Source organism: Burkholderia sp. MSMB1835 (assembly GCF_001526365.1).
GTDB lineage: Bacteria > Pseudomonadota > Gammaproteobacteria > Burkholderiales > Burkholderiaceae > Burkholderia.
Genome location: NZ_LOYP01000042.1, coordinates 458,088 through 514,813, shown reverse-complemented (window position 1 = coordinate 514,813; position 56,726 = coordinate 458,088). Strand labels below are relative to the sequence as shown.

At 68.4% G+C, this 56,726-nt stretch carries 54 protein-coding genes (2 of these 54 cut by a window edge); 33 read left to right on the top strand and 21 right to left on the bottom strand.

Annotation, left to right across the window (positions count from 1 at the left end):
• Positions 1-1,089 carry the 3' portion of a YfcC family protein gene (locus WS96_RS18565; RefSeq protein WP_059834407.1) on the top strand. The gene continues 405 nt to the left of window position 1, outside the view, so only the last 1,089 of its 1,494 coding nucleotides appear in the window; the start codon falls outside the window, past its left edge; its stop codon occupies positions 1,087-1,089.
• 73 nt (positions 1,090-1,162) lie between these two features.
• Here WS96_RS18565 and pdxR read toward each other — a convergent pair whose 3' ends face one another.
• On the bottom strand, positions 1,163-2,671 hold the full coding sequence (gene pdxR / locus WS96_RS18560; RefSeq protein ID WP_059834405.1) for a MocR-like pyridoxine biosynthesis transcription factor PdxR: 1,509 nt from the start codon (positions 2,669-2,671) through the stop codon (positions 1,163-1,165).
• Between the two features lie 126 nt (positions 2,672-2,797).
• Here pdxR and WS96_RS18555 point away from each other — a divergent pair, with 126 nt between their 5' ends.
• Entirely contained in the window at positions 2,798-4,081 is a 1,284-nt protein-coding gene (locus WS96_RS18555; RefSeq protein WP_156443663.1) for a 4-aminobutyrate--2-oxoglutarate transaminase, read from the top strand.
• 87 nt (positions 4,082-4,168) lie between these two features.
• Entirely contained in the window at positions 4,169-5,638 is a 1,470-nt protein-coding gene (gene gabD / locus WS96_RS18550; protein ID WP_034206310.1) for an NADP-dependent succinate-semialdehyde dehydrogenase, read from the top strand.
• 116 nt (positions 5,639-5,754) lie between these two features.
• Here gabD and WS96_RS18545 read toward each other — a convergent pair whose 3' ends face one another.
• On the bottom strand, positions 5,755-7,299 hold the full coding sequence (locus WS96_RS18545; protein ID WP_059834548.1) for a methyl-accepting chemotaxis protein: 1,545 nt from the start codon (positions 7,297-7,299) through the stop codon (positions 5,755-5,757).
• A gap of 412 nt (positions 7,300-7,711) precedes the next feature.
• Positions 7,712-9,256 carry a methyl-accepting chemotaxis protein gene (locus WS96_RS18540; protein WP_059834401.1) on the bottom strand — a complete coding sequence of 515 codons (1,545 nt, stop codon included), beginning with the start codon at positions 9,254-9,256 and terminating at the stop codon, positions 7,712-7,714.
• Between WS96_RS18540 and WS96_RS33755 the strand changes: the two genes are divergently transcribed.
• The 4 genes from WS96_RS33755 (at position 9,255) to WS96_RS18525 (ending at position 11,593) form a co-directional block, all read left to right on the top strand.
• Positions 9,255-9,530: a hypothetical protein gene (locus WS96_RS33755; protein ID WP_156443662.1), complete on the top strand. Its 276-nt coding sequence runs from the start codon at positions 9,255-9,257 to the stop codon at positions 9,528-9,530. The two genes, WS96_RS18540 and WS96_RS33755, sit on opposite strands and share 2 nt — an antisense overlap.
• Before the next feature lie 35 nt (positions 9,531-9,565).
• Complete coding sequence (locus WS96_RS18535; RefSeq protein ID WP_059834399.1) at positions 9,566-10,423, top strand: class I SAM-dependent methyltransferase; 858 nt, start codon at positions 9,566-9,568, stop codon at positions 10,421-10,423.
• On the top strand, positions 10,420-10,980 hold the full coding sequence (locus WS96_RS18530; protein WP_059834397.1) for a GNAT family N-acetyltransferase: 561 nt from the start codon (positions 10,420-10,422) through the stop codon (positions 10,978-10,980). The genes WS96_RS18535 and WS96_RS18530 overlap by 4 nt, the downstream gene beginning before the upstream one ends.
• Before the next feature lie 133 nt (positions 10,981-11,113).
• The gene (locus WS96_RS18525) at positions 11,114-11,593 is read left to right on the top strand and encodes a DUF523 domain-containing protein (RefSeq protein WP_441294148.1); all 480 of its coding nucleotides are present in this window, start codon (positions 11,114-11,116) and stop codon (positions 11,591-11,593) included.
• Between the two features lie 100 nt (positions 11,594-11,693).
• Here WS96_RS18525 and pcaF read toward each other — a convergent pair whose 3' ends face one another.
• Positions 11,694-12,896: a 3-oxoadipyl-CoA thiolase gene (gene pcaF, locus WS96_RS18520; RefSeq protein WP_059821837.1), complete on the bottom strand. Its 1,203-nt coding sequence runs from the start codon at positions 12,894-12,896 to the stop codon at positions 11,694-11,696.
• A gap of 226 nt (positions 12,897-13,122) precedes the next feature.
• On the opposite strand from pcaF, the gene WS96_RS18515 reads away from it, so the two are divergent.
• Positions 13,123-13,911 (top strand): IclR family transcriptional regulator, encoded by a 789-nt coding sequence (locus tag WS96_RS18515; protein ID WP_059780215.1) that lies wholly within the window; start codon positions 13,123-13,125, stop codon positions 13,909-13,911.
• A 277-nt stretch (positions 13,912-14,188) separates the two neighbouring features.
• Here WS96_RS18515 and WS96_RS18510 read toward each other — a convergent pair whose 3' ends face one another.
• Positions 14,189-15,304, bottom strand: coding sequence for a succinylglutamate desuccinylase/aspartoacylase family protein (locus tag WS96_RS18510; RefSeq protein ID WP_059834393.1), 1,116 nt, complete (start codon positions 15,302-15,304; stop codon positions 14,189-14,191).
• 55 nt (positions 15,305-15,359) lie between these two features.
• The gene (locus WS96_RS18505) at positions 15,360-16,133 is read right to left on the bottom strand and encodes a transporter substrate-binding domain-containing protein (protein ID WP_059834391.1); all 774 of its coding nucleotides are present in this window, start codon (positions 16,131-16,133) and stop codon (positions 15,360-15,362) included.
• A gap of 136 nt (positions 16,134-16,269) precedes the next feature.
• Between WS96_RS18505 and WS96_RS18500 the strand changes: the two genes are divergently transcribed.
• Positions 16,270-17,190, top strand: coding sequence for a LysR family transcriptional regulator (locus WS96_RS18500; RefSeq protein WP_034206036.1), 921 nt, complete (start codon positions 16,270-16,272; stop codon positions 17,188-17,190).
• A gap of 62 nt (positions 17,191-17,252) precedes the next feature.
• On the opposite strand, the gene WS96_RS18495 is transcribed toward WS96_RS18500, so the two are convergent.
• From WS96_RS18495 to WS96_RS18480, 4 genes are all read right to left on the bottom strand, one after another.
• Complete coding sequence (locus tag WS96_RS18495; RefSeq protein ID WP_059834389.1) at positions 17,253-18,584, bottom strand: MFS transporter; 1,332 nt, start codon at positions 18,582-18,584, stop codon at positions 17,253-17,255.
• A 56-nt stretch (positions 18,585-18,640) separates the two neighbouring features.
• Positions 18,641-19,831, bottom strand: a complete 1,191-nt coding sequence (locus tag WS96_RS18490) for a M20 aminoacylase family protein (protein ID WP_059834387.1) — start codon at positions 19,829-19,831, stop codon at positions 18,641-18,643.
• Between the two features lie 476 nt (positions 19,832-20,307).
• On the bottom strand, positions 20,308-21,183 hold the full coding sequence (locus WS96_RS18485) for an SDR family NAD(P)-dependent oxidoreductase (protein ID WP_034206034.1): 876 nt from the start codon (positions 21,181-21,183) through the stop codon (positions 20,308-20,310).
• Between the two features lie 151 nt (positions 21,184-21,334).
• Positions 21,335-21,913, bottom strand: coding sequence for a TetR/AcrR family transcriptional regulator (locus tag WS96_RS18480; protein WP_034206033.1), 579 nt, complete (start codon positions 21,911-21,913; stop codon positions 21,335-21,337).
• Positions 21,914-22,114: 201 nt separating this feature from the next.
• On the opposite strand from WS96_RS18480, the gene zwf reads away from it, so the two are divergent.
• Positions 22,115-23,590, top strand: a complete 1,476-nt coding sequence (gene zwf, locus WS96_RS18475) for a glucose-6-phosphate dehydrogenase (RefSeq protein WP_059834385.1) — start codon at positions 22,115-22,117, stop codon at positions 23,588-23,590.
• Positions 23,591-23,660: 70 nt separating this feature from the next.
• On the opposite strand, the gene WS96_RS18470 is transcribed toward zwf, so the two are convergent.
• Complete coding sequence (locus tag WS96_RS18470) at positions 23,661-24,602, bottom strand: LysR family transcriptional regulator (RefSeq protein WP_059834383.1); 942 nt, start codon at positions 24,600-24,602, stop codon at positions 23,661-23,663.
• Between the two features lie 101 nt (positions 24,603-24,703).
• On the opposite strand from WS96_RS18470, the gene WS96_RS18465 reads away from it, so the two are divergent.
• The 7 genes from WS96_RS18465 to WS96_RS18435 all read left to right on the top strand — a co-directional run bounded on the left by WS96_RS18465 (position 24,704) and on the right by WS96_RS18435 (position 32,049).
• Positions 24,704-25,906, top strand: a complete 1,203-nt coding sequence (locus WS96_RS18465) for an MFS transporter (RefSeq protein WP_059834381.1) — start codon at positions 24,704-24,706, stop codon at positions 25,904-25,906.
• A 28-nt stretch (positions 25,907-25,934) separates the two neighbouring features.
• Complete coding sequence (locus WS96_RS18460) at positions 25,935-26,258, top strand: MoaF-related domain-containing protein (protein WP_034206029.1); 324 nt, start codon at positions 25,935-25,937, stop codon at positions 26,256-26,258.
• 15 nt (positions 26,259-26,273) lie between these two features.
• Positions 26,274-27,227 carry an LLM class oxidoreductase gene (locus WS96_RS18455; protein WP_059834379.1) on the top strand — a complete coding sequence of 318 codons (954 nt, stop codon included), beginning with the start codon at positions 26,274-26,276 and terminating at the stop codon, positions 27,225-27,227.
• Positions 27,228-27,376: 149 nt separating this feature from the next.
• Positions 27,377-28,183, top strand: a complete 807-nt coding sequence (gene dkgB / locus WS96_RS18450) for a 2,5-didehydrogluconate reductase DkgB (RefSeq protein ID WP_059834377.1) — start codon at positions 27,377-27,379, stop codon at positions 28,181-28,183.
• Positions 28,184-28,255: 72 nt separating this feature from the next.
• Complete coding sequence (locus WS96_RS18445) at positions 28,256-29,371, top strand: alkene reductase (RefSeq protein WP_059834375.1); 1,116 nt, start codon at positions 28,256-28,258, stop codon at positions 29,369-29,371.
• 217 nt (positions 29,372-29,588) lie between these two features.
• Entirely contained in the window at positions 29,589-30,107 is a 519-nt protein-coding gene (locus WS96_RS18440; RefSeq protein WP_059834373.1) for a DUF3455 domain-containing protein, read from the top strand.
• Positions 30,108-30,660: 553 nt separating this feature from the next.
• The gene (locus tag WS96_RS18435) at positions 30,661-32,049 is read left to right on the top strand and encodes an NCS2 family permease (protein WP_059834371.1); all 1,389 of its coding nucleotides are present in this window, start codon (positions 30,661-30,663) and stop codon (positions 32,047-32,049) included.
• Positions 32,050-32,253: 204 nt separating this feature from the next.
• Here WS96_RS18435 and WS96_RS18430 read toward each other — a convergent pair whose 3' ends face one another.
• Positions 32,254-32,655 carry a CopD family protein gene (locus WS96_RS18430; RefSeq protein WP_059834368.1) on the bottom strand — a complete coding sequence of 134 codons (402 nt, stop codon included), beginning with the start codon at positions 32,653-32,655 and terminating at the stop codon, positions 32,254-32,256.
• Positions 32,652-32,960 (bottom strand): DUF3817 domain-containing protein, encoded by a 309-nt coding sequence (locus WS96_RS18425; RefSeq protein WP_059834366.1) that lies wholly within the window; start codon positions 32,958-32,960, stop codon positions 32,652-32,654. Before WS96_RS18425 ends, WS96_RS18430 begins: the two co-directional genes overlap by 4 nt.
• Positions 32,961-33,067: 107 nt before the next feature.
• On the opposite strand from WS96_RS18425, the gene WS96_RS18420 reads away from it, so the two are divergent.
• From WS96_RS18420 to WS96_RS18405, 4 genes are all read left to right on the top strand, one after another.
• A complete protein-coding gene (locus WS96_RS18420) occupies positions 33,068-34,015 on the top strand; it encodes a GlxA family transcriptional regulator (protein ID WP_059834364.1) in 948 nt (315 codons plus the stop codon).
• A gap of 77 nt (positions 34,016-34,092) precedes the next feature.
• Positions 34,093-35,013 (top strand): LysR substrate-binding domain-containing protein, encoded by a 921-nt coding sequence (locus WS96_RS18415; protein WP_059780070.1) that lies wholly within the window; start codon positions 34,093-34,095, stop codon positions 35,011-35,013.
• A gap of 227 nt (positions 35,014-35,240) precedes the next feature.
• Positions 35,241-36,023 carry an ABC transporter substrate-binding protein gene (locus WS96_RS18410; RefSeq protein ID WP_034206019.1) on the top strand — a complete coding sequence of 261 codons (783 nt, stop codon included), beginning with the start codon at positions 35,241-35,243 and terminating at the stop codon, positions 36,021-36,023.
• 224 nt (positions 36,024-36,247) lie between these two features.
• A complete protein-coding gene (locus tag WS96_RS18405) occupies positions 36,248-37,363 on the top strand; it encodes a succinylglutamate desuccinylase/aspartoacylase family protein (protein WP_034206018.1) in 1,116 nt (371 codons plus the stop codon).
• A 152-nt stretch (positions 37,364-37,515) separates the two neighbouring features.
• Here WS96_RS18405 and WS96_RS18400 read toward each other — a convergent pair whose 3' ends face one another.
• Complete coding sequence (locus WS96_RS18400; protein WP_059834362.1) at positions 37,516-38,322, bottom strand: MetQ/NlpA family ABC transporter substrate-binding protein; 807 nt, start codon at positions 38,320-38,322, stop codon at positions 37,516-37,518.
• A gap of 307 nt (positions 38,323-38,629) precedes the next feature.
• Here WS96_RS18400 and WS96_RS18395 point away from each other — a divergent pair, with 307 nt between their 5' ends.
• From WS96_RS18395 to WS96_RS18355, 9 genes are all read left to right on the top strand, one after another.
• Positions 38,630-39,787, top strand: coding sequence for a porin (locus WS96_RS18395; RefSeq protein WP_034206016.1), 1,158 nt, complete (start codon positions 38,630-38,632; stop codon positions 39,785-39,787).
• A 219-nt stretch (positions 39,788-40,006) separates the two neighbouring features.
• Positions 40,007-40,267, top strand: coding sequence for a DUF2866 domain-containing protein (locus WS96_RS18390; RefSeq protein ID WP_011548992.1), 261 nt, complete (start codon positions 40,007-40,009; stop codon positions 40,265-40,267).
• Positions 40,268-40,391: 124 nt separating this feature from the next.
• Positions 40,392-40,775, top strand: a complete 384-nt coding sequence (locus tag WS96_RS18385) for a DUF6232 family protein (RefSeq protein WP_059834360.1) — start codon at positions 40,392-40,394, stop codon at positions 40,773-40,775.
• Between the two features lie 208 nt (positions 40,776-40,983).
• Complete coding sequence (locus WS96_RS18380) at positions 40,984-41,211, top strand: hypothetical protein (protein WP_034206014.1); 228 nt, start codon at positions 40,984-40,986, stop codon at positions 41,209-41,211.
• Between the two features lie 233 nt (positions 41,212-41,444).
• The gene (locus WS96_RS18375) at positions 41,445-43,718 is read left to right on the top strand and encodes a TonB-dependent hemoglobin/transferrin/lactoferrin family receptor (protein ID WP_059834358.1); all 2,274 of its coding nucleotides are present in this window, start codon (positions 41,445-41,447) and stop codon (positions 43,716-43,718) included.
• 49 nt (positions 43,719-43,767) lie between these two features.
• A complete protein-coding gene (locus WS96_RS18370) occupies positions 43,768-44,859 on the top strand; it encodes a hemin-degrading factor (RefSeq protein ID WP_059834546.1) in 1,092 nt (363 codons plus the stop codon).
• On the top strand, positions 44,856-45,773 hold the full coding sequence (locus tag WS96_RS18365; protein WP_059834356.1) for a heme/hemin ABC transporter substrate-binding protein: 918 nt from the start codon (positions 44,856-44,858) through the stop codon (positions 45,771-45,773). Before WS96_RS18370 ends, WS96_RS18365 begins: the two co-directional genes overlap by 4 nt.
• A gap of 15 nt (positions 45,774-45,788) precedes the next feature.
• Positions 45,789-46,877 (top strand): FecCD family ABC transporter permease, encoded by a 1,089-nt coding sequence (locus WS96_RS18360; RefSeq protein WP_059834353.1) that lies wholly within the window; start codon positions 45,789-45,791, stop codon positions 46,875-46,877.
• Positions 46,878-46,896: 19 nt separating this feature from the next.
• Positions 46,897-47,727: a heme ABC transporter ATP-binding protein gene (locus WS96_RS18355; protein WP_059834351.1), complete on the top strand. Its 831-nt coding sequence runs from the start codon at positions 46,897-46,899 to the stop codon at positions 47,725-47,727.
• Positions 47,728-47,810: 83 nt separating this feature from the next.
• Here the strand turns inward: WS96_RS18355 and WS96_RS18350 are convergent, their stop codons facing one another.
• Positions 47,811-48,422 (bottom strand): trimeric intracellular cation channel family protein, encoded by a 612-nt coding sequence (locus tag WS96_RS18350; RefSeq protein ID WP_059834350.1) that lies wholly within the window; start codon positions 48,420-48,422, stop codon positions 47,811-47,813.
• An 8-nt stretch (positions 48,423-48,430) separates the two neighbouring features.
• Complete coding sequence (locus WS96_RS18345; RefSeq protein ID WP_059834348.1) at positions 48,431-50,563, bottom strand: penicillin-binding protein 1A; 2,133 nt, start codon at positions 50,561-50,563, stop codon at positions 48,431-48,433.
• 279 nt (positions 50,564-50,842) lie between these two features.
• Between WS96_RS18345 and WS96_RS18340 the strand changes: the two genes are divergently transcribed.
• Entirely contained in the window at positions 50,843-51,637 is a 795-nt protein-coding gene (locus tag WS96_RS18340) for an aminoglycoside phosphotransferase family protein (RefSeq protein WP_059834346.1), read from the top strand.
• Positions 51,638-51,718: 81 nt separating this feature from the next.
• Here WS96_RS18340 and WS96_RS18335 read toward each other — a convergent pair whose 3' ends face one another.
• Entirely contained in the window at positions 51,719-52,555 is an 837-nt protein-coding gene (locus WS96_RS18335) for a bifunctional allantoicase/(S)-ureidoglycine aminohydrolase (protein ID WP_059834344.1), read from the bottom strand.
• Between the two features lie 244 nt (positions 52,556-52,799).
• Between WS96_RS18335 and WS96_RS33750 the strand changes: the two genes are divergently transcribed.
• Complete coding sequence (locus WS96_RS33750; protein ID WP_156443661.1) at positions 52,800-53,264, top strand: hypothetical protein; 465 nt, start codon at positions 52,800-52,802, stop codon at positions 53,262-53,264.
• 133 nt (positions 53,265-53,397) lie between these two features.
• Here WS96_RS33750 and WS96_RS18330 read toward each other — a convergent pair whose 3' ends face one another.
• The 4 genes from WS96_RS18330 to WS96_RS18320 form a co-directional block, all read right to left on the bottom strand.
• Complete coding sequence (locus WS96_RS18330; RefSeq protein ID WP_027781621.1) at positions 53,398-53,835, bottom strand: hypothetical protein; 438 nt, start codon at positions 53,833-53,835, stop codon at positions 53,398-53,400.
• Between the two features lie 375 nt (positions 53,836-54,210).
• On the bottom strand, positions 54,211-54,870 hold the full coding sequence (locus WS96_RS18325) for a methyltransferase family protein (protein ID WP_059834343.1): 660 nt from the start codon (positions 54,868-54,870) through the stop codon (positions 54,211-54,213).
• Between the two features lie 161 nt (positions 54,871-55,031).
• Positions 55,032-55,202: a hypothetical protein gene (locus tag WS96_RS34080; RefSeq protein WP_179949954.1), complete on the bottom strand. Its 171-nt coding sequence runs from the start codon at positions 55,200-55,202 to the stop codon at positions 55,032-55,034.
• 246 nt (positions 55,203-55,448) lie between these two features.
• Positions 55,449-55,868 carry an HIT family protein gene (locus WS96_RS18320; RefSeq protein WP_059834340.1) on the bottom strand — a complete coding sequence of 140 codons (420 nt, stop codon included), beginning with the start codon at positions 55,866-55,868 and terminating at the stop codon, positions 55,449-55,451.
• 245 nt (positions 55,869-56,113) lie between these two features.
• Between WS96_RS18320 and WS96_RS18315 the strand changes: the two genes are divergently transcribed.
• A protein-coding gene (locus tag WS96_RS18315; RefSeq protein ID WP_059834338.1) for a serine hydrolase domain-containing protein crosses the window boundary here: on the top strand, positions 56,114-56,726 show its start. It continues 809 nt past the right edge of the window; the window shows 613 of its 1,422 coding nt (coding positions 1-613); it begins with the start codon at positions 56,114-56,116; its stop codon lies off the right edge, out of view.

Below are 56,726 nucleotides of genomic sequence, written 5' to 3'. Positions count from 1 at the left end.
GGCGTGATGCGCCGCACGGGCGTCGTCGATGCCGGCATCGACCGGCTGCTGCAGCTCACCGGCAACAACGCGTACCTGCTGACGCCGATGCTAATGATCCTGATCGGGCTCGGCAGCACGCTGCTCGGCTTCATCTCCGAATACCTCGTGATCATTCCGATGGTCGTCGTGATCGCGCGGCGCCTCGGGCTGTCCGACCTGTTCGCGGTCGCGCTCGTCGCGATCGCCGCGAAGATCGGCTATATCGCGTCGGTCACGAACCCGCTCGCGCTGGCCGTCGCGCAGCCGCTCGTCGGCGTGCCGCTGTTCAGCGGCGTCGCGCTGCGCGCGGCCGTCTTCATCGTATTCCTGACGATCGGCATCCTGTACCTGCTGCGCTACGTGCGGAACACCGGTTACCGGGCCGGCCAAACCGCGTCGGGCGACGCCGCGCGCGCGACCGCGAAACTGTCGCTGCGGCACAAGGCCACGCTGGCCGTGTTCGCCGCGGCCGTCGCGATGCTGATCTACGGCACGCGCGAACTGAAATGGGGCAACGTCGAACTCGCGGCGTTCTACGCGGCCGTGAGCATCGCGACGACCGTCATCGGCCGGCTCGATTCGCGCAGCGCGGCCGATGCATTCGTCGACGGGATGAAGAACATGATGCTGGCCGCGCTGCTGATGGGGCTTGCCGCTTCCGTCGAACTGCTGCTGCAGAACAGTCTCGTACTCGACACGCTGATCCATTTCTTCACGCGGCTCGCGGACGGGCAGTCGCCGGTGTGGGTCGCGAACGGGCTGATGGGCGTGCAGATGGTGCTCGACGTGTTCATTCCATCGGTATCGGGCAAGGCCGCGGTCAGCATGCCGATCATCGGGCCGATCGCGCAGCTCTCCGGCGTGAGCGGCCAGACCTCGGTGCTCGCGTTCGTGCTCGGCGGCGGGCTGACGAACCTCGTCACGCCGACGTCCGGGATGCTGCTCGCGTATCTCGCGACCGCGCGCGTCGATTTCGGCGCGTGGATCCGCTTCGTGCTGCCGCTGTTCCTGACGCTGTTCGTGCTGTCGTGCGCCGTGCTGACGTTCGCGGTGTGGATCGGGTATTGAGCTTCGCGATACGGCCGGACGCGCGAGCCGGCGACGGGCGCCGCAACGCGATGCCGTCGCCGGGGTGCGCGGTTCAGGCCACCGCAACCGCCCCGCCGAACGCCCGCTCGTCGATCGCCTCGGCCAGCGTCGCGAACGCCGTCGCGATCTCGTCCTCCGGCACGCACGCGTAGCCGAGCAGCAAGCCCGATGCCGCCCGCGAGCGGTCCGCGTAATACCCGGACAACGGCCGCACGACGATGTTGCGTTCGAGCGCGGCCTGCGCGACGGCTCGATCGTCGACACCGTCCGGCAACCGCGTGACGAGATGCAGCCCCGCGTCGCTGCCGAGCGCGTGCAGCGTATCGCCGTAGCGGTGCGCGACCGCGTCGAGCAGCACCTCGCGGCGTTGTCCGTACAGCGTGCGCATCTTGCGGATATGCGACACGAAGTGCCCTTCCGCGATGAATTCGGCGAGCACGGCCTGCTGCAGCAACTGGCCTTCGCGATACAGCTCGGCGCTCGCGGTCGCGAAACTCTCCGCGAGCGGCTCCGGCGCGACCAGATAGCCGACCCGCAGCCCCGGGAACAGCGTCTTGCCGAAACTCCCGACGTAGATCACCTGCCCGGCCGTGTCGAGCCCCTGCAGCGACGCGAGCGGCCGGCTGCCGTAGCGGAATTCGCTGTCGTAGTCGTCCTCGATGATCCAGCAGCCGTGCTGGCGCGCGTATTCGAGCAACATCCGACGGCGCGCGAGGCTCATCACCATCCCGAGCGGATACTGGTGCGACGGCGTGACGAGCATCAGCTTCGGCGGCGCGGCGAGATCGGCGGCCGACGGCGCGATGCCTTCGTCGTCGACCGGAATCGGCCGCGTGGTCAGCCCCGACACGTTCAGCACGCTGCGCACGCCCCAGTAGCACGGATCCTCGGTCCAGATCGCGTCGCCCGGATCGGTCAGCAGCCGCACCGCGAGGTCGATCGACTGATGGATGCCGGTCGTGATCACGATCTGCTCGGGCGTGCAGCGCACCGAGCGTGACGTGCGCAGGTAGTCGGCCAGCGCCTCGCGCAGCAACGCGAGGCCGCCGCCGGGCGCATAGGTCAGCAGGTCCGGGCGCAAGCGCCGCCAGTACTTGTTGTGCAGCCGCGTCCATACGCGCGCCGGAAATCGCGACACATCGGGCACGCCCGGCATGAACGCGCCGCCCTGACGCTTCGACACGCCGGCGCCTTCGACGAGCCGCGTGCCGCGCGCGGACAGGCGCCGCACGGACGGCGTCGCGACGGCCGGCCCGGCCGCCGCGTCGGGCGGCGCGCCGACGATCTCGTCCGGCGCGCTATCGGCGACGAACGTGCCGCGGCCCGTGGCCGAGTGCACATAGCCTTCGAGCGCAAGCTGTTCGTAGACCTGCGTGACCGTGTTGCGCGCGATCCCGAGCTCGGCGGCCAGCAGCCGCGACGACGGCACGCGCGTGCCGGCCGGCAGTTCGCGCGACAGGATCGCCTGTTGCAGCAGCCGGTGAAGCTGCCGGTAGATCGGCTGTTCGCCGCCGCGCACGAGGCGCTGCGCCAGCCAGTCCGACAACACGCTCGCGCGCATGATTGGCTCCTGAATATTTATTGAAATGGCTCTGATTGCCGGAGCCAAATGTGATTATAGTCGCGTCCATGGGCTGCCGAGGCGCCCGATTTTCTACCTATCGGACCGAACATCAAGGAGATGACCGTGAAGAATGCCGACCTGCAGGCCCGCAAGAACGCCGCCACCCCGCGCGGCGTCGGCGTGATGTGCGATTTCTACGCAGCCCGCGCCGAGAACGCGGAGCTGTGGGATGTCGAAGGCCGCCGCTTCATCGATTTCGCCGCCGGCATCGCGGTGCTGAACACGGGCCACCGCCACCCGAAGATCGTCAAGGCGATCGCGGATCAGTTGAACAGCTTCACGCACACCGCTTACCAGATCGTCCCGTACGCGTCGTACGTCGAGCTGGCGGAAAAGATCAACGCACGCGCGCCGGGCGACTTCCCGAAGAAGACGGCGTTCTTCACGACCGGCGCCGAAGCCGTCGAAAACGCGATCAAGATCGCGCGCGCGGCGACCGGCCGCCCGGGCGTCATCGCATTCTCGGGCGGCTTCCACGGTCGCACGATGATGGGCATGGCGCTGACCGGCAAGGTCGCGCCGTACAAGCTGAACTTCGGCCCGTTCCCGGGCGACGTGTTCCACGCGCCGTACCCGAACGCCGTGCACGGCGTGACGACGGCCGACTCGATCAAGGCGATCGAGATGCTGTTCAAGGCCGACATCGATCCAAAGCGCGTCGCCGCGATCATCTTCGAACCGGTCCAGGGCGAAGGCGGCTTCAACCCGGCGCCGGCCGAATTCGTGCGCGCGCTGCGCAAGATCTGTAACGAGCACGGCATCCTGCTGATCGCCGACGAAGTGCAGACCGGCTTCGCGCGCACCGGCAAGCTGTTCGCGATGCAGCACTACGACGTGCTGGCCGACCTGATCACGATGGCGAAGAGCCTTGCCGGCGGCATGCCGCTGTCGGGCGTCGTCGGCCGTGCGGACGTGATGGACGCGGCCGCGCCCGGCGGGCTCGGCGGCACCTACGCCGGCAACCCGCTGGCCGTCGCGTCGGCGCACGCGGTGCTGGAGATCATCGACGAAGAGAAGCTGTGCGAGCGCGCGACGCAGCTCGGCGACGTGCTGAAGGCGAAGCTGAACGCGCTGCAGGCGGACGTGCCGCAGATCGCCGACGTGCGCGGCCCGGGCGCGATGATCGCGGTCGAATTCCTGAAGCCGGGTTCGGGCGAGCCGGATGCCGAGTTCACGAAGCGCGTGCAGGCGCGTGCGCTCGAACGCGGGCTGCTGCTGCTCGTGTGCGGCGTGTACTCGAACGTCGTGCGCTTCCTGTTCCCGCTGACGATCCCGCAAGCCGTGTTCGACGAAGCGCTCGCGATCCTCGAGGAAGTGCTGAAGGAAACGGTCGGCGTGCCGGCCTGAGTGCCCGTCCCCGACTGAATGCGCCGCCGCCGTCGTGAAGACGGCGGCGGCCGTTTGCATCCGTCCTTTTCGAAGCAGGTGATTCATATGAGCACTGTTCAGGAAACCCTGGCACTGAAAGATCCGTCGCTGTTCCGCCAGCAGGCGTACGTCAACGGCGAATGGCAACCCGCCACGAACGGCGAGACGTTCGAGGTCCGCAACCCGGCGACGGGCGGCCTGCTCGGCACCGTGCCGGCGATGGGCGCGGCGGAAACGCGTCACGCGATCGACGCCGCGAATGCCGCATGGCCGGCGTGGCGCAAGAAGACCGCGAAGGAACGCGCGGTCATCCTGCGCAAGTGGCACGACCTGATGATGGAGAACGCCGACGACCTCGCGCTGATCCTCACCACCGAGCAGGGCAAGTCGCTGGCCGAAGCGAAGGGCGAGATCGGCTACGCGGCGTCGTTCCTCGAGTGGTTCGCGGAAGAAGGCAAGCGCGTGTACGGCGACACGATCCCGACGCCGGCGAGCGACAAGCGCATCGTCGTGACGAAGGAAGCGATCGGCGTGTGCGCGGCGATCACGCCGTGGAACTTCCCGGCGGCGATGATCACCCGCAAGGTCGGCCCGGCGCTCGCGGCAGGCTGCCCGATCGTCGTGAAGCCGGCCGAGGCGACGCCGTTCTCCGCGCTTGCGATGGCCGTGCTGGCCGAGCGCGCGGGCGTGCCGGCCGGCGTGTTCAGCGTCGTCACGGGCGACCCGAAGGCGATCGGCGGCGAACTGACGTCGAACCCGATCGTGCGCAAGCTGTCGTTCACGGGCTCGACGCCGGTCGGCCGCCTGCTGATGGCGCAGTGCGCGGCGACGGTCAAGAAGGTGTCGCTGGAGCTCGGCGGCAACGCGCCGTTCATCGTGTTCGACGACGCCGATCTGGATGCGGCCGTGCAGGGCGCGATCGCGTCGAAGTACCGCAACAGCGGCCAGACCTGCGTGTGCACGAACCGCTTCTACGTGCATGAAGCCGTGTACGACCAGTTCGCGCAGAAGCTCGCGGCGGCCGTCGGCCAGTTGAAGGTCGGCCGCGGCACGGAGCCGGGCGTCACGCAAGGTCCGCTGATCAACGAAGCAGCCGTGCTGAAGGTCGAGGCGCATATCGAGGACGCGCTCGCGAAGGGCGCGACCGTCGTGACGGGTGGCAAGCGCCACGCGCTCGGCCACGGCTTCTTCGAGCCGACCGTGCTGACCGGCGTCACGCCGGCGATGAAGGTCGCGAAGGAAGAGACGTTCGGGCCGCTCGCGCCGCTGTTCAAGTTCGGCAGCGACGACGAAGTGATCCGCCTCGCGAACGACACCGAGTTCGGCCTCGCCGCGTACTTCTACAGCCGCGACATCGGCCGCGTGTGGAAGGTCGCCGAAGCGCTCGAATACGGGATGGTCGGCGTGAACACGGGCCTGATCTCGAACGAGGTCGCGCCGTTCGGCGGCGTGAAGCAGTCGGGCCTCGGCCGCGAAGGCTCGCACTACGGCATCGACGACTACGTCGTGATCAAGTACCTCTGCCTGGCCGTCTGACGGTTCGGGGCCTGGCGCGCGAGCGGCAGGCCCTGGCCGCCCGGCCGGAACCGGGCGGTCGCGACGCGGGCCGGTATCCCTCTCCGCCGTGCCCGCGTCACCTGCCCTCTCCGCGATCAGCGGAACACGTTCACCGCCTCCACCAGCCGCGTCGCCTGCTGCTTCAGGCTTTCCGACGCCGCCGTGCTCTGCTCGACGAGCGCCGCGTTCTGCTGCGTGATGTTGTCCAGATGCACGACCGCCTGGTCGACCTGTGCGACGCCCGTGCTCTGCTCGGCCGTCGACGAGCTGATCTCCGCGATCAGATCGGACACGCGCTTCACCTGCGTGACGATGTCCTCCATCGTCTTGCCCGCGCCATCGACGATCCGCGCGCCCGACTCGACGCGCTCGACGCTCGCGCCGATCAGCGTCTTGATCTCCTTCGCCGCGTTCGCGCTGCGCTGCGCGAGCGCGCGCACCTCGCCCGCGACCACCGCGAAGCCGCGCCCCTGATCGCCCGCACGCGCGGCCTCGACCGCCGCATTCAGCGCGAGGATGTTGGTCTGGAACGCGATGCCGTCGATCACGCCGATGATGTCGGCAATCTTGCGCGAGCTCTCGGTGATGTCGTTCATCGTCGCGACGACTTCGTTCACCGCCTGTCCGCCCCGCCCCGCTGCCTCGCTCGCGGAAACGGACAGCTGATTCGCCTGCAGCGCCGTCTCCGCGTTGCTCGACACGGTGGTCGTCATCTCGGCCATCGATGCGGCGGTCTGCTGCACGCTCGTCGAAGCCTGCTCGGTGCGCGCGCTGAGGTCGTTGTTGCCTTGCGCGATCTCGTTGCTCGCGCGCTGCACGTTCAGCACCTGTTCGCTGACGTCGTCGACGAGCCAGCGGAACATCAGCCCGAGCTGGTTGATCGTGCGCAGCGTCATGCCGATCTCGTCGACGCGATTCATCCGCACGCCGCTGCGGCTCTCGCCGGTCGCCACGCGCAACGCCTCGTCGCGCAACTGCCGAAGCGGCCGCACGATCTGCGCGTCGAGCCACAGCCCGGCCGCCGCCGTCACGCCGATCGCCGCACCGGCGAACGCCGCGAGCGCGCCGCCGCTCAACCCGGCCGCCCAGCCGGTGCCGACGACCGCAGGCGCCAGCACACACAGCGTCGACACCAGCCGCGCCCGCACCGACATCGTCTGGAACACCGACGCGACGCGCAGCGCGCCGGTGCGCAAGATCAGTCCCTTGTGGAACCGGCGGCTGCCGGCCTTACCTTCGCGGAAATCGCGATACAGCGCCTCGGCGGCGGCGATCTCGTCGCGCGTCGCCTTCGTGCGCACCGACATGTAGCCCTTCGGCTGCCCGTTGCGCATCACCGGAATCGCGTTCGCGCGCACCCAGTAATGGTCGCCGTTCTTGCGGCGGTTCTTCACGAGCGCGGTCCACGGCTCGCCGCCCTTGAGCGTCGCCCACATGTCGGCGAACGCCTCCTTCGGCATGTCCGGATGCCGCACCACGTTGTGCGGCTGGCCTTCGATCTCCTCGGGAGAAAAGCCACTGACCTGGATGAATGCCGCGTTCGCGTAAGTGATGTGGCTGTCGACATCGGTCGTCGACATCAGCGTCGCATCATCGGCAAATTCGAATTCGCGTTGCGTGACGGGCTGGTTGTTGCGCATGGTGTGGAGCTCCGGGTGGCGGATCTTGCGTCCGTTCGTCGATTGATTCGAGACCCCGCGCATCGCGATCGATTCGCATGCGTGTGAGTCGGGCTCCTGCACTTTCGGCACATGCGGCGAAAACATTATGCCGTATTCGGGTAAATATGCATTAGATATGCATCATCTTGTTTTTACCGAATGATTTGTTTATGGATAAAACGAAGTGCGTTGCCGGGCAACGGCCTGGACGCGATTCGCGCGGTCAATGAATGCCGCGATTTCGGCTTGATTCATTCGCGCCTCCTAAAATCGGAGAGACGAATATTTCCCGTTCGACGTCATCCTGTTGAATTCGCAAAGCCGAACAAACACGGTGCGCGACATCCGGCATCGTCGATCGATTCCGCACGCCGCACACCCTTTCGCGCGATCATCTGAACACGTTCACCGCATCCACGAGGCGCGTCGCCTGCTGCTTCAGGCTTTCCGACGCCGCCGTGCTCTGTTCGACGAGCGCCGCGTTCTGCTGCGTGATGTTGTCCAGATGCACGACCGCCTGGTCGACCTGCGCGACACCCGTGCTCTGCTCGGCCGTCGACGAGCTGATCTCCGCAATCAGATCGGACACGCGCTTCACCTGCGTGACGATGTCCTCCATCGTCTTGCCCGCGCCATCGACGATCCGCGCGCCCGACTCGACGCGCTCGACGCTCGCGCCGATCAGCGTCTTGATCTCCTTCGCCGCGTTCGCGCTGCGCTGCGCGAGCGCGCGCACCTCGCCGGCGACCACCGCGAAACCACGACCCTGTTCGCCCGCGCGTGCGGCCTCGACCGCCGCATTCAGCGCGAGGATGTTGGTCTGGAACGCGATGCCGTCGATCACGCCGATGATGTCGGCAATCTTGCGCGAGCTCTCGGTGATCTCGCTCATCGTCGTGACGACCTCGCTCACCGCCTGCCCGCCGCGCTCGGCCGCCTCGCTCGCGGAAACGGACAACTGGTTCGCCTGCAGCGCCGTCTCCGCGTTGCTCGACACGGTGGCCGTCATTTCGGCCATCGACGCGGCGGTCTGCTGCACGCTGGACGCGGCCTGCTCGGTGCGCGCGCTGAGGTCGTTGTTGCCTTGCGCGATCTCGTTGCTCGCGCGCTGCACGTTGTGTACCTGCTCGCTGACGTCGTCGACGAGCCAGCGGAACATCAACCCGAGCTGGTTGATCGTGCGCAGCGTCATACCGATCTCGTCGACGCGATTCATTCGCACGCCGCGCCGGCTCTCGCCGGTCGCGACGTTCAGCGCCTGCTCGTGCAGCCGCTTCAGCGGTTGTACGATCTGCGCATCGAGCCACCAGCCGGCGGCGGCCGCCACGCCGACCGTCACACCGGCAAACGCCGCGAGCCCATTGCCGGTCAGCCCGCAGGCCCAGCCCGCGCCGACGACCGCCGGCGCCAGCACGCACCATGCCGAATGAACGCGCGCACGCACCGACATCGTCTGCGGCAGCGATGCGATCCGCAGCAGCCCGGTGCGGATGACGAGCCCCTTGTGGAACCGGCGCTGACCGTTCTTGCCTTCGCGAAACGCGCGATACAGCGCGTCCGCGGCCTGGGTCTCGTCGTGCGGCGCCTTCGTGCGCACCGACATGTAGCCTTGCGGCGCGCCGTTGCGCATCACCGGAATCGCGTTCGCACGCACCCAGTAATGGTCGCCGTTCTTGCGGCGGTTTTTCACGAGCGCGGTCCACGGCTCGCCGCCCTTGAGCGTCGCCCACATGTCGGCGAACGCCTCCTTCGGCATGTCCGGATGCCGCACCACATTGTGCGGCTGGCCGACGAGTTCCTCGTTCGAGAACCCGCTCACCTGCGCGAACGTCGTGTTCGCGTAGGTGATGACGCTGTCGGCATCGGTCGTCGACATCAGTGTGACGTCGTCGGGAAAATCGAATTCCTGTTGAGTAATGGGCAGGTTGTTGCGCATGCAAGGCTCCGAAAGGCGGACCTGTCGTCCGCGCCGCGCTGAAATCGCGCTCAGTAGCCGAAAAACGGTTGATCGCTTTACGACACTCTCGTCCTTTGTCGGCAATGCACCGGGAAACCTTAATCCTGTCGCGCATATTGCATGCAATTCGGCCATTACCATGATTTCGATCAAATATTCCGGCGATAATCGCGGCACGTGTTTATCGACTGGTCACACCGCGCCGCCCGACGTGCCGATGTCGGCATCCGTTGCGCGCGGCGAAACGATTTGAATTATCCTGCTCCATTCCACCGGAATTCGAATTCGATGAAAAAGGCATGGCACGAACTGAATCGGTTGTCCTGGAATAAGGCGACGGTTGCGCATAACAGCCATAAAGGCGATCAGGCTGCATTTTTCCGCAATGGCGGCTCGACGCTGTTTCCGGAAGAACGCGAACTGCTCGGCGATCTCGCGGGTCTGCGGCTCTTGCACCTGCAATGCAACGCGGGGCAGGACACGCTGAGCCTCGTGCGCGCAGGCGCGGACGCAACCGGCGTCGACATCTCCGACGAGGCGATCGACTTCGCGCGGCGACTGTCGGCCGACGCGGGCCTGCCCGCGCGGTTCGAGCGCGCCGACGTACTCGACTGGATGCCCGCAGCCGCCGCGCGCGGCGAGCGCTTCGATCGCGTGTTCACGTCGTACGGCGCGATCTACTGGCTGTCGGACCTGACCGCATGGGCGCACGGGATCGCCTCGCTGCTCGCACCGGGCGGCCGCTTCGTGATGGTCGAGTTCCATCCGTTCTCGCTGTATTTCGACGAACACTGGCAGCCGCACTACGACTACTTCAAGGACGACGCGACCGAGGAACCCGCAGGCGTCGGCGATTACGTCGCGGCGTCCGGCACGGGGCTCGGCGCGCAGCACGACCACCCGGGCATCGTCGATTTCGCGAACCCGCATCCGAGCTACGAGTTCATGTGGGGCATCGGCGAAGTCATGAATGCACTGGTATCGGCCGGGCTCGCGATCGATCGCTTGACCGAATATCCGTACGCGAACGGCTGGAAGGGCTTCGACGGCATGCGCGAGTTGGACGGCCGCCGGATGGTGCCGCCCGAAGGCATGCCGCGCCTGCCGTTGATGTACGCGCTCGCCGCGCACCGGGTGGCCGCATGACCGGCCGCACCGCCGCCGCGCGCGACGCGCTGTCGGCCCGCCTGCTGGCCCGCGACGACGTGCCGCTCGTGTGGACCATCGACCGGCGTGAAATCATCGAACACCTGTACGTGCTGCGCGACGGCGCGCTGCATCTCGTGCCCGAGTTCTACGACGTGGCCGGCTGGCCCGACGGCGAAGCCGATCACTACACGCCGATCCTGCTCGACTGTCACGACCGCGGCGGCTGGTTTCTCGGGCGGTTCGACGGCACGCGGCTCGTCGCGGCCGTCGTCGTCGACAGCCGGCCGCTCGGCCCGCGGCGCGACATGCTGCAGTTGAAGTTCCTGCACGTGAGCCGCGATTGGCGCGGTTGCGGGCTCGGCGAACAGCTCTATCGCGCGGCGCAGGTGCGGGCACGCACGATGGGCGCCGAGCGTCTGTACGTGTCGGCCACGCCGTCGCAGCGCACGATCGACTTCTACCTGCGGCTCGGCTTCACGGTCAGCGCGGCGCCCGATCCCGAGCTATACACACTCGAACCCGAAGACATTCACCTGGAAGGGCCGACGGCGTGACCGCCCGGCATGCGGATGAAGCGTGGAATTTTGCGCTCCGCCACAGCCGTCATCAGTTACCGTCAGCACGTCACGGAGCGCGACATTGAACGACGACCCGCCACCGCCCGCCACGCCGAAGATCCTCGTCAGCATGTGCGTGGTCGGCCATCCGGTCCGTTACAACGGCTCGGCGAAGACCGCCGCGCACGAGACGCTCGAACGGTGGCAACGCGAAGGGCGTCTCGTGGCCGTCTGCCCGGAACTGGCGGGCGGCCTCGGCGTGCCGCGTCCGCCCGCCGAGATCGCCGGCGGCGCATCGGGGCAGCAGGTGCTGTCGGGTCTCGCACGCATCGTCGACGTGGGCGGCACCGACGTGACGGCGCCGTTCGTGGCCGGCGCGCAGACCGCGCTGGCCCTCGCGCAGGCACACGGCTGCCGCTTCGCGATCCTCGCCGACGGCAGTCCCTCGTGCGGCAGCACGTTCATTTACGACGGAAGTTTCGAGAGCCGGCGGCACGCGGGCGCCGGCGTCACGGCGGCGCTGCTGCGCGCGCATGGCATCGAGGTGTTCGCGGACACCGAGATCGACGCGCTCGACGCGCGGCTCAGGCGACTGTCGCCGGCCGGTTAACGACGATGGGCGGCACGAGACACCTCGTGCCGCCCATCGTGGCGGAAACGGCGCGGCGGTCAAGCGGCGCGTATCCGGCCGCTTCACCCCATCGCGCGGGTCAGACGCGTTCGATCGCGATCGCGATGCCCTGGCCGACGCCGATGCACATCGTGCACAGCGCAAAGCGGCCGTTCGTGCGATGCAACTGGTACATCGCGGTCGTCACGAGGCGCGCACCCGATGCGCCGAGCGGGTGACCGAGCGCGATCGCACCGCCGTTCGGGTTCACGCGCGGATCGTCGTCGGCGACGCCGAGCATGCGCAGTACCGCGAGACCTTGCGACGCGAACGCTTCGTTCAGCTCGATCACGTCGAACTGGTCGATCGTCATCCCGAGCCGCGCGAGCAGCTTCTGCGTGGCCGGCGCGGGGCCGATGCCCATCACGCGCGGCGCGACGCCGGCCGTCGCGATCCCCAGCACGCGGGCGCGCGGCGTCAGGCCGAAGCGCTTCGCGGTGGCCTCGTTCGCCAGCAGCAGCGCGGCCGCGCCGTCGTTGACGCCCGACGCGTTGCCGGCCGTGACCGAGCCGTCCGGGCGCACGACGCCCTTCAGCTTCGCGAGCGCTTCGAGCGACGTTTCGCGCGGATGCTCGTCGCGCGACACGACGATGGCGTCGCCTTTCTTCTGCGCAATCGTGACTGGCACGATTTCCTCGGCGAGCGTGCCGTCCTGCTGCGCCCGCGCGGCCTTCTGCTGGCTGCGCAGCGCGAACAGGTCCTGATCCGCGCGGCTGATGTTGTAGTCGACCGCGACGTTCTCGGCTGTCTCCGGCATCGAATCGACGCCATACAACTGCTTCATCAGCGGATTGACGAAGCGCCAGCCGATCGTCGTATCGAAGATGTCGGCCTGGCGCGCGAACGCGCTCGCGGCCTTGCCCATCACGAACGGCGCGCGCGTCATGCTCTCGACGCCGCCCGCCACCATCAGCGCGGCTTCGCCCGACTTGATCGCGCGCGCGGCCACGCCGACTGCATCCATTCCGGAGCCGCACAGGCGGTTGATCGTCGAACCGGGCACGCCCTCCGGCAGGCCCGCCAGCAGCGCCGACATGCGCGCGACGTTGCGATTGTCCTCGCCGGCCTGGTTCGCGCAGCCGTAGATCACGTCGTCGATCGCCGTCCAGTCGACGTCGCGGTTGCGCTCGACGAGCGCCTTGAGCGGCACCGCGCCCAGATCGTCGGCGCGCACGCCGGACAGTGCACCGCCGTAACGCCCGATCGGCGTACGGATCGCATCACACAGAAAAGCTTCGGTCATCAGTGTCTCCGGTCCCGTGAAAGGCTGGGAAATGAACGGGGCGCCCCCTTGCATTGCCCGCCGGGATGCGCTTAAATGTTCTATATACGAACATAAGATCGTGTATCGAACGTTCAACGCATCATAGGGAGTGCAGGGACGACCTGTCAAGGGCGCGGTCCGCCGTGCGGTTGGCGTGTCGGGCCCCATGCGCTATCTTCTCGGCTGCACGACATTCCAGGCGCTCATGACAACCGACGATATTCAAACGAAACCCGGCGACTCCTATGTGCAGTCGTTCGCGCGCGGCCTCGCGGTGATCCGCGCATTCGACGCGGCACGCCCGGAGCAGACGCTCACCGAGGTCGCGTCGGCCACCGGCCTCACGCGCGCGGGCGCGCGCCGGATCCTGCTCACGCTGCAGACGCTCGGCTACGTCGAAGCCGACGGCCGGCTGTTCCGGCTCACGCCGAAGATCCTCGAGCTCGGCTTCGCGTACCTGACGTCGATGCCGTTCTGGAATCTCGCCGATCCGGTGATGGAGCAGTTGTCCGCGCAAATCCACGAAAGCTGCTCGGCCGCGGTGCTCGACCGCACCGAGATCGTCTACGTGCTGCGCGTGCCGACCCGCAAGATCATGACGATCAACCTGTCGATCGGCAGCCGGCTGCCTGCGTACTGTACGTCGATGGGCCGCGTGCTGTTGTCCGCGCTCGACGACGCGGCGCTCGACGAAACGCTCGCGCAAAGCGGGATCCGCGCGCATACGCCGCGCACGATCACCGACATCGGCGAACTCAAGGCGACGATCGCGCAGGTGCGCCAGCAAGGCTGGGCCGTGGTCGACCAGGAACTCGAGGTGGGCTTGATGTCGATCTCCGCGCCGATCCGCAACCGGCGCGGGCAGGTGATCGCCGCGATGAACATCAGCGGCAACGCGCAGCGGCATACCGCGAAGCAGATGGTGAAGGAGTTTCTCGGGCCGCTGCAGCAGGCCGCGCAGACGGTGTCGGAGCTGGTCGCACGGCGCGGGTGAGCGGTCACTTCGCGCGCCGGATCGGCAACATGGCCATTCGCGCATGGCGTGAAGCACGCGGATCGAGCCGATAGCGCGGATACCGCGGATACCGCGGATAAAAAGACGGGCGGCATGCGCCGCCCGCTCAACTCTCTGACTCTGTTTGCAACGTCCTTCTCACGGAACACGGAGCGCGCTCCGCATCGCCCAATTTAGGGGCGCGGCAACGCCCGGTCAATTTGACGAGAACGAAATTGCACGGCGCCTCTCGGACGCCGCGCAGGCCCGGCGACGCTCACGCGCCCAGCAGCATCCCCGTTCGCACCGGCACCGTGCCGGTCACGCGGCCGAGCGGCGCGCCGGCCGTCACGAAACGGATCGCGCGCCGCATGTAGAACACGCCATCGGTCGCGCTCGAGATCGTCGTGACCGCATCCGTCAGCGGATCGACGATGTCGAACAGCGGATCGCCCGCACGGATCGTCGCGCCGATCGCCGCACGGTGCACGAGGATCCCGCTCACCGGCGCGTAGAACTGCTCGCTGCCCGCAAGCGGCGTGGCCGGCGCGGCCAGCGGCGGCAGCGGTGCGCGTTCGCCGCGCACCGCGCCGCACCACACGAGATAGTCGACGAGCGCGTCGGCGTCGCGTTGCGCATAGTCGTACGTCACGTCGCGCTGGCCGCGGCACTCGACGGTCACGGCCACGGTGCCGGCCGCCATCGGCGTGCCGTCCGGCAAATGCGCGCGCAACCGCGACCACAGCAGGTGATGCGCATCGTCGAACGCATGGCCGCCCGAATCCTCTGCGAGCAGCGACACCTCCGCACCGAGATAACGCGCGAGCGGCTCGACGTCCGGCCACGCGGTCTCGCTCGTGTACACGTGCATCACCGCTTCGAGCGAGCAGTGCAGGTCGATCACGACGTCGGCGTCGTGCGACAGCTTCAGCAGCGCAAGCTGCAGCGCGTCGAATTCGGTGCGCGGCGCGATGTCGTCGAGCGCCGCGCCGACGCATTCGCGCACGATCGCGCGATTGCGCGCGCCGTCGTCGCCCAGCCGGTCGCGCGCGCGCGCGGCGATTTCAGCGAGCGGCAGAAAGCCGCGATTGAAGTTGCGGCCGCTCGCGAGGTCGAAACGGCCGATGAACTGCCCGAGCAGATGATGATTGAGGCCGACCGGGTTCGACACCGGCACCAGCACGATGTCGGCCGCGAGCCGGCCTGCGGCGTCGAGCTGCGCGAGACGCTGCTTCAGCATGACCGCCGCGAGCATCGCGGGCGTCTCGTCCGCGTGCAGCGCGGCCTGCAGGTAGATCTTGCGGCCGCTGTCGGCCGGCCCGAAATGAAAGCTCGTCAGCGTGCGCTGCGTGCCGATCGACGGCGACAGGAGCGGCGTGGTGCGAATCTGCATCGGTGGTCTCGAACGGATGAAAACGGGGAATCGGAACGACGGGCCTGCACGGCGCTCAGTCGCCGTACGGATTGAAATCGAAGTACTGCTTCGCGATCCGGTCGTACGTACCGTCCTTCAGCATCGACGCGATCGCGCCGTCGATCGACGCCTTGAGCGCGGTATCCGACTGCCGCATGCCGATGCCGACGCCGCGATCGCCCATGTCGAGCGGCGCGCCGACGAACGCGAAGCCCTTGCCGCGCGGCTGGCGCAGGAACCCGTAGTCGGCTTCCACGGTGCCGAGCAGCGCCGCGTCGAGGCGGCCGTTCACGAGATCGGCGAACACGTCGTCCTGGCTCTTGTACGGCACCACGCCGACACCGGCCGGCGCCCAGTGCGCGAGCGCCCACGATTCGAACTGCGTGCCCGACTGCACGCCGACGCGCTTGCCGGCCAGCGACGCCGCCGTGCCGTCGAGCCCGCTGCCGGGGCGCGCGACGAGCCGCGACTTGAAGCGGAACAGCTTCGACGAGAACAGGATCTGTTTCTCGCGCTTCGCGGTGATCGCCATCGACGACAGGATCGCGTCGATCTTGCGCGCCTGCAACGCGGGGATCATCCCGGAGAATTCGAGCTCGACCCACTGGCAGCGCAACTGCGCGCGGCGGCAGATCTCGTTGCCGAGATCGACGTCGAAGCCTTTCAGGCTGCCATCGGGCGCTTTCGCATCCATCGGCGGATAGGTCGGGTCGATGCCGAGCCGCACCACGTGCGCGTCGAGCGCACACGCGGAGGTGGCCGCCAGGCCAATGCACAGGGAAACGAGCGGGACGAGGAAACGTTTCATGGTCGACGATGAGCAGGTAGCGGGACGAACGGCATGCGCCGGACTGCCTGCGATCGTAGGGGCCGCCGGCTGCCGCTGGAACCATCGGCTGACTTATCATGATCGGTATTTCCGATCACCGGCCTCGCCGCTTCCCATGGCGTTCACGCTGTCCCAGCTCCGCATCTTCCAGGCCGTCGTCGAGCACGGCAGCCTGCGCGCGGCCGCACGCGCGCTCGATCTCGCGCAAAGCGGCGTCTCGCAGCAATTGCAGGGCCTCGAGGCGACGCTCGGCGCGACGCTGTTCACGCGCACCAATCGCGGGATCGTGCCGACGGCCGTCGGCCAGCGGCTGCTCGCGCGCTCCGGTTCGATCCTCGGCGAATGCGACCAGGTCGAGCGGGAAATCCGTCAGTTGAGCGGCGCCTACGAAGGCACCGTCACGCTCGGCCTCGTGACCGAGCCGCTGATCGACGCGTTCGCGCCCGTGCTGACCGCGTTCCGCGCGCGCTTCGACAAGGTGGACGTGCACCTGCGTACCGGCACGTCGCGGATGATGATCGGCTGGCTGCGCGAAAGCGCGGTCGATTTCGCGATCGCGCTGGTCGCGAAGCAGACCGACACGACCGACCTCGCGGTCACGCCGTTGCGCACGTCGGCACCGGTGGTCGTCTGCCGCAACGGGCACCCGGCGATGCATGCGCGATCGCTCGCCGAGCTGGCCGACCATGCATGGGTGTCCACGCGCTCGCCGAACCTGAGCGCCGACCCGGTCGTCAACCGGCTGCTCGCGTACTTCGACGCGCACGGCCAGCCGCCGCCGAAGATCCTCGCGACCGTCGAAGGGATGTTCGAGACGCTGCAGATCGTCACGCAGACCGACTCCCTCGCGCTCGAAACCGAAGCGATCACGCGGCACGGGCCGTTCGCCGGCGCGCTCGTGAAGGTACCGGTGCGCGAACGGGCCGAAGCGCAGGACGTCTGCCTGCTGCAGCGCGCGGCCGTACCGCTGACGCCGGCCGCGCAGGAACTCGCGACGATGCTCGCGTCGTATCTGAGGGTGGTGCGCGGGCGGTAAGCGCATACGGCCGCGCCGCCGCCCGCATCGCGCATCACGCATCGCGCGTCGCGCGTCGCGCGTCAGTCCAGCGATTCGCGCGCGGTCTCGCGCAGCATCGCGACCGCGATCAGCGACAGCACCACGCATGCGGCCACGTAGCCTGCCGGTGCGAGCTTGCTGCCGGTCGTCTTCACGAGCCAGGTCGCGATCAGTTGCGCGGTGCCGCCGAAGATCGTCACCGCGAGCGCATACGCGATCGAGATGCCCGTCGCCCGCACGTGGCGCGGCAGCGACTCGCACATCAGCGCCATTTCCGATGCGGAGCCGAGCGAATAGAACAGCAGCATCAGCGCGGTCAGCGGCAGGATCACCGACAGCGTCGGATGATGGTTCATCAGCCAGAATGCCGGAAACAGCAGCGCGACCAGCACGCCGCGGCCGACGAAGATCGGCAGGCGCCGGCTGCCGAGCTTGTCCGACAGCCAGCCGAACAGCGGGCACGTGACCAGCATCACGCAGCCCGACGCGACCCCGACGAACATCGACAGCTTCATCGGCAGCCCGAGCGTGTGGATCGCGTAGGTCGGCATGTAGAACGTCAGGATGTAGGTCGACACCGTGCCGCCCATCACCGTGAGCATCAGCAGCAGCACCGTGCGCGCGTGCTTCGAGAACAGCTCGTGCAGCACGCCGCGCTCGATGCCGTGATGGCGGTCGCCGGGCGCGTCGTCCGCGAGCCGGCGACGCAAAAACATCCCGACCGGCGCGATCAGCACGCCGACGAGGAACGGCAGCCGCCAGCCCCAGCCTTCCAGTGCGTCCTTCGTCATCGTGTTCGACAGCAGCGCCGCGAAGCCCGAGCCCATCAACGCGGCGCCGCCCTGCGTCGCGAGTTGCCAGCTCGCGCGGAACCCGCGACGCGACGTGCCGCCCTGTTCGAGCAGCGTCGACGTCGCCGCGCCGAATTCGCCGCCTTGCGAGAAGCCCTGCAGCAACCGCGCGAACACCACGAGCAGCGGCGCGGCCACGCCGATCTGTGCATAGGTCGGCGCGATCGCGATCAGGCCGGTGCCGAGCGCCATCAACATGATCGTCAGGTTCAGCGCGGCCTTGCGGCCCTTGCGGTCCGCGTAGACGCCGAGCACGACGCTGCCGAGCGGCCGCGTGAAGAAGCCGGCGGCGAACGTCGCGACCGACAGCAGCAGCGACGTGGTCGCGTCGCTCGACGGGAAGAACAGCTTGCCGATCAGCACCGCGAAGAAGCCGTACACGGTGAAATCGAAGAATTCCAGCCAGTTGCCGATCACGGCCGCGGCGATCGCGCCGCGCCGCGTGACGGCAGGCGCGTCGGGCGCACCGGCTTCGGCGGCGCCCGGCGACGCGGGGTGCAGCGCGAGATGGTCTTTCTGCATCGCTCTCCTCTCCTCTGAATGCGGCCGGAAGCGCCGACCGCGCGCCGCCGTTGCGATCACTGCCCGAGGTAACGCTCGACGAGGCGCGTCCAGAACGCCGCGCCGATCGGCAGGTTGCGATCGTTGAAGTCGTATTTCGGGTTGTGCACCATGCAACCGTCCTCGCCTTCGCCGTTGCCGAGCCGCACGAACGAGCCCGGCCGCTGCTGCAGCATGAACGCGAAATCCTCGCTGCCCATCAGCAGGTCGGCCTGCTCGACCACGTGCGCATCGCCGACGAGTTCGCGCGCGACCTGCGCGGCGAAATCCGTTTCGGCATCCGTATTGACGACGACCGGATAGCCTTCGATGTACTCGACGTTCGCGGTCGCGCCGTAGCTCGCGGCCTGCGTTTCTGCCAGCTCGATGATGCGGCGCTTGAGCAGCGCGCGCACGTCGGCGCTGAACGAACGCACGCTGAGTTCGAGGCGCGCGCCGTTCGGAATCACGTTGTTCGCGGTGCCCGCGTGCATCGAGCCGACCGTGACCACCGCCGGCTGCGACGGGTCGACGTTGCGCGCGACGATCGTCTGCAGCGCCATCACGATGCTTGCCGCGACCACCACCGGATCGACGGTCAGATGCGGGCGCGCCGCGTGGCCGCCGACGCCTTCGATCGAGATGATCGCCTTGTCGCCGGCCGACATGAACGGGCCGCGCCGCGTGAGGAAGACGCCGGGCGCCGCGCCCGGATGGTTGTGCATGCCGAACACGGCATCGCACGGGAAACGCTCGAACAGGCCGTCGTCGATCATCTTCTTCGCGCCGCTGTCGACGCCGTGCTCCTCCGCCGGCTGGAAATACAGGTGCACGGTGCCCGAGAAGTTGCGCGTCTTCGCGAGATGCTGCGCGGCGCCGAGCAGCATCGTCGTGTGGCCGTCGTGGCCGCACGCGTGCATCTTGCCGTGCGTGCCGCTCGCATACGGCAGGCCCGTCGCCTCGACGATCGGCAGCGCATCCATGTCGGCGCGAATGCCGATGCTGCGTGCGCCGTCGCCCACCCGCAGCGTGCCGACGACGCCGGTCTTGCCGACTCCGCGCGTCACCTGCCAGCCCCATTGCTCGAGCTTGTCCGCGACGAGCGCGGCCGTGTCGTGCTCTTCGTACGCGAGTTCGGGATGGTGATGGATGTGGTGACGGATCTCGCGCAGCCCGCCTGCGGCGGGCATCAGATCCTCGACTTCGGTGAATCGGGTAGCGGTGGTCATCAAGGGGCTCCTGCCGTTCGTCTGCGCACGCCGGGGATGCGTGCGGGAAAGCGAGCCACTATAGCGAGCCGATATCCGCGCAATAAGATGCGGAATTTTTCACCGCGATAAGGTTTATTAATCAGGGTTAATACGGGGCGTTGGTCCGGTGTGTCGCTTTCGATTAGATATGGATGCGACTTTCGGTTAGATGCGGATACAGGCTTCAGATGCAGGCGCCGTACCATCGAAGAACAGGCCGGCCATTCGTGTAAATAGCAAGGTCTTCCAGACAGCCGCGCAACGCGTCGGCCTCGTCGAGCTCACGCTCTCGTGCGCGACTTGCTTCGGCGAGTGACAGGAAGCGGGCGCTGCGTCGACGGCCGCGGCGACTACTTGGACGATGGGCGTACACACGCCCATCTTCGACTGGGCGCCGCGCGCCCCGGCGCAACGGCGGCGCGGCACACGCGCCGCCGACGCCGCGCCCCTCGCGCCTACTCGACCTGCTTCAACGCTTGCAGCCCGTCCGGCAACTTCGCATCCGGAAACTGCGTGGACAACGAGGCATCGCGCCACCGCGCCGCCTCTTCCGCGCGCTGCCGCTCCGCCTGCTCGCAGACGAACAACGCATCGCCGCCGAGCAGCAAGCGCATCGGCACGTCGTCGCGACGCGACAGCTCGACGATCAGCGCCGCGATCCGGGCGGGATCGCCGACCTCATGCCCGCCATACGCGCCGAGCAGATCGAGAATCTTTCCGACCGACGGCCGATAGTCCGGCAGCAGATCGTCGATCCCGCGCTTCGCCTGTGCGGCCCATTCGGTACGCATCCCGCCCGGCTCCAGCGTGCACACGCGCACGCCGAACGGCGCGACTTCCTTCGCGAGCACGTCGCTGAACCCGCCGACCGCCCACTTCGCGGCCTGGTACGCGGACAATCCCGGCGTCGACGTCCGCCCGCCCACCGACGACACCTGGAAGATGTGCCCCGCGCGCTGCGCACGCATCGTCGGCAACACGGCCCGCGTCAGATTGATCACGCCGAACAGGTTCGTTTCGATCTGGTCGCGGAAGACGTCGGCGCCCATCTGCTCGAACGGCGCCGTGTGGCCGTAGCCCGCGTTGTTCACCAGCACGTCGATGCGCCCGAACGCGGCGCGTGCCGCCGCGACGGCCCGCGCGGCCGCCGCTTCGTCGGTGACGTCGAGTTCGACCGGCAGCAGCCGGTCGCCATGACGCTCGGCCAGATCGGCCAGTCGCGCCGGATCGCGCGCGCCGGCCACCAGCCGATCGCCGGCTGCCAGCACCGCTTCCGAAATCGCTCGGCCCAGGCCGCGTGCGGCCCCCGTTACCAACCAGACTTTCGACATTTTCCGCTCCTTGATCGTGATGAGACGACGAAAATGAATGATTACTCACTCATTAATATGAACGACGTTGCAGCCTTTGCGAACCTGCAACGCTCTACCTGCAACCCTGCCGATCGTCGCGGCACGCGCCGCCACGACCGCGACGCCCGACTCACACCGCATGCAATACGGCCCACAACGCGCGAAACCCCGCTTCCCGGTATGCATCGGCCCGCGCCGGGTCGCGTGCGATCGACTCCATCGCGGTTGCCGCGATCGACGTAAACAACGCCGAGCAGAACGCATGCGCTTCGTCGCGGTTCAGCGCGCCCGACGCGGCGACCTGCTCGCGCAGCAGCGTGCCGATCGCGCCGAAGCCTTCCGCGCCGGCCGCGCGATGCGCGTCGTCGATGCGCCCGCTCACGCCGAGCTGCTGCAGCGCGCGCCGGCCGTCCGGATTCGCGACACCCCACGACACATAGCCGTTCCACGCATGCCGCACGGCCTGCTCGGCCGGCGCCCGCTCCGGAAACCCGGCCATCATCGCTTCGCGCAAGCCGGCCTTCAGGCTCAGATACAGCGCGTTCAGCAACGCATCCTTGGTCTCGAAGTACGTGAACACCGTGCCTTCCGCCACGCCGGCGAGCCGCGCGATGCGTGCGGTCGTCGCGGCCGCGCCGTCCTCGGCGAGCGCGCGCGCGGCCGCGGCGAGGATGGCTTCGTGCTTGTCGGGACTGCGCGGTCGGGCCACGTTCGATTCCTTTAATGAGTGAGCGCTCAATCATAATTGAACGGCGAGGCGGAATGCAAGCTCTGTTACATCCGGGGGAACGCATACGCAATCCATCAAAACGGTGCACTATTAGCGTTTTGCCGTACCGGCGCCGGCCATCCGGCGCCCGATGCCCTCGACGTTCGTTTCACGTTCACCGTTCCAAACCGCGAACCTCCCATGACGAATCAGCCTTCCCAGACCGCGGCCGACCGGCCCGTCGACATGATCATCTTCGGCGGCGGCGGCGACCTCGCCGCCCGCAAGCTGTTGCCCGCGCTGTACATGGCGCACCTGCACTGCAATCTTCCGCCCGAGACGCGCATCATCGCCGTCGGCCGTCGCGACTGGGGCATCGACGGCTACCGCAAGTTCATGGACGAGCAGTCGCGCCCGTTCATCGACGAGAAGGCGTTCGACGCCGACGCGTGGAGCCGCTTTCTCGACCTGTTCAAGTACGTGCTGATCGACGTGAACGCGCCGGACGACTACCGGCGGCTCGCCGAAGCGGCGCGCGGCGACGCGATCCGCGTGTTCTACCTGTCGACGTCGCCGGAGCTGTTCACGACGATCTGCGACAACCTGTCGGCCGCGCACCTCGTCGACGCGCACTCGCGCGTCGTCCTCGAAAAGCCGCTGGGCCACGATCTCGCGTCCGCGAAGGCGATCAACGACGCGGTCGGCAAGCACTTCGAGGAATCGCAGATCTACCGGATCGATCACTATCTCGGCAAGGAAACCGTGCAGAACCTGATGGTGCTGCGCTTCGGCAACCCGATCTTCGGGCCGCTGTGGCAGGCGCCGAGCATCCGCAGCGTGCAGATCACGGTCGCGGAAACGGTCGGCGTCGGCAGTCGCGCGGGCTTCTACGACCACACCGGCGCGCTGCGCGACATGGTGCAGAACCACCTGCTGCAACTGCTGTGCATCGTCGCGATGGAGCCGCCCGTGTCGCTCGACCCGGACGCGGTGCGCGACGAGAAGCTGAAGGTGCTGCGCTCGCTGCGGCCGATGTCGCTGTCGGACGTCGCGCGCGACACGGTGCGCGGCCAGTACACGGCCGGCGCGGTCGACGGCCAGCCGGTCAAGGGCTATCTCGAGGAAGACAACGTGCCGGCTGACAGCCGCGCGGAAACCTTCGTCGCGCTGCGCGCGTACATCAACAACTGGCGCTGGGCGAACGTGCCGTTCTTCCTGCGCACCGGCAAGCGGCTGCAGCGCCGCCAGTCGGAAATCGTGATCGAGTTCGCGGACATGCCGTTCTCGATCATCCCGACCGGCCCGCGCCACTACAGCAACCGCCTCGTGATCCAGCTCCAGCCGGAAGAGTCGATCCAGTTGCAGATGCTCGCGAAGGAGCCGGGCAGCGGGATGAACATGGTGCCGGTGAGCCTGAACCTCGACCTGCAGCAGGCGATTCCGGAGCGGCGCGCGGAAGCGTACGAACGGCTGCTGATCGACGTGATCCGCGGCCGCCTCACGCACTTCATGCGCCGCGACGAGCTCGAAGCGGCGTGGTCGTGGGTCGAGCCGATCCTCGACGGCTGGAAGCAGCTCGGCGACCGGCCGCGCCTGTACACGGCCGGCACGTTCGGGCCCGCGGCCTCGTCGGCGCTGCTCGCGCGCGACGGGATGTCGTGGGCCGAAGAGGCGTAATCGCAGCCCGACGGCGTGCCGCCGCGCGGCACGCCCGTTCCCGACCGGCCGCGCCGCCGGCGCCGCGTCGCTACGGCGACAGCAGCCACGTGGCCTTGCGCCGCGCCGGCGCATCGCGCCCGCTGCCCGCGCCGAGCATCTCGATCAGGTAATCGACGAACGACGCGATCCGCGACGAGATCGCGGTGTTCCGGTAATACACCGCGTTGATCGGCTGCTCGACCTCGAGCGTCTGCCGCGCGAGCACCTGCACGAGTCGCCCGGCCTCGCGATCCTGCGCGGTCACGAAATCCGACAGGCACACGACGCCCGTGCCCTCCAGCGCGAGCTGCCGCAGCGTCTCGCCGCTCGACGACCACACGTCGGGCTCGATGCGATAAGGCTCGCCGTCCGTGCCGAGGATCGGCCATACGTTCAGCGATTCGGGCTGCGTGAAGCCGAGCAGCGTGTGCTTCCGGAGATCCTCGACCTTGCGCGGCTGGCCGTGCGCTTCGATGTAGGCGGGGCTCGCGAGCATGCGCACCCGGCTGTTGCCGATGCGCCGGCTGTGCAGCGTCGAATCCTTCAGCCGGCCGATCCGGATCGCGACGTCGGTGCGCCGCTCCAGCAGATCGATGATGCCCTCGTTGCTGTTCAGTTCCAGCTCGACCTTCGGGAAACGTTCGCGGTAGCCGCGCACGAGCGGCACGATCACGTGCAGCATGAACGGCGTCGCGGCGTCGACGCGCAGGCGCCCGGACGGCATCTCGCGCCGCGCGAGCATCTGCTCTTCCGCGTTCTCGACCGATTCGACGATCGCGCGCGCATCCTGCAGGAATGCGCGCCCTTCCTCGGTCAGCTCGAGCCGGCGCGTGGTCCGGCGCAGCAGCGTGGTCTTCAGCTTCTCCTCGAGCCGCGCGAGCGTGCGGCTCGTCGCCGACACGGTGAGGTCGAGGTGCTGGGCGGCGGCCGTGATCGAACCGGTGTCGACCACGGCGATAAAGGCCTGGAGTTCGTCGAGGGTGGTCTTCATTGTTGATTTAAAATCAAAACAATTTGGTTTATAGACCAGTTTTTCAGCAAAAGTAAAGCCGGCACACTGCGATCCATTCCTACCGAAACCCGGATCCCGTCATGCCCCTCGCGTTGCTTGCGCTGACCATCAGCGCCTTTGCCATCGGCACCACCGAATTCGTGATCGTCGGGCTGATCCCGACGATCGGTGCGGACCTCGGCGTCAGCCTGCCGTCCGCCGGCCTGCTCGTCAGCCTGTACGCGCTGAGCGTCGCGATCGGCGCGCCGCTGCTCACCGCGCTCACCGGCCGCGTGCCGCGCAAGGCGCTGCTCGCCGGGCTGATGGCGCTCTTCACCGTCGGCAACCTCGTCGCGTGGCAGGCGCCGGGCTACGAATCGCTGGTCGTCGCGCGCGTCCTCACCGGCCTCGCGCACGGCGTGTTCTTCTCGGTCGGCTCGATCATCGCGACCACGCTCGTGCCGAAGGACAAGGCCGCGAGCGCGATCGCGACGATGTTCAGCGGCATGACCGTCGCGTTCGTCGCCGGCATTCCGCTCGGTACGTTCATCGGCCAGCACTTCGGCTGGCGTGCGACGTTCCTGATCGTCGCGCTGTTCGGCCTCGTCGCGTTCGTCGGCGCGGTCGCATTCGTGCCGCGCGGGCTGCCGCAGACGCCGCCGGCGCCGCTCGCCCGCCAGCTGCGCGTGCTGGCCCAGCCGCGCCTGCTGCTCGTCTATGCGATGACGGCCGTCGGTTACGGCGGTTCGCTGATCGCGTTCACCTATATGGCGCCGCTGCTCGAACGGATCGCCGGCTTCACGCCGTCGCAGGTCAGCCTCGTGCTCGTCGGCTACGGCGTATCGGTCGCGATCGGCAACGTGTGGGGCGGCAAGCTCGCGGACGCCGTCGGCCCCGTGAAGGCGCTCAAGCGGATCTTCCTGCTGCTCGCGATCGTGCTGCTCGCGTTGACCTTCACGATCCACGTGAAATGGCTCGCGGTCCTGACGATGCTCGCGTGGGGCGCCGTGGCGTTCGGCAACGTGCCGGGGCTGCAGGTGTACGTCGTCAAGCAGGCGCGCCACTTCGCGCCGGACGCCACCGACGTCGCATCGGGCTTCAACATCGCCGCCTTCAACCTCGGCGTGGCCGGCGGCTCGTCGCTCGGCGGCCTGGTCGTCGCGAGCGTCGGCCTCGGCCACACGCCGTGGATCGCCGCCGTCGTCACGCTCGGCGCATTCGCACTCACCGCGCTGAGCGGCCGTCTCGACCGCCGCCATGGGCTGCCCGAGCGCACGGCCGGCCCCGTCGAACTCGCCCATTGAACGCCACTTTTTTACAGGAGCCACCAGCATGAACGCACCGACCCCACGCCCGCCGTTCGCCGGCAAGACTTTCGAAGTCCGTTACGACGGCCTCACCGCGCTCAACGCATACGACGAAGACGGTCGCCACATGCGCTACGAGATCACCGAAGGCCCGTACGCGGGTGCGAAGGGCGAAGTCGAATACACGTGGCAGCGCGTCGCCGGCGAGACCTACGCGATCTCGTGGCAGGAAGCCGATCGCGCCACCGTCGTGCATATCGACGATTTCGCCGCCGGCACGTCGCGCTCGTTCTTCACCGCGTCGTCGCTCGATTTCTACCGGCTCGACGGCAGCCTGCGCGCGGTCTGAACGGAGGCGTCCATCATGCTCACGTCGCTCGACAAGCTCGCCGACGGCGGCTTCAGCATCGGCATCGAACTGCCGCTCGACAACGACTGGACCCCGGCCGGCAACGCGAAACGCCAGCATGACGGCCGCCACCCCGGTGTGCCCGACCTGGAAATCCACGCGGAACTCGCGCAACTGGCCGACACGCTCGGCTTTCGCGCGCTCTGGGTGCGCGACGTGCCGGTGTACGACCCGTCGTTCGGCGACGCCGCGCAGGTGTTCGAGACGTTCTCGTATCTCGGCTACCTCGCCGGGATCACGCGCGACATCCTGCTCGGCACCGCGGCCGTCGTGCTGCCGCTGCGCGAACCGCTGCTCACGCTGAAATCGGCCGCGACGATCCAGGAATTGAGCGGCGGACGCCTGCTGCTCGGCGTCGCGAGCGGCGACCGGCCGGTCGAGTATCCGCTGTTCGGCCGCGACTTCGCCACGCGCGGCGCGACCTTCCGCGACCACGTCGCGCTGCTGCGCGACGGCGCGCGCGGGCATCTGCCGCCCGCCCTGGACGTGCTTCCCGCGGCCCGTTCGCCGGTGCCGCTGCTCGTCGCGGGCCTCGCGCAGCAGACGCCCGCGTGGATCGGCGAGCACATGGATGGCTGCCTCGCGTATCCGGGCACGCCGGCCGATCACCTGCAGCGCGCCGCGAGCTGGCGTGCGGTAGCCGGCGGCAAGCCGTACGTGAGCTTCATCCATCTCGACCTCGCGGACGATCCGCACGAGCCGCTGCAGCGGCACCGCTTCGGCGCCCGCGCGGGACGCGTCGCGCTGACGGAGGAACTCGCGGCGATGCGCGACGCGGGCGTGCAGCACATCGGCCTGCATTTCCGCCGCAACCGGCGGCCCCTCGACGAAACGATGGCCGAGATCGCCGCGGACGTGCTGCCCGCCTTCCATCCGCAAACGAATCCGCAGACGACGCGGGCCGCATAAGGCCGGCCACGGCCCGCATGCACCCGCGGCACGATCGATATTTGATTTCAAATCAAATATTTTTGTTATCTAAAGGCGTTTATTTCATCAGTTTCAAGCGCCAGAATGATTCCGATACCGCAATCGTTCCCCCTCTTTCAGGAGCACAGATGAGCAAGATTCCCGCCTTCGGCCTCGGTACGTTCCGCCTGCAAGGCCAGGTCGTCATCGACTCGGTGCGCAACGGCCTCGAAGTCGGCTACCGCGCGATCGACACCGCGCAGATCTACGGCAACGAAGCCGAAGTCGGCGAAGCGATCGCCGCGTCCGGCGTGCGCCGCGAAGACCTGTTCCTCACGACGAAGATCTGGGTCGACAACTACGCACCGGACAAGCTGGCGGCCAGCCTCGACGAAAGCCTGCGCAAGCTGCGCACCGACCATGTCGACCTGACGCTGATCCATTGGCCGGCGCCGGGCAACGGCGTGTCGATCGACGCGTTCATGACCGCGCTGGCCGACGCGAAGGCGAAGGGCCTCACGCGCCAAATCGGCATCTCGAACTTCAACATCGAACTGACGAAGGAAGCGATCGCGGCCGTCGGCAAGGACGCGATCGCGACGAACCAGATCGAGCTCAGCCCGTACCTGCAGAACCGCAAGCTGGTCGAGTTCCTGAACGCCGAAGGCATCCACGTGACGTCGTACATGACGCTCGCGTACGGCAAGGTGCTCGGCGACCCGGTGCTCGGCGCGATCGCGCGGCGCCATGACGCGACGCCGGCGCAAGTCGCACTTGCATGGGCGCTGCAGCTCGGCTACTCGGTGATTCCGTCGTCGACCAAGCGCGAGAACCTCGCGAGCAACCTGCTCGCGCAGACGCTGCGCCTGACCGACGAAGACATGGCGCAGATCGCCGCGCTCGAACGCAACGGTCGCGAAGTCGACCCGGCCGGCCTCGCGCCGAAGTGGGACTGAGCGCGCCGCGCCTTCATCCGATACACCCGTCTGCGGCCAGCCGGCCGCGGCCCCGACAGGACAGACACCACCATGACCCAGGACCCGCTTTTCCAACCGCTGCGACTCGGCGCGCTGACGCTGCCGAACCGCATCGTGATGCCGCCGATGACGCGCTCGCGTGCGAGCCAGCCCGGCGACGAAGCCAACGAACTGATGGCCGCGTATTACGCGCAGCGCGCGAGTGCGGGCCTGATCGTCAGCGAAGGCACCTACATCGCGCCGCTCGGCAAAGGTTACGCATGGACGCCGGGCATTCATACGCCATCGCAAGTTGCCGGCTGGCGCAAGGTGACGGACGCCGTGCATGCCGCGCACGGCCGCATCTTCGCGCAGCTGTGGCACGTCGGCCGGCTGAGCCACACGAGCCTGCTCGGCGGCGCGCAACCCGTGTCGTCGTCGCCGCTCCAGGCGAAGGGCGTGAACGTGTTCATCGCCGGCGAAGACGGCAACACGCCGGGTTTCGTGCAGGCGTCCGAGCCGCGCGCGCTGTCGATCGACGAGATCCGCGAGATCGTCGATCAATACCGCGCCGCCGCCCACCACGCGATCGAAGCCGGCTTCGACGGCGTCGAGCTGCACGGCGCGAACGGCTACCTCGTGAACCAGTTCATCGACTCGAACGCGAACACGCGCACCGACGCGTACGGCGGCTCGCTGGAAAACCGGCTGCGCTTCCTGCGCGAAGTGACGCAGGCGCTGATCGAAGGCGCCGGCGACGCGTCGCGCGTCGGCATCCGCCTCGCACCGTTGACCACGCTGAACGGCTGCGTCGACGACGATCCGGAAACGACCTACCTCGCCGCCGCGAAGCGGCTCGGCGAGCTCGGCGTCGGCTACCTGCACATCGCGGAAGCCGACTGGGACGACGCGCCGCTGATGCCGGTCGCGTTCAAGCAGCAATTGCGCGCCGCGTTCCCGGGCGTGCTGATCTATGCCGGCGCGTACACCGCCGAGCGCGCACGCGAAGCGATCGCCGCCGGCTGGGCGGACCTCGTCGCGTTCGGCCGTCCGTTCGTCGCGAACCCCGACTTGCCCGAGCGCCTGCGCACCAGCGCGCCGCTCGCGCCGCATGACCGCAACACGCTGTTCGGCGGTGGCGCCCGCGGGCTGACCGACTACCCGACGCTAGCGCAAGCCGCGGCCTGAACGCTTCGGTCGTGCGTGCCCGGCCGGGCGCTGTATGCCGGCTCCGCACCGGCCGACATCGGCCCGGTCGCGATCCACCGATCGATGCCCCGCTGCCTCGGCAATCGCGGCGACTATCGCCGCGATTGCCATTTCCTCATTGCGGCCGGTGCAATCGGCGTCTAACGTTGACGGAATCGCCTTCGTACGACCATTCGACCTGAAAGGACGCCTCGCCATGCCCAGTTGCTCCCCGACCCGCGACATGCTGCTGGCCATGACGGCCGGTCTTGCCTTGGCGGCTGTCGCCGCACCGGCGCACGCCGGCGATCCGGCCGGCCTCACTCCCCCCGATCCCGTGACGACGGTGCTGTCCACCACCGCGACCGGCGTGCAGATCTACGCATGCGAATACGATGCCGAACACCGGCTTGCATGGACCTTCGTGCGGCCGGAGGCGATGTTGTTCGATGAAGGCGGCACACTCGTCGTGCGGCACGGCGCGGGACCGTCGTGGGAAGCGCTCGACGGTAGCCGCGTGACCGGCAAGAAGCGCGCGGAAGCGCCGAGCGCCAGCCCGGCCAGCATTGCGCAACTGTTGCTCGCGACGACGCCGCCCGCGACGGGCACGCTCGCCGGCGTGCGCTTCGTGCAGCGGCTCGATACGTCGGGCGGCATGCCACCGGTCGCAACGTGCGCAACCGAGCATGCGGTCGGCCGATTCCCGTACTTCGCGCGATACGTGTTCCTGAAGTGACGCGCGCGGCACCGTCGGCGCCGGGCGTCGTCGCGGCAATCCCCCAGTTACTCGGTGTTCCTGTCTTTCAGGCACGCATGGTTGCGCGCGGCGGCGAATCCCGTCGCCCGCCGCAGTTCGCACCGACCTTCCCGGCCGCACAGAAAGCAGTTCGTAATATTCAATGCATCGCCCGCGTCCGCCCCGCCCGCCGACCCTGCATTCAAATAGTCGCCTTAACGGATTCGAACTAGGCGTATACACGCGTGTCGGCGCGACGAAGCCCCGTTGCACGCCGATATAAGCGCTGCGACATGCGCTGCATGCTCGTCCCCCGATGGGACGTGATCGGTTGCTCGCCTAACCTTCGCTACGGCAAAGCACACGTGACGGGGTCGACCACACCACGCGTCGTCCGACGCGACACCCTCGCGATCGTTTCGATTCGCCCGTCACGACGCGCATCGCGCGTCATTCGTCTCCACGACGTTGCCGAACAATCCCAACAGATACGAGACACCCTGACGACGGTCCGCCACGGACCGTTTCAGCATGCTGATAAAGGAGCAAGCTCATGAGCGATACCCCGGTGCAGCCGACGGTCGGCGTCGGCGCGGAAGAAACTGACTTTGGCGCCCAGGGAGTCATCGACCGGTACTTCGGCATTTCGTCGCGCGGCAGCACGCAGCGTCGCGAGATCATTGCCGGCGTGACCACCTTCCTCGCGATGGTCTATTCCGTGTTCGTCGTGCCCGGCATGTTCGGCAAGGCTGGGTTCGACACGAGCGCCGTGTTCGTCGCGGTCTGTCTCACCACCGCGTTCGGCTCGCTGCTGATGGGCCTGTGGGCGAAGCTGCCGATCGCGATCGGCTGCGCGATCTCGCTGACCGCGTTCACCGCGTTCGGCCTCGTGCTCGGCAAGGGGCTGCCTCCGACGGTCGCGCTCGGCGCCGTGTTCCTGATGGGCCTCGTGTTTACCGGCATCTCGGTCACCGGCGTGCGGTCGTGGATCCTGCGCAACCTGCCCGCGGGCGTCGCGCACGGCACGGGGATCGGCATCGGCCTGTTCCTGCTGCTGATCGCATCGAACGACGTCGGCCTCGTGATCAAGAACCCGGGCGCCGGCCTGCCGGTCTCGCTCGGCCAGATCACCGCGTTCCCGGTCATCATGTCGGTCGTCGGCCTCGCCGCGATCTTCGGCCTCGAAAAGCGTCGCGTGCCGGGCGGCATCCTGCTCGTCGTGATCGCGATCTCGGTATTCGGCCTGATCTTCGATCCGGGCGTGAAATACCGCGGCATCTTCGCGCTGCCGTCGCTCAGCGCGCCGGGCCACGCATCGCTGATCGGCGCGATGGACATCAAGGGCGCGCTGTCGATGGCCGTACTGCCGAGCGTGCTCGCGCTGGTGATGACCGCCGTGTTCGACGCGACCGGCACCATCCGCGCGGTCGCCGGGCAAGCCGGCCAGCTCGACGAAAACGGCCGCATCGTCAACGGCGGCCGCGCGCTGACCGCCGATTCGATCAGCTCGATCTTCTCCGGCTTGCTCGGCGGCGCGCCGGCGGCGGCCTACATCGAGTCGAGCGTCGGCGTGGCCGCCGGCGCGAAGACGGGGCTCGCGGCGGCCGTGGTCGGCCTGCTGTTCCTCGTCGTGATGTTCTTCTCGCCGCTCGCGGGTCTCGTGCCGTCGTACGCCACCGCGCCGGCGCTGATGTACGTCGGCCTGTTGATGCTCGGCAGCGTGAGCAAGCTGCACATGGACGACATGGTCGACGCGATGTCGGGCCTCGTGTGCGCGGTGTTCATCGTGCTGACCGCGAACATCGTGACGGGCATCATGCTCGGCTTCTCGACGCTCGTGATCGGCCGCATCGCCAGCGGCGAATTCCGCAAGCTCAACGTCGGCACCGTGGTCATCGCGGCCGTGCTCGTCACGTTCTATCTCGGCGGCTGGGCGATCTGAGCGCGACACCTGCGCGACGTCGCCTGCACGAGGGCGACGCGCATCGGGACGAGATCGTCTCCTCCACCATCGTCGTCGATGGTCTCCAGGCCTGGGAACGCGAGTTTCCAGGCTTTTTTTGTCCGTGCGACGCCGCGTGACGCGCTTCGCGACAACGGCGCGATACCCGTTCGCGCCCGGCGCCACGCTCGCGGCGTCGCGCCGTCAGAACGGCTTGATCACGGCCAGCCCGACGACGAGCGCGATCGCGACGATCGCCGCGCCCGCCGCTTGCCCCAGCCACGGCACCGGCATGACGACGAGATCGTCGCGCTCCATGCGCCGCAGCGTGCCGGCCAGGATCCCGTGCAGCACCGACAGCGCGGCGACGAGCGCAAGCTTCGCCGACAGCCACGCGGCGCCGAACCAGTGACCGCTCAGCGCGAGCGCGATGCCGGCGATCCAGACGAGCGCGAGCGCGGGCGCCGTCACCGTGCGATCCCAGCGGCGCACCGCGCGATGCACGGCGAGGTTCGCAATCCGGACCCCGACGGACGACAACAGCAACCCGCCGACGAACGTGACGACGGCGACCAGATGCACGGCCTTCAGCACCAGGTAGATCATCGTGCGTGCCGCCTGCGCGCGATCCAGCCGGCACTCGCCAGCCCCGCGAACGGCACGACGGCCGACAGCAGGAGCCGCGCGACTTCGCCCTTGCTCCACAGCCCGCTCGACGCGGTGCCGACCACCGCCCATCCATACATGACGAACGCGATGCCGTGAACCGGGCCCATGATCGATACCGCGACCGGATAGCCGGCCAGATGCTTGAGCGGCACGGCCACGCACACCAGCACGACGAGCGTGGTCGCTTCCAGCAGCGACAGGTATTGCAGGTTCCGCAACGCGTTGCGATCGTCTTGTTTCATCGGCAGGCTCCAGGTGGGTCCGCCGCGATTGTCGCGTGTGGTGCGGGTTCGAGCCATTGGCTAGAATGACATCTTTCAACGGATTCCGGCCACGGGCCGCGCACGCCATGCACACGGTCGCCGTTCTTGCGTTGCCCGATGTCGTCCCGTTCGATCTGGGCGTTGCATGCGACACGTTCGCGCGCGTGCGGGCGCCCGACGTCGCGCCCGCGTACCGCGTGCGCGTGTGCAGCGAGCAGCCGCGCGTCGGCGGCGACCTGTTCGAGCTGCGCCCGCCGTTTCGTCTCGACGCGCTGGCCGACGCCGATACGATCATGGTGCCCGGCACGTCGGCGCCGCTCGCGCCCACGTCGCGCCGCGTGCTCGACGCGCTGCGCGCGGCGGCCGCGCGCGGATGCCGGATCGCGTCGATCTGCAGCGGCGCGTTCGTGCTCGCGGAAGCGGGGCTGCTCGACGGCCTGCGCGCGACGACGCACTGGCTCGCAGCCGCCGAACTCGCACGCCGCTATCCGACCGTCGACGTCGACCCGAACGTGCTGTTCGTCGACAACGGCCAGATCCTGACGTCGGCCGGTGCGGCCGCCGGCCTCGATCTGTGCCTGCACATGATCCAGGCCGACTATGGCGCGGCGGTCGCCGTCGATGCCGCCCGCAGCGCGGTGGCGCCGCGCGTGCGCGAAGGCGGGCAGGCGCAGTTCATCGCGCCCGAATGGCCGACCGGCGGCGACGGCCTGCACGACCTGATGGACTGGCTGCAGGCCAACCTGCGCAAGCCGCTGACGCTCGACGCGATCGCGCGCAAGGCGTCGACGAGCGTGCGCACGCTGACGCGGCGCTTCCGGGAGCAGACGGGCACGTCGCCGGGGCAATGGCTGCAGACCGCGCGCGTCCGGCATGCGCAGCAGTTGCTGGAGGTGACCGAGCTGTCGATCGAACATGTGGCGACGGAAGCCGGGTTCGGTTCGGTCACCGCGTTTCGCGAACGCTTCGCGCGCATCGTCGGCACCTCGCCGCAGCGTTACCGGCAGACGTTCCGCGCGCGCGCCGATGCGTGACGCGCATCGGGATCGCCCCGCCGAAGCATGAATCCGTCGCCCGCCGCCGCCCCTTTCGCGCCCACCGGACTCGATCCATGACCCGCATCCGCAACCCGTTGAACATCGCGCAGCTCCAGGCGTTCGTCTCCGCCGCGCACCACAAGAGCCTGCGCGCCGCCGCCCGCGAGCTCGGCGTCACGCAGCCGGCGATCACGCACACGATCCGCGAGCTCGAAACCGCGCTCAACGCGGAGCTGCTCGCTCGCAGCGTGCGCGGCGTCGAGCTGACCGCCTGCGGCGAGGCGCTGCTGCCGCGCGCCGAGCAATTGCTCGGCGACATCCGCCGCACGGTCGAGGCGGTCGAGCAGGTGAAAGGCGAGATGTCGGGCCGCGTCGCGGTCGGCACGATGCCGTCGATCGCGCTGACCGCGTTGCCGCGCGCGGTGACGGCATTCCGCGAGTCGATGCCGAACGTCAGCCTGCATCTGGAGGAAGTGACGGTGCCCGACGCGCTCGCGCAGTTGCGCAACGGCACGCTCGACATCGCTGCGATGCACCATGTGCCCGCGCTCGACCGCGATTTCACGCAATTGCCGCTGCTGTCGACCGAATTCACGATCGTGATGCGCGACGGTCACCCGCTCGCGCATGCGCGCCGGTTAGAGGAACTGCTCGACGCCGAATGGATCGTCACCGTCGGCGCCGAGCAGTTTCCGCACAGCGTGATGGTCGGGATGTTCGAGGCGCACGGGCTGCCGCTGCCGAAACGTTTGCTGCGCTCGCCGATGTCGTTCGCGGTGACGCTGGGGCTCGTCGCGCGCTCGGACGTGATCGGCTGCTTCACGCGCCCGCTCGCCGCGATGGTCGCGCCGCTCGGCATCCGCACGGCCGAACTCGACGAAAGCATGCCGCGCTTCGACCTGTCGATCATCGCGCGGCGCGACCTGCTGCCCACGCCGGCCGTCTCGCACTTCGTCACGTGCCTGCAGCGCGCGGTCAACGAAACGCTCGGCTGAATCGTTCCTGTGTGTGAAACGGCGACGCGTCCGACGCGCCGCCGCCGGGCCCGGTATCGGGGCTTGTCCTAGGCGCCCTGCCGGTATTTTGTCTTGATAATCTTGCGCACGTCGCGCGCCCCCATCGGGCGGGCGAAACGGACTGTCCGACGCGAAGCCGCGGCGGGCCGAAGGCTTACGGCGCGGCACAACCGCGCACCCCATCGAACAAAACGAGGAGTCACCGAGTGAAAAAGATTCTTGCGGCTGTGACCGTGGCCCTGCTCGCCGTATCGGCCGGCAGCGCGTACGCGAAAGACTGGACGACCGTGCGGTTCGGCGTCGACGCAAGCTACCCGCCTTTCGAATCGAAAGGCGCCGACGGCAAGGTGGTCGGCTTCGACGTCGATCTGGGCAACGAAATCTGCCGCCGCATGAACGCGAAGTGCGTGTGGATCGAAAACGACTTCGACGGGATGATCCCGGCGCTGAAGGCCCGCAAGTTCGACGGCGTGCTGTCGTCGATGTCGATGACGCCGGCGCGTCAGGAACAGATCGCGTTCTCGGCGAAGCTGTTCAACACGCCGACGCGCCTCGTCACGAAAAAGGGCGCCGGCCTGATGCCGACGGCCGAATCGCTGAAGGGCAAGTCGGTCGGCGTCGAGCAGGGCACGATCCAGGAAACCTACGCGAAGACGTACTGGGCGTCGAAGGGCGTGAACGTCGTGCCTTACCAGAACCAGGACCAGGTCTACGCCGACCTGATCTCCGGCCGTCTGGACGGCGCGCTGCAGGACGCGGTGCAAGCCGAGATCGGCTTCCTGAAGACGCCGCGCGGCGCGAACTTCGACTTCGCCGGCAAGGATCTCGACGATCCGAAGACGCTCGGCAACGGCGCCGGTATCGGCCTGCGCAAGGAAGACACCGACCTGAAGGCGAAGATCGACGGCGCGATCGCCGGCATGCGCAAGGACGGCACGTACGACAAGATCGCGAAGAAGTACTTCGATTTCGACGTCTACGGCAAGTAATCCGGCCGACGCACGCGCGATTCGGCGCGATGGGAACGGGCTCCGCGAGGAGCCCGTTTTTTTTGCGCGCGGCGCCGGCGACGTTATTTTTTCCGCGTCAACCCGATGATTCTCAAAGGAAAACCGCGCGTTCTGGCGCCGGTTTGATGGCGGCGAGAAAGGCAACGTACAATCGATCTTCCACGCACACGGATCATTCGCGGCTGCGCCGCACTCCCCTCATCATGCAAACGCAGACCCATCCGCTGATTTCCCCCGCCGTCGGTACCGAACGCCAGATCACCAGCTTCCATTACGGCCCGCGCGGCGGCAAGAAGGTCTATATCCAGTCGTCGCTGCACGCGGACGAGTTGCCCGGCATGCTGGTCGCCACGCTGCTGCGCCGCAAGATCGCCGCGCTCGAAGCAGCCGGCAAGCTGCGCGGCGAAATCGTCGTCGTGCCCGTGCCCAATCCGATCGGCCTGTCGCAACACGTGTTCGGCGATCACCTCGGCCGCTTCGAGCTCGGCTCGATGCAGAACTTCAACCGCAATTTCTACGATCTCGCGGCGCTCGTGCTGCCGCGTGTCGAAGAGCGCCTCACGAACGACGCGCAGCGCAATCTGGCCGTCGTGCGCACCGCGATGCGCGAAGCGCTCGACGAGCAGAAGCCGCGCACCGAACTCGACTCGCAGCGCCTCGCGCTGCAGAAGCTGTCGTTCGACGCCGATATCGTGCTCGACCTGCACTGCGACAGCGACGCGGTGATGCATCTCTACACGAATCCCGATCTGTGGCCGGACGTCGAGCCGCTGGCGCGCTATCTCGATGCCAAGGCGTCGCTGCTCGCGCTGAATTCGGTCGGCAACCCGTTCGACGAAATCCACAGTTTCTGCTGGTCGGACCTGCGCAGCCGCTTCGGCGACCGCTTCCCGATCCCGAACGGCGCGATTTCGGTCACGGTGGAACTGCGCAGCGAACGCGACGTGTCGTACGAGTTCGCCGAAAAGGATGCGCAGGCGATCGTCGAATACCTGACCGAGCGCGGCATCGTCGAAGGCACGCCGGCGCCGCTGCCGCCGCTCGCGCACCCGGCCACGCCGCTCGCGGGCACCGATCCGCTCGTCGCGCCCGTGTCGGGCGTGATCGTGTTCCGCACGCCGGTCGGCGCGATGATCGAGGCAGGCCAGGCCGTGGCCGACATCGTCGATCCGCTGACCGATCGCGTCGTCACGCTGAAGAGCAGCGTGTCGGGCGTGCTGTACGCGCGCCAGGTCGTGCGCTTCGCGACGGCCGGCATGGAAGTCGCGCGCATCGCCGGCGCGACCGCGATCCGCACCGGCTCGCTGCTGTCCGCCTGAGCCCGGGCGCGCGGCCCGCGCGCCGGGCCGTCCCGCACCGCGCATGCAATCGCATGCACCAACGCAATCGCCCGCTTGCGCGGGCGATTGGCTTTCCGGAGCGCGCATCGGCGGCCGGCGATCGCCTGCCGCCCCCCGCGCGCGAAGACCGCTCAGAACGCCGGCACGATCGCGCCGCCGAACTTCTGGTCGATGAACTTGCGCACGTCGTCCGACTCATAGGCCGCGACGAGCTTCTTCACCCACGGCTTGTCCTTGTCCTGCGCGCGCACCGCGATCAGGTTCGCGTACGGCCCGCGCAGATCCTCGATCGCGATCGCATCCTTCACCGGCGTGAGCCCGGCCTTGACCGCGTAGTCGGTGTTGATCGACGCGGCATCGACGTCGGGCAGCGCGCGCGGCAGTTGCGCGGCGTCGAGCTCGACGATCTTGATCTTCTTCGGGTTCTCGGCGACGTCGAGCGGCGTCGCGTTCACGCCGTTCGTGCCGGCGCCGGCCTTCAGCTTGATCACCCCGTACTTCTGCAGCAGCAAGAGCGCGCGGTTGCCGTTCGACGGGTCGTTCTGGATCCCGACCTTCGCGCCGACCGGCAAATCCTTCAGCGACTTGAGCTTCTTCGAATAGAAGCCCATCGGCGCGGTATAGGTGAGCCCGACGTTGACGATCTTGTAGCCGCGCTGCTTGATCTGGCTGTCGAGGAACGGCTGGTGCTGGAAGCCGTTCGCATCGAGATCGCCGGCATCGAGCGCCGCGTTCGGCTGCACGTAGTCGTTGAATTCGATGACCTTGATCGCGAGCCCTTCGCGCGCGGCGACCTTCGTCACTTCGGTCCAGATCTGCGCATCGGGGCCGCTCATCGTGCCGACTTTCAGCGTTTGCGGGTCGGCGTGCGCGCCGGGCGCGGCGAATGCCAGCGCGGCGGCGAGTGCGCCGAGGCCGGTCAGGATCGAACGTCGCATGGTGTCCTCTTGTCCCGTGTCGTTGTTGAAGCGCGCATCGTGGCACGGGGCCGGAACGGCACCAACCAAGCTTATTTCATGTACATATTCCCGACCGTCATCGAATCTCAGGCGGAATCGGTATAACTCCCTGCTGTACAACCGGGCAAAATCCAGTGTCGCATCGGCACCACACATTCTTCATATGACAGTCGCTGTCATATTCATTACGTGGCCCGCCGATAAAGTTGCGCCGGTCCGTGAAAGCGCCCATAGAGTGCGCCGGAACCGCAACTGGACACGCCATTCATTCGCTCGGAGAATCCTTTTGAACAAGAAACTGTTGACCCTCGCCGCCCTGGCAGCAACGGCCGGCACGGCACACGCACAAAGCAGCGTGACCCTGTACGGCGTCATCGATGCCGGTATCAGCTACGTGAACCACAGCAAGACCGCCAACGGCGGCACGGGCAAGCTGTTCAAGTACGACGACGGCGTGGCCCAGGGCAGCCGTTGGGGCCTGCGCGGCACCGAAGACCTCGGTGGCGGCCTGAAGGCGATCTTCGTGCTCGAAAACGGCTTCAACAGCGGCAACGGCACGATCGGCCAGGGTGGCGCGATCTTCGGTCGCCAGGCTTACGTCGGCCTGAGCCAGTCGCAATACGGCACGGTCACGTTCGGCCGCCAGTACTCGTTCTCGACCGACATCCTCGGGTCGAACTACTCGACGGGCGGCAACACGGTCGCGGGTAACTACGCGTACCACGTGAACGACATCGACCAGCTCACGTCGAGCCGCATCAACAATGCCGTGAAGTTCCAGAGCGCGAACTACTCGGGCTTCACGTTCGGCGCGTTGTACGGCTTCTCGAACTCGACCGACTTCGCGGGCGCACCGGCGACGACGACGGGCACGACGACGACGGCAGGCTCGTCGCGCGCATACAGCTTCGGCCTGAACTACGCGAACGGCCCGTTCTCGCTCGGCGCTGCCTACACGGACATCCGCTTCCCGAGCCAGTCGACGCCGGCCTTCTCGACGACGATCGCGAACCTGAGCACCGGCAACGTCCGCGACCTGCGCACGTACGGCGTGGGTGGCCGCTACGTCTGGGGCCCGGCGACGGCATGGCTGCTGTGGACGCGTACGCAGTTCTCGACCGTGTCGGGCGCGGGCGGCACGTTCTACAACGCATATGAAGCGGGCGCGAAGTACGCGTTCACGCCGGCACTGTCGGGCGGCCTCGGCTACACGTACACGAACGCCACGCAAAACGGCAACTCGTGGCACTGGAACCAGGTCAACGGTATCGCCGACTACGCACTCAGCAAGCGTACGGACGTGTACGGCCTGGTCGTGTACCAGCAGGCTTCGGGCAAGGGCGTGCAAGCGCAGATCGGCTCGAGCACGAGCTACTTCAATACGTCGGGCACGGGTTCGAAGAACCAGATCGCCGCACGTATCGGTATCCGTCACAAGTTCTAAAAGCATCCGCTCGACTGTCCGCGTCACGCGGACCACGACGGCAAGCAGCGCCCCGCTCCACGCGGGGCGCTTTTTTATGGGCTTTTAAGTTTCGCTTAATTCTGGGCTGAGAGGATGCTCTCACCCCCCTGTTGGCCGCCTGAGCATCGGCGGCTTTTTTTTTGAGACACCCCTACGGCACCGCCATCAACTGCCCACAAGACAGGATCGGAGGCCACGATGATCGAAGATACCGTTTTCAGCCATCTGCACGCGATTCTGACGTGCCAACACTCGCTGCCGGTCCAGAGTTGCCGCGTGTCGGTGGAAATGCAGCGCCCCTGGGGCCGTCCGTATCGCCTCGTCGAGTGGACGATGCATCTCGACGCGCCCGCGCGGCGCCAGATCGTGCCGGCCGAATCGACCGACGAAGAGATCGCCGAGGTCGTCGCGTCGCACGTGCCCGGCCGGCTTTACGGCGACGGCCGGCTGCAGTTCTGAACGCGTCTGCGCGCCACCCGTCTTCCGGCTGGCGGCCGCGCCGCACGCATCGTGCGGCAGTCGGTCTCGTTTGACGCGACAACGAAACCTGCTACGCTGCGCGTTTTCGTCCACGCAACACACGATGGAAAACGCATTCAACGAACGTGGCGTCATGGTCACGCGCAACGGCCTGTCGGCCGCCGGGCAGGTATTCGCACTGCGTGACATTCGCCACGTCGACGTCGTCAAGATTCCGAAGAACCGGCTCGTGCCGTCACTGATCTCGCTGATCGGCGCGGCCATCGCCGTCGCCGGCGGCATCGGCGCGTCGAGCGCCGCGCTGGTGGTCGGCGTGATGCTCGTCGTCGTCGGCTATCTTGCGTGGGCCACGCAGGACATCACGTATCGCCTGATGGTCGAAATGCCCGACGGCAAGCGCGAAGCGCTGTCGAGCGTCGACGCCGCGTTCGTCGAACGCGTCGCGCAGGTCGTGCGCGATGCACAGGCCGCGACGACGGCCGGCTGATTCCATTCGCGTCGCGGCACGCTTCGGTTCGATCCGCGGATGTGCGCGGCGCGTATCGGCTCGCGCGGCACCTCGTCGTTTCGGGCCGAGGCATCTTCGTCGAATCGGCTTCCCGCGTCATCATCTCGCGTGCCGCGCGTGCGCGGCGACTGCCGACCGCCTAGTATGAAAAGAGCGGCCCGCCGCCGCATCGTCCGAGGAGGCCAGCATGAACGCCCAATCGCTGTCCGGCATGCTTCGCGCACAGGAACTGCTGATCGTGTCGATGATCCGCGCGCTTCCCCTTGACGAACGCCGTGCGCTCGTCGATCTCTACACCGAACAGATCGCGTTCGCCGAGCAGGCCGGTATCGAAGGCCACGGCGATCGCGCGACACACGATGCGTTCATCGCGCATGCGCGCAACCTGCTGATTCGCATCGAAGCGCTCGCTTAAAACCCCATTTCCCCGGAATTTCCGTCCCGGCTCACGCGAGCCGCGCATGCGAGCACTCACTCGCATCGGTCGCTTCGCGTCCTTGTATTGATAATACTTCTCATTTACACTGGCAAAATTGTCAGTTGCCTTTCAAATCGCCGTTTGCCGCATGCCGCGCGTAAACGGGCCAGCCAGGTGAACGCGTCACCCAGCCAGCCTTCGGGCTTGTCATCGTCAATGGGAGACCACCTGTGCATTGCTATACGCTGGCGCGGCGGCCGATCTGTGCCGCGCTGTTCGGCGCGTTCGGCCTGTCCGCCGCCACGGCTCACGCCGATTCGTCGCCGCAAGGCGCCACCCCGCCTGCCGCCGTCCTGACCGCCGCCGCGTCAACGCGCGGCGATGCGGCGCTGCTCGACCCCGTCACCGTCACGGCCACCCGCACCGCCACCGCGGCGAGCCGCACGGCGGCGTCCGTGTCGGTAATCACCGACGAGGATCTCGAAGCGCAGCAGGCCACCAACATCAAGGACGCGCTGCGCTACGAGCCTGGCATCACGGTGCGCCGCACCGCGTACCGGCCCGGCAGCGCCGCGCTCGGCGGCGGCCGCGACGGCGACTCGAGCATCAACATCCGCGGCCTCGAGGGCAATCGCGTGCTGCTGATGGAAGACGGCATCCGCCTGCCGAACGCGTTCTCGTTCGGGCCGCTCGAAGCGGGGCGCGGCGACTACGCCGATCTCGACACGCTCAAGCGCATCGAGATCCTGCGCGGGCCGGCGTCGGCGCTCTACGGCAGCGACGGCCTGACCGGCGCGGTGAACTTCATCACGAAGGATCCGCGCGACCTGCTGTCGATCTACGGCAAACCCCATTACTTCTCATTCCGGCCGAGCTACGACTCGGCCGACCGCAGCATCGGCGCGACCGTGTCGGCCGCGGGCGGCAACGATCGCATCCAGGGGATGATCATCGCCGACGGCCGGCGCGGCCACGAGGTCGACACGCGCGGCGGCAACAACTCGGCGAGCACGCTGCGCACGACGTCGAACCCGCAGGACGTCTATTCGGAATCGCTGCTCGGCAAGCTCGTGCTGACGCCGACCGCGCGCGACACGGTCAAGCTCACCGCCGAAACGGTGCAGCGGCGCGTGAGCACGGATGTGCTCTCCGCGATCAATGCGCCGGCGACGCTCGGCCTCACGACTCACGACCGGCTCGAGCGCAACCGCTTCAGCGTCGACTACGACTTCCGCGACGACGCATTCCGCTGGTTCCAGACCGCGCACGTGCAGTTCTACTACCAGGACGCGAAGCAGGACCAGTACGCGTTCGAGACGCGCAGCGCGCCGCTGAAATCGCGCTCGCGCGACAACCAGTACAAGGAACGCACGTTCGGCGGCGCCGCGTTCGCCGAAAGCGGCTTCGCGACCGGCCCGCTCGCGCACAAGCTGCTGTACGGCGTGGACGGCAGCCTGTCGCGCGTGACGAACATGCGCGACGGCACGGCGCCGGGCGTCGGCGAAGCGTTCCCGAACAAGGCGTTCCCCGACACCGACTACACGCTGTTCGGCGCGTTCGTGCAGGACCAGATCGGCTACGGCCGCCTGCTCGTCACGCCGGGCCTGCGCTTCGACACGTACCGGCTGAGCCCGACCGAAAACGATCCGCTGTTCACCGGCAAGGCCGTGTCGACGAGCGCGAACGAACTGTCGCCGCGCGTCGCCGTGCTCTACGAGATCACGCCCGCGGTCATTCCGTACGTGCAGTACGCGCACGGCTTCCGCGCGCCGACGCCCGACCAGGTGAACAGCAGCTTCTCGAATCCGGTGTACGGCTACACGTCGATCGGCAATCCGAACCTGAAGCCCGAAACCAGCGACACGTTCGAAGCCGGCCTGCGCGGCAAGGCCGGCACCGGCTACGGCGTCGTGCGCTACAGCGCGGCCGCGTTCACCGGCCGCTACCGCAACTTCATCTCGCGCACGACGATCGCCGGCAGCGGCCGCCCGGTCGACCCGTTCGTGTTCCAGTACGTGAACTTCGCCGACGCGCGGATCCACGGCCTCGAAGGCCGCGCCGAATGGGTGATGCCGAACGGCATCACGCTGAAGACGGCGATGGCGTTCACGAAAGGCTCGACGCAGAACGACGGCGCGGCCAGCCAGCCGCTCAACACCGTGAACCCGTTCTCGGCCGTGTTCGGCGTGCGGTACGAGCCGGGCGAACGCTGGTTCGTGCAGACCGACCTGCTGTTCCAGGCCGCCAAACGCGACAAGGACGTCGACAAGTCCGACTGTTCGAACAAGGCGTGCTTCACGCCGCCGTCGTCGTTCGTCGTCGACCTGCGCGGCGGCTACCGCTTCAACAAGCACGTGAGCGCGACGATCGGCATCCGCAACCTGTTCGACCGCAAGTACTGGAACTGGTCGGACGTGCGCGGCATCGCGGCCGATTCGCAGGTGCTCGACGCGTATTCGTCGCCCGGCCGCACGGTCGCCGTCAGCATGAAAGTGGATTTCTGATGCGCGGTGCCCGCGCTGCCACCCCAACCGTTACTTGAAGGAGTCCGACATGATGCCATCCGCCCTTCCCGGTCAATCGGCCACGCCGGCCCGCGCAGCCGCCGCGCTGCGCGACGCGTTCGTCAAGCTCAAGACCGAGCGCCAGCTGCGCAACCGCGACGTCGCGCAGGCGCTCGGCGTCAGCGAAGCCGAGGCGCTCGCCGCGTTCGTCGGCGAGCACGTCGTGCGGCTCGACGCGCGCTTTCCGACGATGTTCGAGGAAATGCCGCGTCTCGGCCGCGTGATGGCGCTCACGCGCAACGACACGGCCGTCCACGAAAAAGACGGCGAGTACGCGCAGATGAGCCACGACGGCCCCGTCGGCCTCGCGCTCGGCGACATCGACCTGCGCATCTTCTACCGTCACTGGGTGTCGGCGTTCGCGGTGCGCGACGAAACCGCGCACGGCCCGCTGAAGAGCCTGCAGTTCTTCGATGCGCAGGGTCATGCGATCCACAAGGTCTACCTGCGCGCGCACAGCGATCATGCCGCATACGACGCGTTCGTCGAACGCTGGCGCGCGCCGTCGCAGGAGCCGGGCCTCGAGGTCGCGCCCGCCGCGCCGAAAACGCCCGAGCGCGCGGACACCGAGATCGACGTCGCGGGCTTTCGCGCCGCGTGGGACGCGATGACCGACACGCACCAGTTCTTCGGCATCACGCAGCGCTTCGGCGTGAGCCGCATGCAGGCGCTGCGCCTCGCCGATCCGCACTACGCGTATCCGGTCGAAACCGCTCATGCGTTGCGCCACGTGCTCGAACAGGCGGCGAAGAGCGGCCAGCCGATCATGGTGTTCGTCGGCAACGCGGGGATGATCCAGATCCATACGGGCCCCGTCGCGAACGTGCGCGAGGTCGGCGCGTGGATCAACGTGCTCGATCCGGGATTCAACCTGCACGTGCGCGAAGACCTGATCGCCGCGGCGTGGGTCGTGAAGAAGCCGACGAGCGACGGCATCGTCACGTCGCTCGAGCTGTTCGACCGGCAGGGCGACCACGTCGCGCTGCTGTTCGGCGAACGCAAGCCCGGCAAGGCCGAGCGCGACGACTGGCGCGCGCTCGTCGCGACGCTGCCGGCGGCCGCACGCGGAGCCGCGCGGTGAGCGCGCGGCCGTTCGATCCGGGCCGCCGGTCGCTGCTGGCCGGCGCGGCGGCCGGCGCGCTCGCGGCCGCGCTGCCCGGCGGCGTGCTCGCCCAGGCCGCGCCGGCCACCCCGACGCGCGTGATCGTGATCGGCGGTGCGCTCGCGGAGACCGCGTTCGCGCTCGGCGGCGCCGAGACGCCGCGTTACCGGCTCGTCGGCGCCGACACGACCTGCACGTATCCCGACGCCGCGAAGCGCCTGCCGAAGGTCGGCTACCAGCGCGCGCTGTCGGCCGAAGGGCTGCTGTCGCTGCGGCCCGATCTCGTGCTGGCATCGGCGGAAGCCGGCCCGCCGACGGCGATCGCGCAGGTGAAAGGCGCCGGCGTCACGGTGACGACGTTCGACGAGCGCCACGACGTCGAATCGGTACGCGCGAAGATCGCCGGCGTCGCGCAGGCGCTCGACGTGCGCGACGCCGGCACCGCGCTGCTGCGGCGTTTCGATCGCGACTGGCAGGCCGCGCGCGACGCGGTCGCCGCGCGCGTGCCCGGCGGCGCGCAGCCGCCGCGCGTGCTGTTCGTGCTGAACCATACCGGCACCCAGGCGCTCGTCGCCGGCCAGCGCACCGCCGCCGACGCGATGATCCGCTACGCGGGCGCGCGCAACGCGATGCAGGGCTTCGATCACTACAAGCCGCTGACGACCGAGGCGCTCGCGGCGGCCGCACCCGACGTCGTGCTGATCTCCGACGAAGGGTTGGCGGCCGTCGGCGGTCACGCCGCGCTGCTCGCGACACCCGGCTTCGGCGCGACGCCGGCCGGCCGCGCGCGGCGCGTCGTCTCGCTCGACGCGCTGTTCCTGCTCGGCTTCGGCCCGCGCCTGCCGCTCGCCGTCACGACCCTGCATCGACGCCTGTCGGATGCGCTCGCCTGATTCCGGATCGACCCGATGCCCGCTCACGTTTCGCCCTTCAACGCGCCATCGTCCGCCTCGCGTACCGGCGCCGCGCGCGCCGGCACGTCGCGCCGCTTCGCGCCGTTCGTCCTGGCCGCGCTCGCCGTTCTGGTGGGCGCGATGTCCGTCGTCGCGCTGTGCGTCGGCGCGTACCGCATTCCGCTGGCGCAGGCCTGGGCCGCACTGAGCGGCGACGCGGCCGCGCAACAGGCGCGCGCCGTGCTGTTCGACATCCGCGCGCCGCGCGTCGCGCTCGCGCTGCTGGTCGGCGGCGGCTTCGGCGCGACCGGCGCCGCGATGCAGGCGCTGTTCCGCAATCCGCTCGCCGATCCGGGGCTCGTCGGCGTGTCGAGCGGCGCCGCGCTCGGCGCGACCACGCTGATCGTGCTCGGCCCCGCGCTCTTCGCCGCCCACGCGAGCGCGGCCGCGCTGCCGGTCGCCGCGTTCGCGGGCGGCCTCGCGGTCGCGGCGCTCGTCTACCGGCTGGCCGCATCGCGCGGCCGGCTTGCGCTGCCGCTGCTGCTGCTCGCCGGCATCGCGATCAATGCGCTGGCCGGCGCGGCGATCGGGCTGCTCACGTTCGTCGCCGACGATGCACAGCTGCGTTCGCTGACCTTCTGGAGCCTCGGCAGCCTCGGCGGCGCGCAATGGTCGACGCTGGCGGCCGTCGCGCCGTGCGTCGCGATAGGCTGCATGCTGCTCGTGCGCGAACGCGACGCGCTGAACGCGCTGCAGCTCGGCGAAACCGAAGCGCTGCATCTCGGCGTGCCCGTGCAGCAACTGAAGCGGCGCGTGCTCGTCGCGGTCGCGCTCGCGGTCGGCGCGCTCGTGTCGTGCGCGGGCATCATCGGCTTCATCGGGCTCGTCGCGCCGCATTGCGTGCGCCTCGCGTGCGGCCCCGACCAGCGCATCGTGCTGCCCGGCGCCGCGTTGCTCGGCGCGTTGCTGACGCTCGCGGCCGATCTCGCCGCGCGCACCGTCGCCGCGCCTGCCGACATTCCGCTCGGCGTGCTGACCGCGCTGCTCGGCGCGCCGTTCTTCCTCGCGCTGCTGTGGAAGAACCGCGGTGCGCTCGGCGGGTAATCCCTTCTTCGAGACGACCATGCTGACCGCCCACCACCTCGACGTCGCCCGCCGGCACGGCACGATCCTGCGCGACCTGTCCCTGTCGATCGAACCCGGCCGCGTGACGGCGCTGCTCGGCCGCAACGGCGCGGGCAAGAGCACGCTGCTGAAAGCCTTCGCCGGCGAGCTGACCGGCAGCGTCGCGCCGAACGGCGTGCGCGTGACGGGCGACGTCACGCTGAACGGCGAATCGCTCGCGCGCATCGACGCGCGGCGGCTCGCGTGCCTGCGCGCGGTGCTGCCGCAGGCCGCGCAGCCGGCCTTCCCGTTCAGCGTCGACGAAATCGTGCTGCTCGGCCGCTATCCGCATACGCGGCGCGGCGGTGCGCGGCACGTGATCGCACACCGCGATCGCGACATCGCGTGGCGCGCGCTCGAACGCGCGGACGCCGATGCGCTCGTCGGCCGCGACGTCACGACGCTGTCGGGCGGCGAACTCGCGCGCGTGCAGTTCGCCCGCGTCCTCGCGCAGCTGTGGCCGGACCACGACGCGACGGAATCCGGCCCGCGCTACCTGCTGCTCGACGAGCCGACCGCCGCGCTCGATCTCCCGCACCAGCACCGCCTGCTCGATACCGTGCGCGCCGTCGCGCGCGAATGGCAGCTCGGCGTGCTCGCGATCGTCCACGATCCGAACCTCGCCGCGCGACATGCGGATGCGATCGCGATGCTCGTCGACGGCACGATCGTCGCGCATGGCGCACCGCGCGACGTGATGACGCCTGCCCATATCGCGCGCTGCTACGGCTTCGCGGTGAAGATGGTGGAAACCGGCGACGAGACGCCGCCGGTGATGGTGCCCGCGTAGCGCGGGCGTGTGTCGCGCGATCGTTGCGTCGCTCGATGTCGTTCGTTGTCCTCGTTGACGGCCGTCGCGAAGACCCGCCTTGGTCAATGCTCGACATCCGCCGCGCCGAAGCTTCGCATCTTCCAGCCGAGCCGCACGGCGAGCATCCGCATCGAGAAGCCGGCCGCCAGCGCGACGAGCGTCGCGCATCCCGCGTCGATGCCGACATGCTGCATCCCGACATACAGCGCGCCCGTGACGAACGCGACGCTCGCATACAGTTCCTCGCGCAGGATCAGCGGCATCTCGTTGCACAGCAGGTCGCGCAGCATCCCGCCGCACACGCCCGTGATCGCGCCGGCCAGCACGACGATGAGCGGCGCCGTGCCGGTCGACGCGCCGATGTCGCAGCCGATGATCGTGAACGCCGCGAGGCCGATCGCATCGACGGTGACGAACAGCGTCTTCATCCGCGCGACGTGCCGCGCCGCCCACGATGCGACGGTCGCCGCGACGAGCGTGATCACCAGGTATTCGGGATGCGCGATCCAGCCGAGCGGATAGTGGCCGAGCAGCACGTCGCGCACGGTGCCGCCGCCGAGCGCCGTCACCGCGCCGACGAGCGCGAGCCCGAAGCGGTCCATCCCGCGGCGCATGCCCATCAGCGCCCCCGACATCGCTTCCGCGACGATCGCAATCAGATAGAGCGTATGCATGGCGCGCGTCAGTCGTCGGTCCGGAACAGGTCGAGCACGCGTTCGCGCTCGGCCGCATCGACGGCGGCGGGCATCGGTGCGTCGCGCTTGCCATGGTCGGCCGACGCATCCGGCGCATCCGGTGCATCGACGGCTGCCGCGCCGCCGCATGCAAAGCGGCTGCGGATATACGGCGGCACGTCGGCCGTGCACGTGCCGCGCGTGTATTCGGCGTACACGAAATCGCCGTCGACGAGCGCGACGTCCTGCGGCGGCGTCGCGTCGACCGGCGTGCGCCCGTCGACGGCCGTCTTCATGTAGTCGAGCCAGACCGGCAGCGCCAGCGTCGCACCGGTCGCCCGCCCCATCGGGCGCGGCGTGTCGTAGCCGAGCCACGCGACCGCGACGATGCCCGACGAGTAGCCGGCGAACCATACGTCCTTCGATCCGTTCGACGTGCCCGTCTTGCCCGCCGCGTCGTCACGCCGCAGCGCGAGCGCGCCGCGCGCGGTGCCGGCCCGCACGACGTCGCGCAGCATGCTGTCCATCACGAACGCATTGCGCGCCGACACGACCCGCTCGCCCGCCGGCACGGTCGCCTCGTACATCGCGCCGCCGTGGCGCTGCTTCACCGACAGGATCAGGCGCGGCTCCATCCGCGTCCCGCCGTTCGCGAACACGCCGTATGCGCTCGCGAGTTCGAGCGGCGTCACGGCGCCCGCGCCGAGCGCGAGCGGCAGCGACGCCGGATTGCGCTGCGCGTCGAAGCCGAAACGCACCGCGTGCTGCTGCACGTAGCGCGCGTCGGCGGCCTGCATCAGGCTGACCGCGACCAGGTTCTTCGAGCGCACGAGCCCGCGCCGCACCGGGATGAAGCCTTCGTAGCGATTGCCGAAATTGCGCGGACGCCACGGCCGCGCGCCGGTTTCCGCATGCGTGAGCGTGCGCTGCGTATCGTCGACGAGCACGCCGGGGAAGTAGCCCTTCTCCAGCGCGGCGGAATAGACGAACGGCTTGAAGCTCGACCCCGGCTGCCGATACGCCTGCAGCGCATGATCGAATACGTTGCGGTTGAAGTCCGCGCCGCCGACGAGCGCGAGCATGTCGCCGGTGGCCGCATCGAGCGACACGAGCGCGCCTTCGAGCCCGTCGCGCATGTCGCGCTTCGCGCGCGGCTGGCGGCTCAGCGTGCGCTCGAGCGCGGCTTCGGCCGCGCGCTGGTCGCGCATCGAGATCGTCGTCGTCACGTCGAGGCCCAGCGTGTACGCGTCGTCGTGAAACCGCTCGACCATCATCCGGCGCGCGCGCTCGGCGACGTACGGCGCCGCGACGATCCCGGGCGGCGGCGTGGTCGCCAGCGCGATCGGCGCGTCGACGGCCGCGCGATACGTCGCCTCGTCGAGCTGGCCGAGCGCATGCATCCGGCCGAGCACGTAGTTGCGCCGCGCGGTCGCGCGCGCCGGGTTGACGACCGGGTTGAACGCGGACGGCGCCTTCGGCAACCCGGCGAGCACGGCCGCCTCGCCCGCGCTCAGCGCGTCGAGCGGCTTGCCGAAGTACACGTGCGCGGCAGCCGCGAAGCCGTACGCGCGCTCGCCCAGATAGATCTCGTTCATGTACAGCTCGAGCAGCTTGTCCTTGCTGTATTCGCGTTCGAGCTTGGCCGCCATCAGGATCTCGGCGAGCTTGCGGCTCAGCACCTTGTCGCGCGTCAGGTAGAAGTTGCGCGCGACCTGCATCGTGATCGTGCTGCCGCCCTGCCCCGGCTGCCCGGTGACGACGTTCGCGAACGTCGCCCGCGCGAGGCCGCCGACATCGACCGGGCCGTGTTCGTAGAACTTCGCGTCCTCGGCCGCGAGCAGCGCGTGCCGCATCAGCGGCGGGATGCGTTCGAGCGGCACGAACTCGCGCCGCTCGACGCCGTATTCGGCCAGCAGGTCGCCGTCGCGCGAGAAGATCCGCAGCGGCAGCGCGGGACGATAGACGGCCAGGTGTTCGACGGACGGCAACTGCGTCCAGATGCGGTCGATCGTCCAGGCGCCGATGCCGGCGCACGCAAGCGTCAGGCCGAGCAACGCGCCCGCGAGCGTGCGCCCTACGCGGCGGCGCGGCGGTGCGGAGGGCGGCGCGGGCGGCGGCAGGTTGGCGGTGGGGTCGGTCATGTCGGGCTCCTTCTTCAATGCCGCGACGGCCGGCGCGCGAGCGGCGCCGATCGGTCGCGAAAGGCGCGCATTGTCGAAGGGATGACGTGAAACCGGAACATTCTTTAGCCAAAGTTTGGCTGGCTAAATTTTATTTAGGAAAGGACGGCCGGTCGGTTCGCGGCGCGCGTGCGGGCCTGCGGCACGCGGTCACGCCGCCACGCCGCCACGCCGCCACGCCGCCACGCCGCCACGGCGGACCGCGCGGCGCGCGAGCCGGTTCGCCTGTACCATCGCGTGATGTTCGATCGATACCTCGACCTGTGGGGCCTCGTCCCCGACGGCGGCCCGATCCTGACCGCGAGCGGCGGCCTGTTGCCGGTCGTCTGGCGCGCGCGGCCCGCGATGCTGAAAGTCGCCACATGCGACGAAGAGCGCCGCGGCAATGCGCTGATGGCGTGGTGGAACGGGCAAGGCGCCGCGCAGGTGTGGCGGCACGACGGCGACGCGATCCTGCTCGAACGCGCGCAGCCGGCGCCGTCGCTGGCCGCGTTGTCGGCAGCGGGCCACGACGACGACACGATGCGCATTGCCTGCGACGTCGTCGCGCGGCTGCACGCGCATCGTGCGCCGCAGGTGCCTGCGGTCGTGCCGCTGCACGACTGGTTCTATGCGTTGCTGTCGAGCGACGCCGACAACGACGCGCTGCGCCGCTCGGCAACGATCGCACGCCAGTTGCTGGCCGAGCCATCCGTCGACGAAGTCGTGCTGCACGGCGACATCCATCACGACAACATCCTTCATTTCGGCGATCGCGGCTGGCGCGCGATCGACCCGAAAGGGCTGCGCGGCGAGCGCACGTTCGACTACGCGAACCTGTTCTGCAATCCCGCGCACGACATCGCGATCGATCCGGTGCGTTTCGAGCGGCGCATCGTGCTCGTGGCCGACGCCGCACGACTCGACCGGCGCCGGCTGCTGCAGTGGATACTCGCGTGGTCGGGGCTGTCGGCCGTGTGGTTGATCGAAGACGAGCTGCCGCCCGATACGCGGCTGCAGGTTGCCGCGCTGGCCGCGGCCGCGCTCGACCGGTAGCCCCACACCGCGCGCACCGCCCATGAAAAAAGCCCACCGGCTTGCACCGGTGGGCTTTCGTGTCCGACTTTGCGCGGCGCTTCAACGCGCCGGGTTCAGCGTCAGGTTCATGTGACGGTTCACGTCCTTGTACAGCAGGTAACGGAAACGGCCAGGGCCGCCCGAATAGCATGCCTGCGGGCAGAACGCGCGCAGCCACATGAAGTCGCCGGCTTCCACCTCGACCCAGTCCTGGTTCAGGCGATAAACGGCCTTGCCTTCCAGCACGTACAGGCCGTGCTCCATCACGTGCGTTTCGGCGAACGGAATCACGCCGCCCGGCTCGAACGTCACGATGTTCACGTGCATGTCGTGACGCATGTCGCTCATGTCGACGAAGCGCGTCGTCACCCATGCGCCGTTGGTGCCCGGCATCGGGATCGGCTCGACGTCCTGCTCGTTGGTCACGAACGCTTCGGGCAGCGCAATACCGTCGACGGCCTGGTAATGCTTGCGGATCCAGTGGAAACGCACCGCCGCATCGCTGACGTTGTGCAGCGTCCAGTCCGCGCCCGGCGGAATGAACGCGTAGCCGCCCGGCTTCAGCGTGTGCTGCTGGCCTTGCAGCGTCAGCTCGGCTTCGCCTTCGACGACGAACAGCACGGCTTCGGCGTTCTTGTCCTGCTCGGGCTTGTCGCTGCCGCCGCCCGGATTCACTTCGACGATGTACTGCGAGAAGGTTTCCGCGAAACCCGACAGCGGGCGGGCGATCACCCACAGGCGCGTGTGGGTCCAGAACGGCAGCCAGCTCGTGACGATGTCGCGCATCACACCCTTCGGGATCACCGCGTACGCCTCGGTGAACATCGCGCGATCGGTCAGCAGATCCGTTTGCGGCGGGTGGCCGCCATGCGGCGCGTAATACGTTGTCTTAGACATATTGCATCCAGGCAATGGGTTGGTCCGGCCCCGGGCGCAAACGGCATCGGGCGGTCCGCATGCGCGTGGGGCACGCAAGCGACGGCGGGACATCGTTGCCGGGGTGGCTTGAAGGCGCATGCGCCTTCGATCGGTCGGCCAGGCTTCGCGTCGGGTCCGTCCGGTTCGGCGGACGCGGCGGCCCGAGTCGCCGGGCCGCCGCGCTCGCGATCATGCGGCGAGGCGCGGACGACGGCACGGTTCGGTGCCGTACGCGAGCATCGCCGACGATAGCGAAGTCGATCCCGATCGACCAATTAAATGTTGCGATGACATCCATTCGATTTGCCACTACCTGGCGGCGCCCGCGATGTGCGGTCGCGAGGCGTCGAGGGACAGGCCGACTATCGGGGAAATCCTGACGGTCGCGACGTTCGCGGAATGCGTCCATACACGGCAATGCGGCGCGCAAGCGACGGTCTCGGTGCATTTCGCGACGCGGATCGAAGTCGGTTGCTACGTGCGGGCAGCGGATCGCTACGACAGGATCGCGGGAGACGATCAGGTCAAGTCAGGTTGGAACGAGCCGACGTGTCGAAGGAAAAGCAGATGTCGTTCGGCCGATCCTGTGCGGATGCGTTCGGACGCGGCAGACGATGTCGTCGAGAAACGGGCAAAACGGCGGGAGGAGAATGGCCGGCCCGTCGATCGGGCACACGGCAGCGGCTGATGCAGCCGGAGGAGAATCGCCGGTCCGGCCGGCGAAGCGGCCCGGCAGGACGCCGGGCTGAAGTTCGCGTCGGGATGCCGACGCCGTCGGCGCGCCGGTGCGCGGCTCGCGCACCGTGCCGCGCCAGCGGCGATCAGTCCCAGTCGCGGTGGTGACGATGCTTGCGGTGACGGTAGCCGCGGTCGCCGTGATCGCGATCGTACGAACTGCGCGACATGTTGCCGCCGAGTGCCGCGCCGGCGCCGCCGCCGACTGCCGCGCCCAGCAGGCCGCCCGTACGGCCGCCCATCGCGTTGCCTGCGGCGGTACCTGCGCCGCCGCCAAGGGCGCCGCCGATGATCGCGCCGGTGCGCTCGCGACGGTTCGACGTCACCGCGCCGCCGGCGCCGCCGCCGATCGCGCCGCCGATGACGGAGCCGGTGCTGCCGCCGACCGCGCCGCCGACCGCTGCGCCGGCAACCCCGCCGAGCGCGCCGCCGAGCGCGTTGTTCAAGTCACCGGCCACTGCCGGCAGTGCGGTCGCGCCGGTCAGCACGGCGACGACGAGAGCGGGGGCGATTTTCTTCCACATTCCCGTATTCTTCCTTGTTCGCAATTCTGGTTATCGAGGTCCGCTCGGTACGACGATCTGAATCGATCGACGTCGGGCCAGGCATTGTGCCGAACCGCGGACCAATTCATTTCAATGAGCTTGCGGCGAAGAATAGCACCGGTCCCGCATTCCTGCCGTAGACATTCTGGTAACAAGTTGTTTACGAATCGCGCATACCGCACGCGTACCGTAAATCGCTCGAAATCCTTGCTGGTATTGACTTGTACGAGGGTCCGGCCCCGCTCGGGGATAGACCGCTCATGCAAGCGAACGCACGTTCGAGACACACGTGGCAACACATCTGCACATGCGGTAAGCGGCCTCCGAACGACGGGCGGCGAAAAGATGACGGGGTCAGTACACGCCGGGCAGCAATCGCCATGTCCGCGCGCAGTACGCGTCGTATTCGGCGCCGAATTGCGAACGCAGCAGTGCCTCCTCCGAGCGAATTCTCGCAACGAGCGGCACCAGCATCAGCACGACCAGCAGCACGCCGACGCCCGAACGGAACACCAACGCCCAGCCGAGCGAATTGACGAGCAGACCGAGATAGCTCGGATTGCGGATGCGGCTGTAGATGCCGCCCGTCACGAGCGTATGGCCCGGCTGGATCGCGACGAGCCCGCTGAAGCGCTTGCCGAGCACGAACACGGGCCAGATGCGCAGCACGCCGCCCGCGATGTACAGCACGACGCCGATCCAGCGCACGGTGTCGCCGCCGAAGGTCCAGACGTCGAGCCGGTCGGTCAGCGCGGGCACGTACGCGAGCAGGAAGCCGCTCACCGCGAACGCCGCGAGCACCCAGCGGTTGTCGCGGTTCTCGCGCTCGCCGCTGCTCAGGTTGCCTTCGGTGAACAGCGCGGCGACGGCCATCGCCAACGTCGCGACGACCACGACGATCAACGGCGGATGCGAGAAGAACGCGGCGAACCCGCCGCTGCCGAGGACGGCGAGCCCGAGATAGACGAGCGTGGAGACGCTCGACAGGACGACGACCTTGGGAGTAACGGTCATGATGACGGCCTCGCGGGGGCGTGCTTTCCTGTGAAGTATAGGAACTGCACACACCCGGTGCCGTGCGCCGCGGTCATGCGGCGCGCGCGCGTTCGCGCGCATCGTCGAGCCACAGGCGGCCGACCGGGCCGGTACGGCCGGGCCCGGCGCACTGCGGCGAATCAGCGGATGCGGATGTTGCCGCCGATTCCGACGCTGACGGGCGGCGCGTAGTACGCGGGCGCATAGCCGTAGCCGTAGTAAGCCGGCGCGGGCGCGTAACCGTACGGCGGTGCGACGTAGCAGCCGGACAGGCCGGCGATCAAGGCAAGCGTGATGAGAAGTCTGGACATGGCTCGGTTCCCCGCGCAAAAAACGAACGGCACCGCGCGAAGGCCGGGCCGCCGCGACGGGCGACGGCCGGCACGAAGGGGCGATCCGCCCTTCCTGTCGCTCGATGAAACAATGCGCGGAGTCTAGCGCCGGGCCTGGCCGGCCGAGTTTCCCGGGCAGTTACACGTGTTACCTGGTGTGACCGCTGAAACACGCTCGGGCGGCACGCGGCCGGTGAACGGCGCGGCGCCGAGTGCGTCGGGCCGTTACACGAAGCGGGCGCGAATGCGCTGCGCGAGCGCTTCAAGCGTCGCCGCGTCGGCGACGTCGCGCGCATGCATCCGCAGCTCCGCGCCTTCCCAGCGCGGAATCACGTGGAAATGCACGTGCGGGACCGTCTGGCCGGCTGCCGCGCCGTTGAACTGGCCGATGAACACGCCGTCCGGATCGAGCGCCGCGCGCACCGCCGCCGCGACGCGCTGCGTCATGCGGATGCCGGCCGCGGCCGCATCGCCGGACAGCTCGAAGATCTGCGCGGCCGGCTCCTTCGGGATCACGAGCACGTGACCGTCGGCCTGCGGCATCAGGTCCATGATCGCGAGCGTCGCGTCGTCTTCGGCGACCTTCACGCACGGCAGTTCGCCGCGCAGGATCTTGGCGAACGGGTTGTTGTTGTCGTAGGACATGGCGTTTTCCGATCTCGGTTGGACAGTGGGACTGGGAGAGAGCAATGCCGGACGATTATCGGCCGATGGCAGGCCCGATATCAACTCGCCCCGACGCGCGACGCCGGCCGATCTGTCGGGCACGCGGCAGCGCGAACGCACGCGGCCGTCATCGCGCGTCACGCGGCTGCGATTGCAACGCCTCGCCCGAACCTGCGACACTGCCGCATCGTTGCCGGCCGGCACGCCACCGAGGATGCTCGCGCATGACGATCCCCCTCAAGAAAGTGATTCTGCGCGCTGTCGCGTTCATGCTCGTTGCCGCGCTCGGCTACACGGGCTACATGCTGTCCCGGCTTGCGCCGATCGCGACCGGCTATGCGGCCAAGGCGCTGTGCTCGGGCGTATTCGTGTCGGGCCGCCCGGCCGCGTCCGTGATCGACGTCGACATCATGGCCGGCGTCCATCCGCTGCTGAAACTGGTGCGCCCGTCAATCGACCCCGACCATCATCGCGCGGTGGCGACCTTCGCCGGCTTCGCCGAACGCGAAGCCGACTTCCGGCCGGGACTCGGCTGCACGCTCGCACTCGTGCCCGCGACCGGTGCGGCGGCGGCCATCTTGCCCGCCGCGTTGCCGCCCCTCCCCGATCCGCCACCCGCGCCACCCGAGCCGCCCGCGCCGGCCACGCCGCCCGCCGGCATCGACGCCCACAAGCTGCAAACCGCGCTCGACCGCGCATTCGACGAACCCGATCCGGCGCGGCCGCGGCGCACGCGTGCGGTGATCGTGCTGTGGCGCGGCCAGGTGATCGCCGAACGCTATGCGCCCGGCTTCACCGCCGACACGCCGCTGCCCGGCTGGTCGATGACGAAGACCG

Coding starts and splice junctions, on each gene's coding strand:
- pdxR (WP_059834405.1), bottom strand. CDS start 2,671: ATGCGCGCGAGCGTGTTGTCGGACTGGCTGGCGCAGCGCCTCGTGCGC.
- gabD (WP_034206310.1), top strand. CDS start 4,169: ATGAGCACTGTTCAGGAAACCCTGGCACTGAAAGATCCGTCGCTGTTC.
- WS96_RS18545 (WP_059834548.1), bottom strand. CDS start 7,299: ATGCGCAACAACCAGCCCGTCACGCAACGCGAATTCGAATTTGCCGAT.
- WS96_RS33755 (WP_156443662.1), top strand. CDS start 9,255: ATGCAAGGCTCCGAAAGGCGGACCTGTCGTCCGCGCCGCGCTGAAATC.
- WS96_RS18540 (WP_059834401.1), bottom strand. CDS start 9,256: ATGCGCAACAACCTGCCCATTACTCAACAGGAATTCGATTTTCCCGAC.
- WS96_RS18535 (WP_059834399.1), top strand. CDS start 9,566: ATGAAAAAGGCATGGCACGAACTGAATCGGTTGTCCTGGAATAAGGCG.
- WS96_RS18530 (WP_059834397.1), top strand. CDS start 10,420: ATGACCGGCCGCACCGCCGCCGCGCGCGACGCGCTGTCGGCCCGCCTG.
- WS96_RS18525 (WP_441294148.1), top strand. CDS start 11,114: ATGTGCGTGGTCGGCCATCCGGTCCGTTACAACGGCTCGGCGAAGACC.
- pcaF (WP_059821837.1), bottom strand. CDS start 12,896: ATGACCGAAGCTTTTCTGTGTGATGCGATCCGTACGCCGATCGGGCGT.
- WS96_RS18515 (WP_059780215.1), top strand. CDS start 13,123: ATGACAACCGACGATATTCAAACGAAACCCGGCGACTCCTATGTGCAG.
- WS96_RS18510 (WP_059834393.1), bottom strand. CDS start 15,304: ATGCAGATTCGCACCACGCCGCTCCTGTCGCCGTCGATCGGCACGCAG.
- WS96_RS18505 (WP_059834391.1), bottom strand. CDS start 16,133: ATGAAACGTTTCCTCGTCCCGCTCGTTTCCCTGTGCATTGGCCTGGCG.
- WS96_RS18500 (WP_034206036.1), top strand. CDS start 16,270: ATGGCGTTCACGCTGTCCCAGCTCCGCATCTTCCAGGCCGTCGTCGAG.
- WS96_RS18495 (WP_059834389.1), bottom strand. CDS start 18,584: ATGCAGAAAGACCATCTCGCGCTGCACCCCGCGTCGCCGGGCGCCGCC.
- WS96_RS18490 (WP_059834387.1), bottom strand. CDS start 19,831: ATGACCACCGCTACCCGATTCACCGAAGTCGAGGATCTGATGCCCGCC.
- WS96_RS18485 (WP_034206034.1), bottom strand. CDS start 21,183: ATGTCGAAAGTCTGGTTGGTAACGGGGGCCGCACGCGGCCTGGGCCGA.
- zwf (WP_059834385.1), top strand. CDS start 22,115: ATGACGAATCAGCCTTCCCAGACCGCGGCCGACCGGCCCGTCGACATG.
- WS96_RS18470 (WP_059834383.1), bottom strand. CDS start 24,602: ATGAAGACCACCCTCGACGAACTCCAGGCCTTTATCGCCGTGGTCGAC.
- WS96_RS18465 (WP_059834381.1), top strand. CDS start 24,704: ATGCCCCTCGCGTTGCTTGCGCTGACCATCAGCGCCTTTGCCATCGGC.
- WS96_RS18460 (WP_034206029.1), top strand. CDS start 25,935: ATGAACGCACCGACCCCACGCCCGCCGTTCGCCGGCAAGACTTTCGAA.
- WS96_RS18455 (WP_059834379.1), top strand. CDS start 26,274: ATGCTCACGTCGCTCGACAAGCTCGCCGACGGCGGCTTCAGCATCGGC.
- dkgB (WP_059834377.1), top strand. CDS start 27,377: ATGAGCAAGATTCCCGCCTTCGGCCTCGGTACGTTCCGCCTGCAAGGC.
- WS96_RS18445 (WP_059834375.1), top strand. CDS start 28,256: ATGACCCAGGACCCGCTTTTCCAACCGCTGCGACTCGGCGCGCTGACG.
- WS96_RS18440 (WP_059834373.1), top strand. CDS start 29,589: ATGCCCAGTTGCTCCCCGACCCGCGACATGCTGCTGGCCATGACGGCC.
- WS96_RS18435 (WP_059834371.1), top strand. CDS start 30,661: ATGAGCGATACCCCGGTGCAGCCGACGGTCGGCGTCGGCGCGGAAGAA.
- WS96_RS18430 (WP_059834368.1), bottom strand. CDS start 32,655: ATGATCTACCTGGTGCTGAAGGCCGTGCATCTGGTCGCCGTCGTCACG.
- WS96_RS18425 (WP_059834366.1), bottom strand. CDS start 32,960: ATGAAACAAGACGATCGCAACGCGTTGCGGAACCTGCAATACCTGTCG.
- WS96_RS18420 (WP_059834364.1), top strand. CDS start 33,068: ATGCACACGGTCGCCGTTCTTGCGTTGCCCGATGTCGTCCCGTTCGAT.
- WS96_RS18415 (WP_059780070.1), top strand. CDS start 34,093: ATGACCCGCATCCGCAACCCGTTGAACATCGCGCAGCTCCAGGCGTTC.
- WS96_RS18405 (WP_034206018.1), top strand. CDS start 36,248: ATGCAAACGCAGACCCATCCGCTGATTTCCCCCGCCGTCGGTACCGAA.
- WS96_RS18400 (WP_059834362.1), bottom strand. CDS start 38,322: ATGCGACGTTCGATCCTGACCGGCCTCGGCGCACTCGCCGCCGCGCTG.
- WS96_RS18390 (WP_011548992.1), top strand. CDS start 40,007: ATGATCGAAGATACCGTTTTCAGCCATCTGCACGCGATTCTGACGTGC.
- WS96_RS18385 (WP_059834360.1), top strand. CDS start 40,392: ATGGAAAACGCATTCAACGAACGTGGCGTCATGGTCACGCGCAACGGC.
- WS96_RS18380 (WP_034206014.1), top strand. CDS start 40,984: ATGAACGCCCAATCGCTGTCCGGCATGCTTCGCGCACAGGAACTGCTG.
- WS96_RS18370 (WP_059834546.1), top strand. CDS start 43,768: ATGATGCCATCCGCCCTTCCCGGTCAATCGGCCACGCCGGCCCGCGCA.
- WS96_RS18360 (WP_059834353.1), top strand. CDS start 45,789: ATGCCCGCTCACGTTTCGCCCTTCAACGCGCCATCGTCCGCCTCGCGT.
- WS96_RS18355 (WP_059834351.1), top strand. CDS start 46,897: ATGCTGACCGCCCACCACCTCGACGTCGCCCGCCGGCACGGCACGATC.
- WS96_RS18350 (WP_059834350.1), bottom strand. CDS start 48,422: ATGCATACGCTCTATCTGATTGCGATCGTCGCGGAAGCGATGTCGGGG.
- WS96_RS18345 (WP_059834348.1), bottom strand. CDS start 50,563: ATGACCGACCCCACCGCCAACCTGCCGCCGCCCGCGCCGCCCTCCGCA.
- WS96_RS18340 (WP_059834346.1), top strand. CDS start 50,843: ATGTTCGATCGATACCTCGACCTGTGGGGCCTCGTCCCCGACGGCGGC.
- WS96_RS18335 (WP_059834344.1), bottom strand. CDS start 52,555: ATGTCTAAGACAACGTATTACGCGCCGCATGGCGGCCACCCGCCGCAA.
- WS96_RS18330 (WP_027781621.1), bottom strand. CDS start 53,835: ATGTGGAAGAAAATCGCCCCCGCTCTCGTCGTCGCCGTGCTGACCGGC.
- WS96_RS18325 (WP_059834343.1), bottom strand. CDS start 54,870: ATGACCGTTACTCCCAAGGTCGTCGTCCTGTCGAGCGTCTCCACGCTC.
- WS96_RS34080 (WP_179949954.1), bottom strand. CDS start 55,202: ATGTCCAGACTTCTCATCACGCTTGCCTTGATCGCCGGCCTGTCCGGC.
- WS96_RS18320 (WP_059834340.1), bottom strand. CDS start 55,868: ATGTCCTACGACAACAACAACCCGTTCGCCAAGATCCTGCGCGGCGAA.